The sequence below is a fragment of the Methylocystis sp. WRRC1 genome, assembly GCF_020733155.1.
GTDB lineage: Bacteria > Pseudomonadota > Alphaproteobacteria > Rhizobiales > Beijerinckiaceae > Methylocystis.
The window spans coordinates 554,702-611,566 of record NZ_JAJFZJ010000001.1 but is presented as its reverse complement, the minus strand read 5'-3'; the positions used below and the strand labels follow the sequence as shown (position 1 = coordinate 611,566).

The 56,865-nt window shown below is 64.5% G+C and carries 54 protein-coding genes (2 of these 54 only partly in view); 24 read left to right on the top strand and 30 right to left on the bottom strand.

All coding sequences use genetic code 11. The features are described from left to right. The 9 genes from nrdR to LG047_RS03100 form a co-directional block, all read left to right on the top strand. A protein-coding gene (gene nrdR / locus LG047_RS03140) for a transcriptional regulator NrdR (protein WP_227965323.1) crosses the window boundary here: on the top strand, positions 1–495 show its 3' portion. 6 nt of this gene lie to the left of the window's left edge; only the last 495 of its 501 coding nucleotides appear in the window; the start codon falls outside the window, past its left edge; the stop codon is at positions 493–495. Next, complete coding sequence (ribD, locus tag LG047_RS03135; RefSeq protein ID WP_227965321.1) at positions 492–1,622, top strand: bifunctional diaminohydroxyphosphoribosylaminopyrimidine deaminase/5-amino-6-(5-phosphoribosylamino)uracil reductase RibD; 1,131 nt, start codon at positions 492–494, stop codon at positions 1,620–1,622. The genes nrdR and ribD overlap by 4 nt, the downstream gene beginning before the upstream one ends. Further along, positions 1,622–2,221: a riboflavin synthase gene (locus LG047_RS03130; RefSeq protein WP_227965319.1), complete on the top strand. Its 600-nt coding sequence runs from the start codon at positions 1,622–1,624 to the stop codon at positions 2,219–2,221. The genes ribD and LG047_RS03130 overlap by 1 nt, the downstream gene beginning before the upstream one ends. A gap of 222 nt (positions 2,222–2,443) precedes the next feature. Beyond that, on the top strand, positions 2,444–2,926 hold the full coding sequence (ribH, locus tag LG047_RS03125) for a 6,7-dimethyl-8-ribityllumazine synthase (RefSeq protein WP_227965317.1): 483 nt from the start codon (positions 2,444–2,446) through the stop codon (positions 2,924–2,926). Further along, a complete protein-coding gene (gene nusB, locus LG047_RS03120) occupies positions 2,923–3,375 on the top strand; it encodes a transcription antitermination factor NusB (RefSeq protein ID WP_036282124.1) in 453 nt (150 codons plus the stop codon). The genes ribH and nusB overlap by 4 nt, the downstream gene beginning before the upstream one ends. 107 nt (positions 3,376–3,482) lie before the next feature. Next, positions 3,483–4,433, top strand: coding sequence for a thiamine-phosphate kinase (gene thiL, locus LG047_RS03115; RefSeq protein WP_227968416.1), 951 nt, complete (start codon positions 3,483–3,485; stop codon positions 4,431–4,433). A 186-nt stretch (positions 4,434–4,619) separates the two neighbouring features. Next, entirely contained in the window at positions 4,620–6,812 is a 2,193-nt protein-coding gene (locus LG047_RS03110) for a sodium-translocating pyrophosphatase (RefSeq protein WP_036287353.1), read from the top strand. 229 nt (positions 6,813–7,041) lie between these two features. Then, entirely contained in the window at positions 7,042–7,410 is a 369-nt protein-coding gene (locus LG047_RS03105) for a hypothetical protein (protein ID WP_227965315.1), read from the top strand. Positions 7,411–7,530: 120 nt separating this feature from the next. Then, positions 7,531–9,582: an NAD(+) synthase gene (locus tag LG047_RS03100; protein ID WP_227965313.1), complete on the top strand. Its 2,052-nt coding sequence runs from the start codon at positions 7,531–7,533 to the stop codon at positions 9,580–9,582. Between the two features lie 44 nt (positions 9,583–9,626). Here LG047_RS03100 and LG047_RS03095 read toward each other — a convergent pair whose 3' ends face one another. Further along, a complete protein-coding gene (locus tag LG047_RS03095; protein ID WP_036287350.1) occupies positions 9,627–9,800 on the bottom strand; it encodes a DUF1328 family protein in 174 nt (57 codons plus the stop codon). A gap of 197 nt (positions 9,801–9,997) precedes the next feature. On the opposite strand from LG047_RS03095, the gene LG047_RS03090 reads away from it, so the two are divergent. From LG047_RS03090 to LG047_RS03080, 3 genes are all read left to right on the top strand, one after another. Next, positions 9,998–10,393, top strand: coding sequence for a DUF2946 family protein (locus tag LG047_RS03090; protein WP_227965311.1), 396 nt, complete (start codon positions 9,998–10,000; stop codon positions 10,391–10,393). 240 nt (positions 10,394–10,633) lie between these two features. Beyond that, positions 10,634–11,407, top strand: coding sequence for a methane monooxygenase/ammonia monooxygenase subunit C (locus tag LG047_RS03085; protein ID WP_227965309.1), 774 nt, complete (start codon positions 10,634–10,636; stop codon positions 11,405–11,407). A gap of 280 nt (positions 11,408–11,687) precedes the next feature. Beyond that, a complete protein-coding gene (locus tag LG047_RS03080) occupies positions 11,688–12,353 on the top strand; it encodes a DUF6629 family protein (RefSeq protein ID WP_036282110.1) in 666 nt (221 codons plus the stop codon). On the opposite strand, the gene LG047_RS03075 is transcribed toward LG047_RS03080, so the two are convergent. Then, positions 12,354–13,211 carry a D-amino-acid transaminase gene (locus tag LG047_RS03075; RefSeq protein ID WP_227965306.1) on the bottom strand — a complete coding sequence of 286 codons (858 nt, stop codon included), beginning with the start codon at positions 13,209–13,211 and terminating at the stop codon, positions 12,354–12,356. Between the two features lie 197 nt (positions 13,212–13,408). On the opposite strand from LG047_RS03075, the gene LG047_RS03070 reads away from it, so the two are divergent. Both LG047_RS03070 and LG047_RS03065 read left to right on the top strand, forming a co-directional pair. Next, the gene (locus LG047_RS03070) at positions 13,409–14,809 is read left to right on the top strand and encodes a hypothetical protein (protein WP_036287345.1); all 1,401 of its coding nucleotides are present in this window, start codon (positions 13,409–13,411) and stop codon (positions 14,807–14,809) included. A 2-nt stretch (positions 14,810–14,811) separates the two neighbouring features. Further along, a complete protein-coding gene (locus LG047_RS03065; RefSeq protein WP_227965304.1) occupies positions 14,812–15,849 on the top strand; it encodes a M14 family metallopeptidase in 1,038 nt (345 codons plus the stop codon). 9 nt (positions 15,850–15,858) lie between these two features. On the opposite strand, the gene LG047_RS03060 is transcribed toward LG047_RS03065, so the two are convergent. Together LG047_RS03060 and LG047_RS03055 are read right to left on the bottom strand one after the other, a co-directional pair. Beyond that, the gene (locus LG047_RS03060) at positions 15,859–17,271 is read right to left on the bottom strand and encodes a DUF1254 domain-containing protein (protein ID WP_227965302.1); all 1,413 of its coding nucleotides are present in this window, start codon (positions 17,269–17,271) and stop codon (positions 15,859–15,861) included. Between the two features lie 74 nt (positions 17,272–17,345). Beyond that, positions 17,346–18,305, bottom strand: a complete 960-nt coding sequence (locus tag LG047_RS03055) for an endonuclease/exonuclease/phosphatase family protein (protein WP_227965300.1) — start codon at positions 18,303–18,305, stop codon at positions 17,346–17,348. Between the two features lie 188 nt (positions 18,306–18,493). Between LG047_RS03055 and LG047_RS03050 the strand changes: the two genes are divergently transcribed. From LG047_RS03050 to LG047_RS03025, 6 genes are all read left to right on the top strand, one after another. Continuing rightward, entirely contained in the window at positions 18,494–19,183 is a 690-nt protein-coding gene (locus LG047_RS03050; protein WP_227965298.1) for a Crp/Fnr family transcriptional regulator, read from the top strand. A gap of 109 nt (positions 19,184–19,292) precedes the next feature. Beyond that, entirely contained in the window at positions 19,293–19,733 is a 441-nt protein-coding gene (locus tag LG047_RS03045; protein WP_227965296.1) for a polysaccharide deacetylase, read from the top strand. Positions 19,734–19,966: 233 nt separating this feature from the next. Further along, the gene (locus LG047_RS03040) at positions 19,967–21,316 is read left to right on the top strand and encodes a tetratricopeptide repeat protein (protein ID WP_227965294.1); all 1,350 of its coding nucleotides are present in this window, start codon (positions 19,967–19,969) and stop codon (positions 21,314–21,316) included. A 15-nt stretch (positions 21,317–21,331) separates the two neighbouring features. Further along, positions 21,332–22,183, top strand: a complete 852-nt coding sequence (locus LG047_RS03035; RefSeq protein WP_227965292.1) for a FecR domain-containing protein — start codon at positions 21,332–21,334, stop codon at positions 22,181–22,183. A gap of 85 nt (positions 22,184–22,268) precedes the next feature. After that, complete coding sequence (locus LG047_RS03030; RefSeq protein ID WP_227965290.1) at positions 22,269–24,488, top strand: CHASE2 domain-containing protein; 2,220 nt, start codon at positions 22,269–22,271, stop codon at positions 24,486–24,488. Positions 24,489–24,560: 72 nt separating this feature from the next. Continuing rightward, positions 24,561–25,247 carry a hypothetical protein gene (locus tag LG047_RS03025; protein ID WP_227965288.1) on the top strand — a complete coding sequence of 229 codons (687 nt, stop codon included), beginning with the start codon at positions 24,561–24,563 and terminating at the stop codon, positions 25,245–25,247. Between the two features lie 8 nt (positions 25,248–25,255). On the opposite strand, the gene LG047_RS03020 is transcribed toward LG047_RS03025, so the two are convergent. From LG047_RS03020 to LG047_RS02920, 21 genes are all read right to left on the bottom strand, one after another. Next, positions 25,256–26,755, bottom strand: a complete 1,500-nt coding sequence (locus tag LG047_RS03020; RefSeq protein ID WP_227965286.1) for a bifunctional UDP-sugar hydrolase/5'-nucleotidase — start codon at positions 26,753–26,755, stop codon at positions 25,256–25,258. A 169-nt stretch (positions 26,756–26,924) separates the two neighbouring features. After that, entirely contained in the window at positions 26,925–28,400 is a 1,476-nt protein-coding gene (locus tag LG047_RS03015; RefSeq protein ID WP_227965278.1) for a pentapeptide repeat-containing protein, read from the bottom strand. Positions 28,401–28,552: 152 nt separating this feature from the next. Further along, positions 28,553–30,019 carry an ammonium transporter gene (locus tag LG047_RS03010; RefSeq protein ID WP_227965276.1) on the bottom strand — a complete coding sequence of 489 codons (1,467 nt, stop codon included), beginning with the start codon at positions 30,017–30,019 and terminating at the stop codon, positions 28,553–28,555. Positions 30,020–30,054: 35 nt separating this feature from the next. After that, positions 30,055–30,393, bottom strand: a complete 339-nt coding sequence (locus LG047_RS03005) for a P-II family nitrogen regulator (RefSeq protein WP_036282080.1) — start codon at positions 30,391–30,393, stop codon at positions 30,055–30,057. Positions 30,394–30,719: 326 nt separating this feature from the next. Then, a complete protein-coding gene (gene tesB / locus LG047_RS03000) occupies positions 30,720–31,586 on the bottom strand; it encodes an acyl-CoA thioesterase II (RefSeq protein ID WP_227965275.1) in 867 nt (288 codons plus the stop codon). Between the two features lie 14 nt (positions 31,587–31,600). Next, positions 31,601–31,828 (bottom strand): Trm112 family protein, encoded by a 228-nt coding sequence (locus tag LG047_RS02995; RefSeq protein ID WP_036282073.1) that lies wholly within the window; start codon positions 31,826–31,828, stop codon positions 31,601–31,603. 30 nt (positions 31,829–31,858) lie between these two features. Next, a complete protein-coding gene (locus LG047_RS02990) occupies positions 31,859–32,527 on the bottom strand; it encodes an LON peptidase substrate-binding domain-containing protein (protein ID WP_227965274.1) in 669 nt (222 codons plus the stop codon). A 23-nt stretch (positions 32,528–32,550) separates the two neighbouring features. Continuing rightward, positions 32,551–33,444 carry a thioredoxin gene (gene trxA, locus LG047_RS02985; protein ID WP_227965273.1) on the bottom strand — a complete coding sequence of 298 codons (894 nt, stop codon included), beginning with the start codon at positions 33,442–33,444 and terminating at the stop codon, positions 32,551–32,553. A 19-nt stretch (positions 33,445–33,463) separates the two neighbouring features. Beyond that, positions 33,464–34,138 carry a tRNA (guanosine(46)-N7)-methyltransferase TrmB gene (gene trmB, locus LG047_RS02980; protein WP_227965272.1) on the bottom strand — a complete coding sequence of 225 codons (675 nt, stop codon included), beginning with the start codon at positions 34,136–34,138 and terminating at the stop codon, positions 33,464–33,466. A 79-nt stretch (positions 34,139–34,217) separates the two neighbouring features. Then, positions 34,218–35,408 (bottom strand): methionine adenosyltransferase, encoded by a 1,191-nt coding sequence (metK, locus tag LG047_RS02975; RefSeq protein WP_227965271.1) that lies wholly within the window; start codon positions 35,406–35,408, stop codon positions 34,218–34,220. 160 nt (positions 35,409–35,568) lie between these two features. Beyond that, positions 35,569–35,994: a helix-turn-helix domain-containing protein gene (locus LG047_RS02970; RefSeq protein WP_036282064.1), complete on the bottom strand. Its 426-nt coding sequence runs from the start codon at positions 35,992–35,994 to the stop codon at positions 35,569–35,571. Between the two features lie 243 nt (positions 35,995–36,237). Continuing rightward, entirely contained in the window at positions 36,238–37,872 is a 1,635-nt protein-coding gene (lnt, locus tag LG047_RS02965) for an apolipoprotein N-acyltransferase (protein WP_227965269.1), read from the bottom strand. 86 nt (positions 37,873–37,958) lie between these two features. Further along, the gene (locus LG047_RS02960) at positions 37,959–38,903 is read right to left on the bottom strand and encodes a hemolysin family protein (RefSeq protein WP_036282058.1); all 945 of its coding nucleotides are present in this window, start codon (positions 38,901–38,903) and stop codon (positions 37,959–37,961) included. Next, a complete protein-coding gene (ybeY, locus tag LG047_RS02955) occupies positions 38,887–39,405 on the bottom strand; it encodes an rRNA maturation RNase YbeY (RefSeq protein ID WP_227965268.1) in 519 nt (172 codons plus the stop codon). Before ybeY ends, LG047_RS02960 begins: the two co-directional genes overlap by 17 nt. Further along, positions 39,402–40,442, bottom strand: coding sequence for a PhoH family protein (locus LG047_RS02950; protein WP_036282055.1), 1,041 nt, complete (start codon positions 40,440–40,442; stop codon positions 39,402–39,404). The genes ybeY and LG047_RS02950 overlap by 4 nt, the downstream gene beginning before the upstream one ends. Beyond that, positions 40,439–41,758, bottom strand: a complete 1,320-nt coding sequence (gene miaB, locus LG047_RS02945) for a tRNA (N6-isopentenyl adenosine(37)-C2)-methylthiotransferase MiaB (protein WP_370635065.1) — start codon at positions 41,756–41,758, stop codon at positions 40,439–40,441. The genes LG047_RS02950 and miaB overlap by 4 nt, the downstream gene beginning before the upstream one ends. Positions 41,759–41,953: 195 nt before the next feature. Then, positions 41,954–42,442, bottom strand: a complete 489-nt coding sequence (locus LG047_RS02940; RefSeq protein ID WP_227965260.1) for a GNAT family N-acetyltransferase — start codon at positions 42,440–42,442, stop codon at positions 41,954–41,956. Between the two features lie 9 nt (positions 42,443–42,451). Beyond that, positions 42,452–43,222, bottom strand: a complete 771-nt coding sequence (gene tsaB, locus LG047_RS02935) for a tRNA (adenosine(37)-N6)-threonylcarbamoyltransferase complex dimerization subunit type 1 TsaB (RefSeq protein ID WP_227965259.1) — start codon at positions 43,220–43,222, stop codon at positions 42,452–42,454. Between the two features lie 97 nt (positions 43,223–43,319). Next, positions 43,320–43,883 (bottom strand): NifU family protein, encoded by a 564-nt coding sequence (locus tag LG047_RS02930; RefSeq protein WP_227965258.1) that lies wholly within the window; start codon positions 43,881–43,883, stop codon positions 43,320–43,322. 86 nt (positions 43,884–43,969) lie between these two features. After that, positions 43,970–44,491 carry a type VI secretion system tube protein Hcp gene (locus tag LG047_RS02925; protein WP_227965257.1) on the bottom strand — a complete coding sequence of 174 codons (522 nt, stop codon included), beginning with the start codon at positions 44,489–44,491 and terminating at the stop codon, positions 43,970–43,972. 825 nt (positions 44,492–45,316) lie between these two features. After that, positions 45,317–45,529, bottom strand: a complete 213-nt coding sequence (locus tag LG047_RS02920; protein WP_036282040.1) for a hypothetical protein — start codon at positions 45,527–45,529, stop codon at positions 45,317–45,319. Between the two features lie 73 nt (positions 45,530–45,602). Here LG047_RS02920 and LG047_RS02915 point away from each other — a divergent pair, with 73 nt between their 5' ends. Next, entirely contained in the window at positions 45,603–45,998 is a 396-nt protein-coding gene (locus tag LG047_RS02915; RefSeq protein ID WP_227965256.1) for a nuclear transport factor 2 family protein, read from the top strand. Here LG047_RS02915 and LG047_RS02910 read toward each other — a convergent pair. The 3 genes from LG047_RS02910 to LG047_RS02900 all read right to left on the bottom strand — a co-directional run bounded on the left by LG047_RS02910 (position 45,995) and on the right by LG047_RS02900 (position 49,798). Continuing rightward, positions 45,995–46,861 (bottom strand): RNA methyltransferase, encoded by an 867-nt coding sequence (locus LG047_RS02910; protein WP_227965255.1) that lies wholly within the window; start codon positions 46,859–46,861, stop codon positions 45,995–45,997. The genes LG047_RS02915 and LG047_RS02910 overlap by 4 nt on opposite strands. 60 nt (positions 46,862–46,921) lie before the next feature. Next, positions 46,922–48,376 (bottom strand): M50 family metallopeptidase, encoded by a 1,455-nt coding sequence (locus tag LG047_RS02905; protein WP_227965254.1) that lies wholly within the window; start codon positions 48,374–48,376, stop codon positions 46,922–46,924. A gap of 99 nt (positions 48,377–48,475) precedes the next feature. Next, on the bottom strand, positions 48,476–49,798 hold the full coding sequence (locus LG047_RS02900) for a pilus assembly protein TadG-related protein (RefSeq protein ID WP_227965252.1): 1,323 nt from the start codon (positions 49,796–49,798) through the stop codon (positions 48,476–48,478). 396 nt (positions 49,799–50,194) lie between these two features. Here LG047_RS02900 and LG047_RS02895 point away from each other — a divergent pair, with 396 nt between their 5' ends. Then, a complete protein-coding gene (locus LG047_RS02895) occupies positions 50,195–51,406 on the top strand; it encodes an NADP-dependent isocitrate dehydrogenase (protein ID WP_227965250.1) in 1,212 nt (403 codons plus the stop codon). Positions 51,407–51,557: 151 nt separating this feature from the next. Continuing rightward, the gene (gene dksA / locus LG047_RS02890) at positions 51,558–51,974 is read left to right on the top strand and encodes an RNA polymerase-binding protein DksA (protein WP_036282023.1); all 417 of its coding nucleotides are present in this window, start codon (positions 51,558–51,560) and stop codon (positions 51,972–51,974) included. 61 nt (positions 51,975–52,035) lie between these two features. Here dksA and LG047_RS19665 read toward each other — a convergent pair whose 3' ends face one another. Next, entirely contained in the window at positions 52,036–53,193 is a 1,158-nt protein-coding gene (locus tag LG047_RS19665) for a flagellar biosynthetic protein FliO (protein WP_305080313.1), read from the bottom strand. Between the two features lie 288 nt (positions 53,194–53,481). On the opposite strand from LG047_RS19665, the gene cckA reads away from it, so the two are divergent. Continuing rightward, a complete protein-coding gene (gene cckA / locus LG047_RS02880) occupies positions 53,482–55,998 on the top strand; it encodes a cell cycle histidine kinase CckA (RefSeq protein WP_227965249.1) in 2,517 nt (838 codons plus the stop codon). Positions 55,999–56,044: 46 nt separating this feature from the next. Here the strand turns inward: cckA and LG047_RS02875 are convergent, their stop codons facing one another. Further along, on the bottom strand, positions 56,045–56,865 hold the 3' portion of the coding sequence (locus tag LG047_RS02875; protein ID WP_227965247.1) for a DUF2865 domain-containing protein. It continues 316 nt past the right edge of the window; 821 of the gene's 1,137 nt are visible here — the last part of the coding sequence; its start codon lies off the right edge, out of view; its stop codon occupies positions 56,045–56,047.

Sequence of the window (56,865 nt, the reverse complement as noted above, 5' to 3'; positions counted from 1 at the left end):
TGTCCCTATTGCGGCTCCTTCGACACGCAAGTGAAGGACTCTCGTCCGGCCGAGGATTCCTCCTGCATCCGCCGGCGACGCGTTTGCCCCACCTGCGGCGGCCGCTTCACGACCTTCGAGCGCGTGCAATTGCGCGAAATCATCGTCGTCAAGAAATCCGGAAGACGCGCGCCTTTCGACCGCGACAAGCTCACGCGCTCGGTCGAGATCGCGCTGCGCAAACGGCCGGTGGAGCCCGAGCGCGTCGAACAGATGATCTCTGGCGTCGTGCGCCAATTGGAAAGCCTCGGCGAGGCGGAGGTCGAGAGCCAGCGCATCGGCGAATTGATTATTGAAGGCTTGCGTTCGCTGGATGCTGTGGCCTATGTGCGCTTCGCCTCCGTTTATCGGGATTTCCGTGAAGCGCGCGACTTCAACGCGATCATCGACGAACTGGAGAGCGGCGGCGAAAGCGAGGCGCTACCGGAACGCGCCGACGACCCGGAAAACGCATGACCATTCACGAGCCGATTCCCAGTGTGGCGACCGACGAGGCCTTCATGGCCGCAGCGCTGGCGCTCGGGCGGCGGAACATGGGCCGCACCGCGCCCAATCCGGCGGTCGGCGCGCTCGTCGTGCGCGACGGGATAATCATCGCGCGCGGCTGGACGGCGAAGGGCGGACGCCCGCATGCCGAAGCAATCGCGCTGGCGGCGGCGGGTGAGGCGGCGCGCGGCGCCACGCTTTACGTGACGCTCGAGCCCTGTTCGCATCACGGCTCGACGCCGCCCTGCGTCGACGCGATCATCGCGTCGGGAATCGCGCGCGTCGTCACTGCAATGGAAGACCCCGATCCGCGCGTCGCGGGCAGGGGGCATCAGATTCTTCGCGACGCCGGGATCGACGTCTTCATCGGGCCGGAGGCTGCGGCGGCCCGCGCCGACCATCTCGGCCATATCCTGCGCGTCACGAAACATCGCCCGATGGTGACTCTCAAACTCGCGCAGACCCCGGACGGTTACGCCGCCGGCGCCGAGCATGATCCGCGACTGCGCATCACGGGGCCGATCGCCGACGCCTTCACGCATGTTCAGCGCGCGCTTCACGACGCAATAATGGTCGGCGCGGGAACAGCGCGCGAGGACGATCCGCTGATGACCGTCCGCCTGCCGGGGCTCGAAGGCGTCACGCCGTTGCGCGTCGTTCTCGACGAAAAACTCGCCTTGTCGCCGCGGTCGCGCGTCGCCTCCACGTCGCGCGAGACCCCGCTGCTCGTCATCACCGCCCTGGATGTTCCGGACGCCGACGTCCACAGGTTTATGGATGCGACGGGCGCCGAGGTTGCGAAAGTCCCGATGTATGAGGGAAAGCTCGATCTGCTCGCCGCCTTGCGCCTGCTTGCGGAGCGCGGGATCACGCGCGTGTTCAGCGAGGGCGGCCCGCGTGTGGCGGAGAGCCTGCTAACGGCGGGCCTCGCGGACGAGGTCATTCTGCACATGGGCGTCAAGCCGCTCGGCCGCCCCGGCCGGCCGGCGCTGACGCCGAAAGCGCGCGCGGCGCTGGAGAATGTGTCGCGCTATCGCCTCATCGAAAGCCGGATGTTGGGCGCCGATCAGATGACCCGTTACGCGAGGGCGGATTGATGTTCACGGGCATCGTCACCGACATTGGCGAAATCGTCGCGGTCGAGCCGCGCGGCGAACTGCGCCGCCTGCGCATCGCCTGTAATTATGACGCCGATGGAATCGCGCTCGGCGCCTCCATCGCCTGCGCGGGAACCTGTCTCACAGTGGTCGCGGTTGCGCGCGAGGGCGCCCGCACTGTCTTCGATGTCGATGCGGCCGCCGAAACGCTGGCGCGTACGACCGTCGGGACATGGGCCGTCGGAACGCGCATCAATCTCGAGCGCGCGCTGAGGATCGGCGACGAACTCGGCGGCCATATCGTCACCGGCCACATCGACGGGATTGCGCGGATCATGTCACGCGACGATTTCGACGGCATGGCCCGTTACTGGATCGAGACGCCGCATGAGCTTTCGCGCTTCGTCGCGCAGAAAGGATCCGTCGCGCTCGACGGCGCATCGCTGACGGTTAACGAGGTCGAGGGCGACCGCTTCTCGATTCTGCTCATTCCGCATACGCTCGCCGTGACGACGTTCGTCGCGCGCAAGGCCGGGGATGCGTTGAATATCGAGGCCGATCTGATGGCGCGCTACGCCGCCCGGCTGAGTGGACAATAGCGCCCTTAATGGCTGACAAGGCGCCGCCAGTGTGACATAAGGCGACGCACGAAATCAGCGATTTCCGCAGGATGTCTGCCCCCTCCCTGTCTCTCCCCGCCGCGCGGGAGAGGGGACGCTCTTGATCTGCTTTGGCGCTGCGTCAGCAGAGCGCCGCGTCTGACTCCTTTCCCCGCTGCGCGAGGGAGGGTTGCGGTGGGGGCCTTCGGAGTTCTGAGCACTATGGCAGGTTTTTCACCCGACGACGTTGACGCGACGCCTGTTCCCGGCGCACGCATTCTCGTTGTTGCGGCAAGGTTCAACGCCGACATCGTGGCGCAACTGCGCGACGGCGCGCTGGCGGCGATCGAACGCCTCGGCGCGACAGCGACAGTGATCGAGGTTCCCGGCGCGCTGGAGATAGCCGCCGCCGCGGCCATCGCGCTCGACGCGGCGGAGAAGTCGGGCCAGCCTTATGACGGTCTCGTGGCGCTGGGCTGCGTCATTCGGGGCGAGACCTATCATTTCGAAATCGTGGCGAATGAAAGTTCGCGCGCCCTGACCGATCTTTCGGTGTCGCGGCGCCTGCCGCTCGGCAATGGAATACTGACCGTGGAAAATGACGAACAGGCGATTGTGCGCGCCGATCCGAAACAGGGCGACAAGGGCGCCGACGCGGCGCATGCCGCGCTTGCGCTGGTGCGTCTGAAGCGGAGCCTCGCATGAGTCTCGACCAGCGCTCCGCCGCGCGCCTCGCCATCGTGCAGGCGCTTTATCAGATGGAGGTCGCCGGCAAGGGCCTCAACGAAATCTTCGCCGAATTCGAGTCGCACTGGATCGGGCGCGAGATCGAGGGCGTGCAATACAAGCCCGCGGAAGTGACCTTCTTTCGCGACGTGCTGCAGGGCGTGCTGACCGACCAGGTCGCGATCGACCGGCAGATTGACCGCGTGCTTTCCGGCGGCTGGCCGCTGTCGCGCGTCGAGGCGGTGATGCGCGCCGCGTTGCGCGCGGGCGCCTATGAGCTGCGAGCGCGCAAGGACGTGCCGGCGCGCGTGGTCATCAAGGAATATGTCGACGTCGCCGGCGCCTTTTTCGGGCCGACGGAGTCCGGCATGGTGAACGCGGTGCTCGACAAGATTGCGCGCGAGGAGCGGGCGGAGGAACTGGGATAAGGGCTTACTGGTCCTTCGGGGCGCCGTCAGCGGCGGCTCCTCGGGTTGATTAAGCCTCCTCGCCCTCATGCCGAGGCGCGAGCGTCTGGATGCGCGAGGGCGAGGCGATGGCTGACCGCTACAGCGAAGACGAACTCATCGCTCGCATCTTCGCGCCCATCGCGGGGCCCGCGGGGCTGGGCCTGAAGGATGATGCGGCTCTGCTCGCGGCCTCGGCCGAGCCGCTCGTCGTGACGACGGACATGCTCGTCGCGGGGGTGCATTTCTTCGCCGACGATCCGCCGGACGCGGTCGCGAGGAAGGCGCTTCGCGTCAATCTCTCCGATCTCGCCGCCAAGGGCGCGGCGCCGGCGGGCTTCCTGCTGTCGATCGCGCTCCCCGGAGAGTGGACGAACGAATGGCTTTCGGCTTTCGCCGCAGGTCTTGCGGACGATGCGCGGACTTACGCCGCGCCGCTTCTCGGTGGCGACACGGCGTCGACGCCAGGGCCGCTGACAATCTCCATCACCGCCCTCGGCCGGACGCCGCGTTTCGTCCCCCGAACTGGCGCGCGGGCCGGCGACGGGATCTACGTCTCGGGGACGACGGGCGACGCCGCGCTCGGCCTTGCCCTGCGGCGCGATCCGGCGCTTGCGGCGAGGCTCTCGCCTGATGCGCGCGACTTCCTGCTGGACCGCTATCTGCTGCCGCGGCCCCGCCTCGATCTGGCGCCGCTCCTGCGCGAACACGCCAGCGCCGCCATGGATGTCTCCGACGGTCTCGCGGGCGATCTCGCCAAACTGTGCCGGGCGTCCGGCGTCAGCGCTCTGGTCGATCTGCCGTTGATCCCGCTCTCCGACGCGGCGCGGGAGGCGATCGAGCTTGCGCCCGGGCTGTTCGAGTCTGCAATAACTGGCGGGGATGATTATGAAATCCTCTTCACCGCCGCCCCGGACTTCAGCCCGCCCGAGGGGGTGGCCCGCATAGGCGCGGTCACGGCCGGAACAGCGCCCCCGATCCTGCGCGATGCCCATAAGAAACCTGTAATTTTCGGAAAATTGTCTTTCAGCCATTTCTGACGGGTGAAATCCCGCCCGCCATTGCCGCGAAGCCCGGTTTCTGGCAAGAAGCGCCCGGAAAATTCGCGGGCGCCCGGCCGATTCGTTCGGCGCGGTCGCGTTTCCTTTTTCCGTTGCGCAACATCCTCACGTGGCGCGATCAGTTTCGGCCGTCCCCCGGCTGAAGAACGAAAAGGCGAAGCCAATATGGTCCTTTTTCTCACCATCGTCTTCGGACTGATGTCCGTCGTTTACGGCGTGAAGACATCACAGGAGCTGCTCGCGGCCGATCCAGGCTCGCAGCGGATGCAGGAAATTTCCGGCGCGGTCGCTGAAGGCGCGCAGGCCTATCTCAATCGCCAGTACAAGACCATCGGCATGGTCGGCGGCGTGATCTTCGTGCTTCTCGTCATCCTGCTTGGCTGGGCGGTGGCTTTCGGCTTCGCCATCGGCGCCGCGCTCTCCGGCGCGGCCGGATATATCGGCATGAACGTGTCGGTCCGCGCCAATGTGCGCACGGCGCAGGCGGCGACCAAGTCGCTCGCGGGCGGACTGGACATCGCCTTCAAGGCCGGCGCGGTCACGGGCCTGCTCGTCGCGGGTCTGGCGCTCCTCGGCGTCGCGGTTTACTACGCTATTCTCACCTGGTTCGCGGGCTATACGCCGTCCGACCGCGTCGTGGTCGACGCGCTGGTCGCCCTGGGCTTCGGCGCCTCGCTGATCTCGATCTTCGCGCGTCTCGGCGGCGGCATCTTCACCAAGGGCGCCGACGTCGGCGCCGACCTCGTCGGCAAGGTCGAGGCGGGCATTCCGGAGGATGATCCGCGCAACCCGGCCACAATCGCCGACAACGTCGGCGACAATGTCGGCGACTGCGCGGGCATGGCGGCCGACCTCTTCGAGACCTACGCCGTGACGGTCGTCGCGACCATGGTGCTGGCGTCGATCTTCTTTGCGGGCCAGTCGGGCCTCGCGAGCGCGGTGCTCTATCCGCTGGCGATTGGCGGCCTCTCGATCCTCACCTCCATCGCCGGAACCTATTTCGTGAAGCTCGGCGAAGACGACACGCAGTGGGGCAAGATCGCCGCGCCTTATTTCGAGAAGATCGGCCTCAAGAACGACTCGATCATGGACGCCCTCTACAAGGGCCTGATCGCGGCGGGCGTTCTGTCGGTCGCCGGCCTCTTCCTCGCGACGCTCTTCACCGTCGGCTTCGGCGAAGTCGGCAAGGTGAATGGCGAGGCGATCCACGGCATCGGCCTGTTCTTCTGCGGCCTCATCGGTCTGATCGTGACGGGCGCCATCGTCTACATCACCGAATATTACACCGGCACGGGCAAGCGCCCGGTGGTGTCGATTGCGCAGGCCTCGGTGACGGGCCATGGCACGAACGTCATTCAGGGTCTCGCCGTGTCGCTCGAAGCGACGGCGGCGCCGGCTCTGGTGATCGTGCTCGGCATCATCCTCACCTATAACTTCGGCGGCCTCTACGGCACGGCGATCGCCGTCACGACCATGCTCGGCCTCGCCGGCATGATCGTCGCGCTCGACGCGTTCGGCCCCGTGACCGATAACGCCGGCGGCATCGCCGAAATGTCCGGCCTGCCGAAGGAAGTGCGCCAGTCGACCGACGCGCTCGACGCCGTCGGCAACACGACCAAGGCCGTGACCAAGGGCTACGCCATCGGCTCCGCCGGCCTCGGCGCGCTGGTGCTGTTTGCGGCCTACACGAACGACATCAAGCACTTCGCTGAAACGGGCGTGTCCTTTTTCAAGGGCCTCGAGAACATCGACTTCAGCCTGTCGAATCCCTTCGTGGTCGCCGGCCTGATCTTCGGCGGCCTGATCCCCTACCTCTTCGGCGGCATCGCCATGACGGCGGTCGGCCGCGCGGCGGGTTCCGTCGTCGAGGAAGTGCGTCGTCAGTTCAAGGAGAAGCCGGGCATCATGGACGGCTCCGCTCGTCCTGATTACGGCCGCGCGGTCGACATGCTGACGCAGGCGGCGATCAAGGAAATGATCGTTCCGTCCCTGCTGCCGGTCGCTGCGCCGATCGTGATGTTCATCGCCGTGCTGATCCTGGGCGGCGGCAAGGCCAACGCTTTGGCGGCCGTCGGCGCGTTGCTGCTCGGCGTGATCGTCAACGGCATCTTCGTCGCGATCTCGATGACCTCCGGCGGCGGCGCCTGGGACAACGCCAAGAAGTCCTTCGAGGACGGCTTCGTCGACAAGGACGGCGTGAAGCACATGAAGGGCTCCGAGGCGCACAAGGCCTCTGTCACGGGCGACACCGTCGGCGACCCCTACAAGGACACCGCCGGCCCGGCCGTGAACCCGGCCATCAAGATCACCAACATCGTCGCGTTGCTGATGCTGGCGATCCTGGCGCACTGGGGTTGAGCCGCGGACATCGCGCAGTTTTGAAGGGCGGGGGAGACCCCGCCCTTTTTCATGGGTTTGCCGCTTCCCGGCCCGTGCGCCGACCGCCGCCGGCCGGATCATTGACCTCGCCGACTGATCGGCTACGGTCTCGCGATCGAGGCGGCGAGACCTCATTTGCGCAGGATGCGCGGCGCGTTCGTGTTCCGGGAGTGACGTCATAATTCGTTTCAAGCGATTGGCCTTGGCAATGGCCGTGTTGGCCGCGAGCGTTGCGCTCGCAGCCTGCCTTTCGACGAAAGTCGAGTCTCTCGGGCCCAACATGGTGCGCCTCAATCTGACGGAGGCGGAGGGGCCTGCCGACGAGTCGGTGATCAGGAACCTGCTCGTCCTCGCGGCGAAGGAGACCGTCGCCCGCGGCTACACGCTTTTTCGTCTGACGGACTGGCGCGCGGGTCCCGCGCGGCCGATCGTCGCCAATGAGCCCGCGGGGCCCAATTTTTCCGTTACGGTTGTCATGTATCGTGACGGAGAACAGGGACTGACTGTCGTGTTCGACACCCGGCACATACTCAAGCCGGAGGATGAAATTAAGCAACCGGAGCCAAAAAAAGACTGAGTTCTCACGCGCGTTCGCAGAAAAAACAAATGTGACTTTGCGCGTTACATTCTGCATTATCGCGGCGCAGAACGGCGCTATTCGGTCCGGCGCAAGGCCCGGCCATTGATGCGGACCTCGATGACCCACCCCTTTTTCTCGATTCACACCCATGGTTTCATACGCGCGGCGGTGGCTTGTCCGCGCGTGCGCGTCGCCGATCCCGCCTTCAATGTTGCGCGCACGATAGAAATGGCGCGGGAGGCGGACCAGCGCGGCGCTTCGCTCATCCTGTTCCCTGAACTCGGACTTTCGGCCTACGCCATCGACGATCTTTTGCAGCAGGACGCGCTGCTCGCCGCTGTCGAAGCCGCGCTGCGTGAACTCATCGAGGTCTCGCGCGCGCTGCATCCGCTGATCGTCGTCGGCGCCCCGCTGCGCCATCGCGGACGGCTTTATAATTGCGCCGTCGCCATATTGCGCGGCCGCGTGCTGGCGGTGACGCCGAAAATCTATCTGCCGAACTATCGCGAATTCTATGAGCGGCGCCATTTCGCCTCCGGCGCCTTCGTCGCGGACGAGGAGATTTCCGTCGCGGGGCAGATTGCGCCGTTTGGCTCCGATGTTCTGCTGGAGGCGGGCGACTTCGAGAATCTTGTCGTCCATATGGAGGTCTGCGAGGACGTCTGGGTTCCGATCCCCCCCTCGTCGCGCGCGGCGCTCGCCGGCGCCACAGTGCTGCTGAATCTTTCCGCGTCCAACGCCATCGTCGGCAAATCCGATCATCGGCAGACCCTCTGCGCCGCTCATTCAGCGCGTTGCCTTTCCGCCTATCTCTACTCGGCGGCGGGGCAGGGCGAGTCGACGACCGATCTCGCCTGGGACGGCGAGGCGATGATCCACGAGTGCGGCCAGTTGCTCGCCAAGGCTCCGCGCTTCTCCGACGAGCCGCAACTCGTTCTCGCGGACATCGATCTGGGCCGGCTCGTTGCTGAACGCGCCCGGCAGGTCACTTTCGGCGATTGCGCCGACGCAGAAGCGGGCGCGACGCAGTTTCGCCGCGTCGAATTCGAACTCGCCGCGCCACGCGACCGCGATCTCGGATTCATTCGGGACGTACCGCGCTTTCCTTTCGTGCCGAACGACGAGACGCGGCTCGCGGAATTGTGTTTCGAGGCCTTCAATATCCAGTCGCATGGACTGGAGCAGCGCCTGCGCGCGACGAAAATGGAGAAGGTCGTCATCGGGGTTTCGGGCGGCCTCGACTCCACCCATGCGCTTCTCGTCGCCGTGACCGCGATGGGCAGGCTCGGCCTGCCGCGCGAGAATATACTTGGCTATACTTTGCCGGCCTTCGCCACGACGGATCGCACGAAAAGCAACGCGTGGCGCCTCATGCAGGCGCTCGGCGTCTCCGCGCAGGAGATCGACGTCTCCGCCGCCTGCACGCAGATGCTCTCCGATATCGGCCATCCTGTCGCGCGCGGCGAAGAGATCTATGACGCGACATATGAGAATGTGCAGGCGGGCGCGCGCACGTCGCTGCTCTTCCGTCTCGCCAATCAGCACGACGCCATCGTCATCGGCACAGGCGATCTTTCGGAACTCGCGCTCGGCTGGTGCACCTATGGCGTCGGCGATCAGATGTCGCATTACAACGTCAATGCATCCGTGCCGAAAACGCTCATCCAGCATCTCATTCGCTGGTGCGCGCGCGACGCGCGTTTCGGCGCCGAGACGGTCGCCGTGCTGGAGGATGTCCTTGCGACCGAGATTTCGCCTGAGCTCATTCCCGGCGAAACCGCGCAACGCACGGAAGCCTTCGTCGGGCCTTACGCGCTACAGGATTTCAATCTTTATTACATCACGCGCTTTGGCTTCGGTCCGGCAAAAGTTGCGTTCCTGGCGTGGCGCGCATGGCGCGACGCTGAGAGCGGAGCTTGGCCGTCCGTGATCGCGCAATCGGATCGCTGCGCCTATGATCTCGCCGAGATCAAGCATTGGCTCACAGTTTTCGTGCGGCGCTTTTTTGCGACGAGCCAGTTCAAGCGATCGGCGTTACCCAATGGACCGAAAGTCAGTTCCGGCGGTTCGCTCTCGCCGCGCGGCGACTGGCGCGCGCCAAGCGACTCGAGCGCGGATGCATGGTTGGCCGCGCTCCAGAATGTGCCGGCAGATAAAGAGGCCGGTTAGCACATAGGGCAACCGGCCTTAGTCGGGGGAAAAGCATTAGAGCGTCAGGCCCTTCGGATTATTCCGACGACAGCGGAAACGACGAAAAGGAACAACGCTACCCAGAAGAGAAGCCGGGCGCCTTCCATTGCAAAACCGGCGACGCCGCCGAATCCGAAGAATGCGGCCACAAGCGCTACAACGAGGAAGACGATCGCATAATATAACAGGTCGCCCATGGTATCCTCCCAAGGCAAGCTATCTGCCAATGAAACGCCGCGTGTTCGCAAATGTTCCGATCGGAGCTGAATCGCCGCATTTGACGGGACGGAGCGTCGCGCGACGTTTCGACGCACATGCGCAATTGTGCTTCAACGCCGCTTGACCCCTTTCTACGCCGCAAATAGCCTGTATCTGGAACCGGGAGATAGCGGCCGTGCGTCCATTCGGGCAGGAACAGGGAGTGTTTGCGCGAAGCGTTGCGACGCTCGTCGCCTGCCTGCTGCTGCTGCAAATCGCCTTCTCGGGCTTCGCCGTCGCGGCGACAGACGGAGGGCAGGGCGCGACGTTCGGCGTGACCTGCGCGACGCAAAAGACGTCGAGCGACGACGGACAGCCCCAGACGCCCGCGAAGACCCAGCATCACGGCCTGTGCTGTATAATGCATGGCGGCGCGCTCGATGCGCCTGTCGTCAGGGCGGTGTTTGCGCTCGTTCTGGACTTCCCCGGCGTGGCCGCTGCGCCCGCTCCGATCGTCGCCACGCCCTTGTTGCGCGTGGAGCCCAAAGTAGCGCCACAGTCTCCACGGGCGCCGCCGGCCCTCGCGGCCTGATCCCTTTCCGGCATCGACACTGAGGCTACTGGTCCGTCACGGACCGGCCTGATGTATTCCCCAGGCGTTCGATTTCTGCGGAAAGGGCCGCGTTAGCGCGACGCGGCTGAAGCGACACTGCTTTCGCTTTTGATCCTCTCGCACGCGGCGACGCCTTCGCCGCCGGGCGCTCGACGCGCCCCCGCAGAGCCACGAAGGACGTCGCCCTTCGACCGCACCCGGAATTTGGAGACAAAAATAATGAGCATGACTGACGCAGATCGCGCCGGCGCCGCACAACGCGTCGAACCGATCCTCGACAAAAGACCTGTATTGATCGGCGTAGCCGCCCTGACGCTGCTCGTCGCGATTTTGCGCGCTTATGAGCAACGCTTCGGATGGACCGCGGGGCTCGACTCCTTCTCGCCCGAATTCCAGACTTTCTGGACCGATCTGCTTCAGTTCGCCGTCGTGCTGGGTTTCTTCAGCGTCATCGCCCTCGTCGCCTATCTCTGGCGCACGCGGGATCGGGACTTCGCGCTGCTGACGCCGGCCGCCGAAACGCGCCGGCTGTTCTTTCTCGTCCAATGGCTGGTTGTTTTCGCTCTCGCGCTGTTCTGGGGCCTGAGCTTCTTCTCCGAGCAGACGGCGGTCTGGCACATGACCGCCGTGCGCGACACCGATTTCACCCCAAGCAATATCATCACCTTCTACATTTCATATCCGCTGTTCGCGATCATCGGGATAGGCGCGTTCTTCTATGCAAGGACACGCCTTCCCTTTTTCGCGAAGGGCTTTTCGCTTGCTTTCCTGGTGCTCGTCGTCGGCGTGTTCATGACCATCCCCAATGTCGGTTTCAATGAATGGGGCCACACTTCCTGGTCGATGGATGAAGGCTTCGCCGGCCCGCTGCATTGGGGCTTCGTGTTCTTCGGATGGATGTCGCTCGCCATATTCGGCGTGGTGTTGCAGATCCTCGGCCGCTTCCGCGAACTCCTTGGCGCGGAAGGAGTGGAGGCTTTGCTCCGACGCTGATTTGGGGCGCGCGCATTCGCCCGGCGCGCGCTCCCTGGCCGGCGTCGCTCCCCCTTGCTTCGACGCCGGCCGCCACTTTTCGCAGCCAGATCTGCGTAACAGAGCTTCACGCGGTTGCACTCCCTCCCGCGTGGGGGAACCTCCCACCCAGAAACTTCCCCGCTCGACTCTGTCGAGCGGGGCTTTTTTTGCGTATCGCGCATCTCGACGAATGCAAACACTGCGATAAAATCGTGTTCGTTCAACCTTACTGTCAGTGGTCACAGGGTTGGGTCGAGCCATGTGCTACTCGCTAGAGGCAAGCGTCACCGCGGGGCTTGGTCTGGGACTGGCCGGTTTCGGCATGGTTTCCAAGGCGTTGCGTCATGACCGGCGCATGCTTGTCTTCGCCGCGTTCCCTCTGGTTTTCAGTGTGCACCAGTTCACGGAGGGCGCAGTCTGGCTCACGCTCCATGATCCGGAGCGCGGCCAGCCGTTTCGTTACGTCTATACGCTCATCGCTTTCACGGTGTGGCCCGTGCTCACGCCCTTCGCGGCGGCCTATGCCGAGGCCGACCCCGAGCGCCAGCGCCTCTGGCGGCTGATGGGCGGGACGGGCGTGATCCTTGCGGTCTATCTGATCCTGAAGCTTGCCGGCTCCGACGGCATCGACCTGACGGTCGTCAGGCATTCGCTCGCCTACGACCCGCTTTTCGAAAGGCCGCCGCTGATCGCGGATTTTCTATACGTCGTCCTGACGGTGGTTCCGCTGGTCTGCTGCGAGCGGCGCGGCGTTGCGCTGTTCGGACTAGCGGTGTTCGGCACGTTCGTCTTTGCGCTCGTCGAAAACCGGCCTGCCTGGTATTCGCTCTGGTGCCTGGCCGCGGCCGTCTTCAGCCTCATTCTCGCGCTCGCGATTCAGGAAGAGCGAAGCTCAGATTTCGACCATGTGCAGATGCAGCGGTGACTAAACAGACGTTGCGCGCGCGAAATCGAGGTAGATCGCGCGCAACCGCGTGGCGTGATCGCCCGGAACGCCGGCGCCGATGGAGCGGCCGTCGATCGCGACGATCGGCAATACGAGATTGGACGCGCTGGTTAGAAAAGCCTCCGCCGCCTCGCAAGCCTCCGCGACCGTAAAGCCCCGTTCCTCGATCGTCAGACCATCCTGTTCGGCCAGCGCCAGCACGGAGCGGCGCGTGCAGCCGGGCAGGATCTCCCGTGAATTGGGGCGCGTGACGATGGCGCCGGCCTTTGTGATGATGAAGGCCGTCGATGACGAGCCCTCGGTCACGAAGCCGTCGGCGTCGACCATCCAGGCTTCCTGACAGCCGGCCTCTACCGCCGCCTGCTTGGCGAGCACCTGCGCGAGCAGCGCGACGCTCTTTATGTCGCGCCGCGCCCAGCGCATGTCCGGCACGGTGACGACCTTCACGCCCGTCCGCGCGGCGGGGGAGGCGAGTATGTTCTTCTTCTGTGCGAAGGCGACGAGCGTCGGCGTTACGCCTTCCGGAAAGGCGAAATCGCGATCCGCCGCGCCGCGCGTCACCTGCAGATAGACCATGCCCTCGGCGACGCCATTGCGCGCGACAAGCTCTCTTTCGATTTCGACGATACGGCTGATCGGGACCGGACTATCGAGCCGCAACTCCCTCAGCGACCGCTCGAGCCGCGCAATATGCGCTTCATTGTCGACAAGCTTGCCGTCGATCACGGCCGCGACCTCATAGACGCCGTCGCCGAAGAGAAAGCCGCGGTCGAGAATGGAGATGCGCGCCTCGACGAGCGGCGTAAAGGCGCCATTTACGTAGGCAATGTCGGACAAGGTCGGGCTCCGGGGACGAGTCGCGCGGCAATTTAGTGGAATGGCGGCGTTCTGTCCCCGAAAAAGGCGGCGCGCGACCCCTGCTTGCGAAGGACGATACGACAGCGCCAACGCGACCCTTCGCCGCGCCGCCTTTTCCGTTTCCCCGCGACAGGATAAAAGCCCGGCAGATCAACGGTCGGCGTGACGGGAAGCGCATGGGCGAGGAAATCGAGACAACTGGCTTCACGCGCGATGACAAGGCGCGCTTCGCCGATCGCCTTGCGCAGGAAACCCATATCGCCCGGCGCCTTTTCGCAGGCGACAAATTCTCGCGCGCCGGACACATGATCGGCTTCGAGATCGAGACCTGGATCGTCGATCACAATTACTTTCCTGCCTCGATCAATCAGGAGCTTCTCGAGGCGCTGAACAGTCCGCTCGTCGTGCCGGAGCTTTCGCGCTTCAATCTCGAACTCAATTGCGAGCCGCTGATCCTCGAAGGCGACGCGCTCGCGCGCGCCTATGACGCCCTCACCGACGTCTGGGCGCGCTGCAATGACGTCGCCCATCGGCTGGACGCCAATCTCGTTCTCATCGGCACGCTGCCGACGATCCGCGACGAGGATCTCACGCTCGCGAACATGTCGCCGCTCAACCGCTATTACGCCCTCAATACGGAGGTGCTGCGCCGGCGCGGCGGCCGCCCTCTGCGCGTGGATATACTGGGCCGCGAACATCTCGTCTCGCAACATCGCGACGTCATGCTGGAGGCGGCGACAACCTCCTTTCAGGTGCATCTCAAATCCCCCGCAGATCTCGCGCATCGCTATTACAACGCCTCCATCGCCGCCTCCGGCCCAATTCTCGCCGCCTGCGGCAACGCGCCATTCCTCTTCGGCAAGGCGTTGTGGGAGGAGACCCGCATTCCGCTTTTCGAGCAGGCGGTCGATGTGCCGGGGCCGGCGCGAGTCTCCATGGGCTCGGGCTATGCGACGCGCTCGCTGCTCGAAGTGTTCGAGGAGAATGCGCGCGACTACGAGGCGCTGCTGCCAATCGCGTTCGACGACGCGCCCGAGGCGCTGCGTCATCTGCGCCTGCACAATGGCGTCATCTGGCGCTGGAACCGTCCGCTGATCGGTTTCGACGAGGATGGCGCTCCGCATCTGCGCATCGAGCATCGCATCCTGCCGGCGGGGCCGACCTTCGTCGACATGATGGCGAACGCCGCGCTCTATCTTGGCCTTTCGCGCGCGCTGGCGATGACGGACGAGGGAACGGCCGGGCTCCCCTTCGCCGACGCCAGGCGCAATTTCTACACCGCCGCGCGCCATGGACTGGACGCTACGCTGATATGGCCCGGCGTCGGCGAGATCGGCGCCGACAGGCTGCTGCTGGAGCGGCTCATACCCGCCGCGCGCGAGGGCCTCGCCGATTTCGGCGTGATCGACTCGCGCGGCTTCCTCGATGTGATCGAGGCTCGCGTGCGCGCGCGCCAGACCGGCGCCGTGTGGCAGCGCAGGGCGCTCGCAGCGAACGACGGCGACCTCTATGCGATGATGGCCGCCTATTGTGAAGGCCAGCGCAGCGGCGCGCCAGTGCATGAATGGGACTTGTGAAAATGTATGTGACTGACGCGCCCTGCGCCGTGATGGATCGGCTGCCCGAGGGTTTTCTCGATTGCCCCGCGGACAGGTTGATCGATCTGTTGCCCGGACCGACCCTTTTCGATCTGCCGGGACGCGATCCGCATCCGCTCTTCGTTTCGACGCTGCTGCACGGCAACGAGGACAGCGGGCTCGGCGCCGTGCAGGCGGTGTTGCGGCGCCACGCCGCGCGTGGGTTGAATCGTTCCCTGTTGCTGTTCATCGGCAATATTCGCGCTGCCGCCGCGCATGTACGCACGCTGCCGGATGAGCGCGACTACAACCGCGTCTGGCCCGGCACGCTCACGCCCGACGATCCGCTCGCGCATATGGCGCGCTGGGTCTATGACTACGCGGCAAGGCGCAATCTTTTCGCCAGCATCGACATCCACAACAACACTGGATTCAATCCGCACTACAGTTGCGTGCGGAGGCTCGAACCGAAATTCATCGCGCTGGCGCAGCTCTTTTCGCGCACCGTCGTTCATTTCCAGCAGCCGGTGGGCACGCAGGCCGGGGCTTTCGCAGAGCTTTGCCCTGCGATCACCGTCGAATGCGGTAAGGCCGGCGCGGGCTCCGCGACGGAACATGCGATCGAACTCGTCGAGGCCGCGCTGTCGATCTCCCAGCTTCCCGATCATCCGCCGGCGCCGCACGACGTCGACTTGCTGCGCACCTACGCCATCGTGAAGCCGCCTGCGAGCGCGAGCTTTTCGTTCGACGGCTCGCCCGCGGATTTCATTTTCCGCTCCGACATCGATCACATGAATTTCAGCGAGCTGGCGCCTGGCGCGTCATTCGGCTCCCTGCAGGCGCCGGGCGCTCGGCTGGAGATACTTCCCGGCGACAGCGTCGACACGCAGCCGGAGGAGTATTTCGATTACACGGGCGGCGAAATCCGCCTTTCCCGCGCGGCCATCCCCGCGATGCTGACAGTCGATCCGCGCGCGGTGCGGCTCGACTGCCTGTGCTATCTCATGCATCGTATCGGGATGGACGGCGAGCGCGTTTGACGCGCCCGCTTAATCGATCCGCTTCACTGCCGGCGGCGCCCAGCGGCCGTCGAGCGCCTCGGGCTTCGGCGCATAAAGGCGCATGGTGATGTTCGCGCCGCCGCTTGCCGGCGCGGGCAGCCAGTTCGCTTCCTTGTCGGGGCCAGGACTGGCGTGCTGGATATAAATATCGAGCGAGCCGTCCGCGTTGTATTTCAACGGGTCGCGATCGCCGATCGCAAAACGGTTCAGCGGATTGGCGATCTGGAAGCCCTGATCGTCATACATGGTGAGCGACCAGAAAGCGCCGACAGGCGGCAATTCACTCTTTGCGAAGCGCAGCACATAATTGTTCTCGCCCTTGAGCGGCTTGCCTTCGCCGTCGGCAAGATTGAATGGGTAGATTGCGTCCTCTGGCTGGTTCGCGCCGAGCCCTTGCTGCGCGATGATGGCGCGCTTGAGATAATAATCGCCGTAGACGCCCATCGTGTCGGTGTTCATCTGCCACCCGTTGACGACGCGCGCCAGCGTCGTAACCTTGGCCGCCATTTCGGCGAGACTGTCGGCGCGGGCTTTTTCGAGCGCGCGCTTCACGGCGGGATCGCTCTTTTCGACGTCGAAGCTCTTGCCGGGCTCGATCCCGATGCGTTTCAGCCGCGCAATCTGCGACCAGTCCGTCACATGCGGTGGATTAACCTTCAACAGCTCGGCGGCATAGGAGAAGAATTTGCTGGCCGGCATGTTGTTGACCTGATCGAGGGGCGGGGTCTTCATATCCACGTCCGGATCGATCTTCGCGGCGGCCGGCTTCACCGCCTTGCCCCAGCGCGACAGCGGCGTAAGCCTGTATCCGTCCTGAATTGCATGAACGGCGTCATAATCCTTCGGGCCATTGGTCTGCGTGCGGCCGATGACCCAGACATAGGGCGTGGGCGCGTCGATCCTTTCGACGCCCTTTGGCAGTTTGCCGCGCCAGTTCTGCGGCGTGATGGCGAAACTGGCGGCCGCCGTGCCGCTCGCGCGCTTGCCCGGCGCCGCGAAGACATCGCTCCACATGTCCAGAAGCGGCAGAAGGTAATAACGTCCCTTGGTGTCGGGCGCCGACATGATGATCGGCTCCCTGGTCAAGTCGAGCCAGGCGATCGAATAGAGCGTGTCGAAGTTCGGGCGCACCACGTCCCTGAAATCCGCGGGCGGATATTCCCGAACATGGGAGAATTCGTTCATCGGGCCGGCGCCGGGCTTCTTTCCCGCCTCGATATTGGTCATGACCTTGCGCGTCACATCCATCGTCACGAGGGGATAAAGGTAGATGTAGGCCTCCTTGCCGATTTCATAGGCTTCCTGTTCGCTGACCGCTTCCGCCTGCGCGGCTTTCGTCGGCGCGGCCGACGAAAATGCAAGGACGGCAAGGCCTAAAACCAGCTTCGCAATTGTTTTCATTAGAGTCGCCTCGCTTTTACAAATCAAGTCTACAACCTGGCGACGCCTGCGCAATGTCGCGCTGCGCCGCGGCTCTATCCGGAAATTTCGAACATCGCCATGACCGGCGCATGTAACGAGCCGTCGATCGGGTCCTTTGCATAGAACTCGTCCTGCAAACCGGCGTTCAGGATCGCCGTCGACCGCCACATCGCCGCCAGCGCGTGGGAGGCGAGAATATGGTCGATGAGCGTCGGCCGCCCGGCGTGGATCACCGTATAGCGGCTCGCGGGGGCGACGCGCTCCTCCAGCGCCAGGAGCGCGCGCGGCGCGTCTTCGCCCTGGTCTCGGCCTCCGCGCAGCAGGCGCGTCGGCGCGTCATGCTCGTCGGCGTTGAAGTCGCCGCAAATGGCGAGAAGCGCATCCGGTTCGGCGTCGAAGATCGTCTCCGCGAAAAGTCGCGCTTCCAGCGCCTGACCCTCGCGCTTCAGCGCGGCGACGAACTGGCCTTCGATCAACGCGCGGCTGGAGCCCTCGCCCCGCGCGGTGGGCACGGGAACGGGGCGCGGCGCGCGCAGGTGCAGATTGACGACATGCAACAATCGACCGTCGGGAAGCTCGACCGCGGCGTAGAGCATCGGCCGGTCCCAGCCGATGGCGATCGGCGGGGGCGTAACGTCGCCGTCGCGGGGCGGCGGCCATGGCCATGGCGGGACGATTTCATGGTGGATCTGGCGCCGTATGCGGATCGGCCAGCGGCTGAGGATAGCGAGATTGTGCACGTCGGCGGGCGTGTCGGCGCCCGGCCGCAGGCTCGTGAAGCGGTGGAAACCAGCGTATCGCGTGCCGTCGAACAGTCGGTCGAGCGCGAGATAGGCGCGTGGACCGTGCTTGGAGGTTTTCTGCGCGTCGATCTCCTGAAGGCAGAGAATGTCGGCGTCTATATCGTCAAGCAGCGGCAGCAGCGCCGCGCGCCGCCGCGCGAAGGCCTCGGGGCGACCGGGCGACCAGTCGAGATTCTCCAGGTTGAAAGTCGCGAGCCGCATTTCGTTCATGGTTGATCTTCGCCCGGCTTGCGGGATAGCGCCAGCGGCGCATCGCATTGTCACGCTTGCGCCGCGCTTATGAGCTTTCACGAAAGAATCTCTTCACCCGAACGCGAAGACTTGACCCTCCGCCACTCGACGTCCAGAGAGTTTGACGACAAAATCCTTCGTCTATTTCTACTTGGGAGCGCGCCTCCGTGTCCGTTTTCGACGGGATACCGTTTTTTGCCGGCCTCGATCCGACGCGGGCCGAGACTTTCGCGCGTCAGTGCATGCGCAAGCGATATTCGGAAGAGGAGCTCGTTCTCGATTTCGACGATCACTCCACGGACGTCTATTTCATCGTCAGCGGCGACGTGCGCGTCCTGATCCGCACCGCCGCGGGCAAGGAGATGATCTTCGGCGATTTCGGTCCCGGAAAATTCTTCGGCGAAATGGCCGCGATCGACGGCGCCAAGCGTTCGGCGAACGTCACGGCGCTAACCAACGCCGAGCTTCTGCTCGTGCCGCCGGCCGTGTTCCGCGAAATCGTGCTGCACGAGCCGGAGATTTGCGATCGCCTGTTGCGCATCCTCACATCGCGCGTGCGCGAACTCAACATGCGGCTCTTCGAGCGCTCCGTGCTCGATCTGCGTCATCGCCTTTATGCGGAGCTCTTGCGCATGTCGGCGCCGCGCAAGGGGCATGACGGCCAGTCCATCGTCTCTCCGCCGCCGTTCCAGCACGATCTCGCGGCGCGCATCGGCTGCCGTCGCGAGCAGGTGAGCCGTGAACTCACCGCCATGATCGACGAGGGGCTTGCGGAAAAAATCCGTGGCGGCCTCGTGCTGCTTCGTCCCTCCGTGCTGGAAAAGCGCGTGCAGGACGCGATGAACGACGCCGATTGACGGAGTGTGCGTTCGCGCACACAAAAAATGGCAGGGGGCCCCTACGGTCGCAATCGCTCGAAGAAGAGGCAAAGCCTAAAACGAGCGATAGAAGATCGAGGAGAGGCAGATGATCCCTCAACTGACGCCAATCGCGCGTTGCACGCAGGTCGCCGGGCTCCGCGCCCATGAGATCATGCTGGGCGTGAGCCCCGGCGCCGAACATGAGCGGATTCTGGCGGTGTATCGCCGCGTTTACGAGCCCGCTTCAGCTCAGCTGCGCATTGTCGCGGATATTCGCGATGCGCTGGACGCAGGCGAGGCGGCGCGCGCGGCGGACCTGCTGATCGTCCTGCGTCGACTGCTTGCAAGCGAACCTGTCAGCAGCGCAAAAACGCCGCCGATGCGTCGGCGCGGCCGGCCGGTGCGGTTCCGGCTGGCGTGGCCGGTTGCGGGCGCACGAGAAGCCGCGGGGCCGGCCGGCGGCAAGGGGCAAGGCCAGATCTCCGGGAAAATTCTTGCCTGGCGAATGCGATCCGGTGAAAATCTCTCGTCAGAATCTGTGGTTTAGCCGTCACACTCGAAAATTGTTTCGCCGCCCGTGGCGGCAAGTCGGTCGAACCGTCCCGCCACATCGGGTCTTTCTCGCTGCATTTACAACTATATTTCAGTTATTTATGAGAAACGCGCCCCACGTGTCGGGGACAGCCCCGCAACTTGCGACTTCGGTAAACATGAGTCAGCTTCGTCGCCGACCGGCTGTCAGGTGTTGAGTCTTAGCGTCATTTCAAGTGGGGGCGTGCATTGATTTCCGTCTCGAAGACCGTAACGACTTTTTTGGGCGCGATCTGCGTCGCTGTCGCGCTCGGGTCCCCGGCGCAGGCGCAGGACGCCCGGGTCGAGCAGGAACGGCTCGCCGCTCATATCCAGCGCAATCCCACCGATTACGAGTCGACCTATCGTTATGTGACGATCTCGACCGAATTACGCGACTATGAAGCCGCGATCGGCGCGCTCGAGCGCTTGCTGATGTTCAATCCGAATCTGTCGCGCGCTGAAAAGGAGCTTGGTTTTCTTTATGCGCGGCTCGGCGCCTACGGGCTGTCGGCCCAGCATTTGCGCACGGCGCTCGCGGCGGGCGATCTCGATCCCTCGCAGGCCGCGCAGATCGAGGCGCAACTGCCCGACATCGAGAAACGCACCGAGACCAGCCGTCTCAGCGTGCGCATGCATTTTGGCCTGCGGGCGCAGTCCAACGCCAATTATTTTCCGGCGAACAATCTGTTCCAGGTGGGCGGCGTCGGGCTCGCCTCGCCGGGCGCGCGCAAGGGCGATCTCAACGCCTTCCAGCTCGTGCAGGCGGCGCATGACTATGATTTCGAGAATCAGCGCGGCGACCGGCTGGAGACGCGCGTAACGGCCTATGCGACCGAGCAGTTCCGTCTGCCGCAATACAGCGTCGCCTTGTTCGGCGGTTCGATCGGCCCGCGTTTCTTCGTGCCGCAGGACCTGGTCCACGCCTTCTCGATCCGTCCCTATCTGACGGGCGCGGTGTCGATGCTGGGGTCGAACAATTATCTCAACACGGGCGGCGCCGGTCTGAGCTTCCGTGCGGAATTCAGTCCGGACGCGTCGGTCGATCCGGGCTTCGAATGGCGTTCCCTGTGGGTCGATCCCGGTCGCGGGATATTCGGTCCGCCGCCTTACAGCACGCTCTCGACTCTGGCGACGGGCGACGTCGTCACCGGATATGTCGGCGGCACATACCGCATCTGGGAGAATGTGCGGCTCGACGGCCGCGTCGCCTATTCGCGCGCCAATGCGGGATATGCGGCGCAGAGTTCCGATCAGGTGGACGTGCAGGCGATGCTGCGTCTGGAGGTAGACCCGCCGCATCCGATGATCGCGCGGCGCTGGACGATCGCGCCCTATGCGCGCTTCACCCATCTTGCTTTCGACATGGCCAATCCGCTGGTCAATCCCTTCGTCGCGCGGCGCGACGCTGCGTGGATTTACGGCATGATGCTCGACGCGCCGGTGACCGACACATTCGGCTTCGCCGGCAATCTCGAATTTGCGCGCAACGACTCGAACATTCCGAATTTCAAGACGCAGAATGTGTCCGTGTCCTTCGGACCGACCGCGAAATTCTGATAACGGAGACAGATCATGACGAAAATCTCCGCTTTCGCGCTCGCCTCGATCATCGGCCTCGCCGCCTTCCCGGCGGCAGCGGAAAAAGTCGGCAATGTCGGCGCGGTAAATGTCTCCGCGCATGGCACGCCGCCTGGCGCCGGCAAGCATCCGCTCTCGGTCGGCCTCGGCGTCGAGAAGCGCGAACGCATCGACACCTCGGCCGACGGCAGCGCGCAGATCGTCTTCAACGACACCTCGACAATGACGGTGGGGCGCAACAGCTCCGTGGTGATCGATGATTTCGTTTATCACGGCGGCGGCGGCAGTCAGGGCGTGTCGATGGCGAAAGGCGTGATGCGCTTCGTCGGCGGCGGCGTCAGCCACGGGTCCGGCGCCAGCGTGAAGACGCCGACGGCGTCTATCGGCGTGCGCGGCGGCGCCGCGATGGTGCGGGTCGGCGGCGAATGCGGCACGCTGGTCGTGCATCAATATGGCAAGATCGACGTCACCGGCGGCGGCAATACGCAGACATTGATGCGTTCGGGCTATGGCGTCTGTGCGCCGAGCGGCGGCCCTGTGTCGGAGCCGTTCCGCGTGCCGCCGGAGACAATAGCGGCCATGACCGCGCAGATGGCGAGCCGGGGCGGGCAGCACGGCGGGGCGAAGACTATTCCGAATAATGAGGAGGCGAATCTCTCCCTCGGCAACGATCGTCCGCCGAGCATAAATCCGCCGCCGGGGCTCGACGCGCTCAACCCGTTCTGGGCGGGCGGGGCTCTGGTCCAGAGTCAGGCGAACGCCGTCAACCAGCCGGCGCCGCCGGTGGTCGAAGAACACCATGAGGGCGGCGATCCGCCTTATGATGGTTGGGGCGGTTATCCCTGACCGGGGGCGGGACGATAGGGAAACCGTTCGGCGAGCGACGCGGCGGCGCTTTCGAGGCGGCGCCCCCGCGTGAATGGAGCCGCGGATGCTGAAACGGCGGCAGGTCTATCTCGTCGCGCTCGTCGTCGCGGCCGCCATCACCCTGCCATGGGGTTTCCTGCAGCCTCGCGCGCTGGACGATCTGCGCAATCTGGTCTTCGACTCCTTCCAGCGCCTTTCGCCGCGCGTCTATGATCCCGAGACGCCGGCCCGCGTCGTCGGCGTCGATGAGGAAAGCCTCAAGGCGTATGGTCAGTGGCCCTGGTCCCGGACGCGCATCGCCGAGCTTGTCGATCGGCTGCGCGAGATGGGCGCCGCGGCCATCGCCTTCGATTTCATCTTTGCCGAGCCGGATCGCCTGAGCGCCCGCCGGATCGCGGATGCGCTGCCCGACCCGAAACTGCGCGCGGAAGTCTCGAAGCTCCTCGCCAAGACGCCGGAGGGCGACGCGCTCCTTGCGGCCGCGCTCGGCAAGGCGCCTGCCGTTCTCGGCGTTACGCTCGCGGACGTCGGCGGCGCCAAGCAATTCGAGCCGAAGGCCGGCTTCGTGACCGCAGGCGACGACCCCGCGCCGTTCCTCGTCTCCTTCACGGGCGTCGTCACGCCGCTGCCCCAACTGGCGAAAGCCGCGCAGGGCCTTGGCGCGACCAACTGGCTCGCCGACCGTGATCAGGTCGTGCGCCGCGTGCCGCTGCTCACGCGCGTGGGCGATTCCATCGCGCCGTCGCTGGCGGTGGAGGCGCTTCGCGTCGCGCAAGGCGAGCAGACGATCGTCATCCGTTCATCCAACGCCAGCGGCGAGACTGCCTATGGCAAGGAAACGGGCGTCAACGCGATCAAGATCGGCGCCTTCCAGATCGCGACCGGGCCAGCCGCGGACGTGCGGCCGCGCTATTCGCCCAGCAATCCGGCCCGAGACATTTCCGCCAAAGCGGTGCTGGAGGGGCGCGTCCCGCGCAGCGAGATCGAGGGACGGATCGTCTTCGTCGGCGCGCTGGCGGTGGGGCTGGGCGATGTGCGCGCAACGCCGCTGGAGGCGGTCGCGCCCGGCGTCGACGTGCACGCGCAGATCGTCGAGTCGCTGACGACGGGCGCGCTGTTGTCGCGGCCGGACTGGGCGCCGGGGCTCGAATTCGTCGCCGCCGCCGTCGCTTTCCTGCTGACGATGGGCCTGCTGTTCATTGCGCCGCCCCTTGTCTCGGCGCCTTTCGCGCCGCTCGCCGTCGCGGGACTTTTCGGCGGCGCCTTCTATTTATTCGAGCGGCAGGGACTGCTGCTCGACCCCGCCTATCCGAGCCTCGTCGTGATCGGCGGCTATCTGATCGGCGCCGTGACTCTGTGGCGCGCGGAGACTCTCGCCCGCCGGCAGGTGCGGCGCGCTTTCGGCAAGTTTGTCGCGCCGGCGGTCGTGGACCGCATCGCGGAGCATCCCGAGCGTCTGGTTCTCGGCGGCGAAACGCGCGAACTCACCGTGCTTTTCTCGGACCTGCGCAATTTTTCCGGCATTTCCGAAGGCATGAGCGCGCGCGAGCTCACGCAGTTCATGAACGATTACCTGACGCCGATGACGGACGCGATCCTCGAATGCGAGGGCACGGTCGACAAATATATGGGCGACGCCATTCTCGCCTTCTGGAACGCGCCGCTCGACATCGTCGATCATCCGCGCAAGGCTGTTCGCGCGGCGCTGATGATGCGCGAGGCGCTGGCGAATCTGAATGAAGCGCGCGCGCAGGCCGCGCAGGCGGAAGGGCGCCCGCACCGCGTCGCCGCCTTCGGGGTCGGCCTCCATCTCGGCCCCTGCAGCGTCGGCAACATGGGCTCGATTCGCCGCTTCGACTATTCGATTCTCGGCGACACGGTGAACCTTACATCGCGTCTGGAAGGCGCCAGCAAGGCTTTCGGGACCGACGTCATCGCCTCCGCCGCGATCCGCGACGCGGCGCCGGACATGGCCTGGCTCGATCTGGGCCGCATCGTCGTCGTCGGCAAGACCGAGCCGACCCATGTCTTCGCGCTTGCCGGCGGCCCCGACACAGCTGAGTCGGAGCTGTATGTGCGCTGGCGCACATCGCATGACGCCATGCGCGACGATTATGAATCCGGGCGATTTGCTGAAGCCGCAGCGCGCGCCTCCACACTGGCGCAGACGCTTCCCAGCCCCTGGCCTGCGCTCTATGTGGCCCTGGAACAACGATATTCCATGCTGGCGCGCGCAGGGTTGCAAGAGGCGTGGTCTCCCGTATGGAATTTGGAAAGTAAGTGACGCCATCATGTCGCCGTCTTGCGCCGCAAATCGTGCGCCAGCTTCTTCTCACCTCAGGACCGCCGCCCGCGCATGACCGAAAAGATCGTCGAGAAATACTGGGGTCTCATCGCTTCGCGCCACGACGCTGAGGCTTTCGCGACGATCGACGCCGCCTATCGAGAGCCGCAGCGCGCCTATCATAACTGGGTTCATATCGCCGACCTCATCGGCAAGCTCGATCAGCTCGCCGATCTCGCGGTGCGCCCGGACCTCATCGCCACGGCGATCTTCTGGCACGATTCGGTATTCATAACGCGCGACCCCGACGGCCGCCCGCGCGCCGACGCCGAGAATGTGCGCGCGAGCGCGGCGCTGTTCGAGCGGCATTCGAAATTCCCGGCGGCGGATACCGAAGCCGTGCACGACATGGTGATGGCGACCGCGAGTCACATGGATGCGCGCGCTGCGCATATGCACTACGCGGGCTTTGCGCGGGACCTCGATCTGTTCCTCGACCTCGATCTTTCCTCGCTCGCCGCGCCGTGGCCGACCTTCGAGGCGAATTTCGAGGATATCCGCTTCGAATACAGCTGGGCGCCGGAGAAGATGTTTCTTCTCGGCCGTCAGCAGATGCTGGAGCGATTTCTCGCGCAGGGCGACATGCTCTACCGGCGTCCCGAGACGCGCGCCCTGTGGCTTGCGGCCGCGCGCGCCAATCTCTCGCGCGCCGCCGAGGGGCTGAACGAGCGTCTCGCGCAGCAGGCTTCAACCGCCTGATCTCGCCCTCATTGTAGCGTGATGCGGCCGTCGATGGCGGGCGCGACGGCGCCGGCCTTTCGTATCGCGTCGATCACGACCGTCGCGAGCTGCGGCCCCTCGAGATCATTCACAAGCGGCTTGCCGCGCGTCAGCATGTCATAGCCATCCTTGCCATGCGCGAGGAAATTCGTGACAGCCACCTTATAGACCCGCGCGTCGTCGAGCGGCTTGCCGCCGATCTCGACCGAGACGAGCCGCGATCCCGAAACGGGGCCGCTCCTCGCAACGATGCGCGCGCCGGAGATCTGGCCGAAGCGGCCGTCGTCGCGACCGAGCATCCAGACCGCATTTTCCAGCGCGGCGCGCAAATCGGCGCCGCTCAATTCGAGCGTGACCAGCGTGTCGTCGAAGGGCAGTTCGGTCATCACATCCTTGCACGTGAGCTTCTCGCCGGCGTCGTAAGTGCGATTGCCGCGAATGGCGCCGCCGTTGAGCAGCGCGACATCGGCGCCCGTCGCGGCGCGCATGGCGTCGGTGATCAAATTGCCGATTGCCGTCTCATGCCCGCGCACGCTCGCCTTGCGGCTGTCGAGCGGCGTCCGGGTCTCGCCGATGACCGCATCGAGCTCCTTGCTGATTTTCGCCTGATATTGCGCGACGCGCGCCGCGACGGCGGCGTCGGGCTTCACGTCGGCGGTGTCGATGATGCGGAACTTCGGCGTCCAGGCGACCTTGCGCTTGTCGCCGTCGTCTACCCGGATCGCAAGATCGACGGCGACGATATTGACGCCATCGGCCTGGGTCTCCGCAATCGCCGAACGCCCGTCATAGGCGACGAGAAGGTTGTGGTCGTGGCCGGAGAGAACGACGTCGATCACGCCGAGTTTTGCAAGCCGCAGGTCGTCCTTCCAGTCGGAATGGGTGACGGCGACAATGATGTCGGCGCCGGCGTCGCGCAACCGCTCCGCCTCGATGCGCGCCGTGTCGATGATCGGCGCGAAGCGCAGCGCGCCGGTGTTGGAGCGCTTGGCGGACTCTTCGTCGGTGAGGCCGAAGACGCCGATCTTGACGCCGCCCATGTCGAAAATCCTGTTGTCGGCGAAACCAAGCAATTGCTTGCCAAATCCATCGCGCAGATTCGAGGCCACAATCGGAAAAGTCGCCTCCGCCATGCGGGTGCGAAACACCGCTTCGCCGAAATCGAATTCGTGATTGCCGGGCGTGAACACGTCGAGCTTCATGCGGTTCAGCAGGTCGACGATATGCGCGCCCTTGTCGAGGCTCGACATAAGAGAGGGCGAGAGCGTGTCGCCGGCATGGGCGACGATGACGTTCTTCGCCCTTGCGCGCTCGGCGGCGAGCGCGCCCGCCACCCGCGCAAACCCGCCGCGCCCGTTCTTCTCGGCGATTTCGTAGATGTCGCTGAAGACGAGCAGCGTGACATTGACGACGCGCGGGGCGGCCGCGGCGGGGAGGGCGGCGATAAGAAGAAGGAGGAGGCCGAGAAGCGTGCGAAAGATCATCATGCGCGCATGTTGGCCCGCTTCGATGACGGCCGCAATACGCGAGGCGTCGGCGAGAAGCCTCGTCTTCGCAGGGGCGTGCGAAGCGATCAGCGCGGCTTGGGCTTGCCCCCACCCGACGGCCTTCGGCCGCTGACCTCCCTGCAAGGGGAGGCATGGAGGCCCCGTTGGATCACTTCATCCTGAAGCGATTGCGCAGAGCGAGGCCGAGCAGAAAGAGCAGGATGAGGCCGAGGACGGACTGGATGTTGCCGATGATCTTGGCGGCGGGGGTGAGGTGATCGGTGATGAGCTTGTCGGGCTTGTAGGGGAGCAAGGAAATAAGGTTAGTTACACTTAACGCCGCCGCGTCCGAAGGCTCCATCGGGCCGTCATCGAGTGAGTTGGTAGACGCCAGAATGACGAAGCCGACGGAGAAAAGCGAAACGAGCCAAAAAATTGGTCTGACAACGCTGAGGCCGTAACTGCCGAGAGAATCATATGCGCTGTTCATAAACCAAGCGACGCCGTCGTTGACTCGCTCGCCGAACCGTCGTTTTTTGTCGCCGATGCGCAACCATAACAAGGCTCGCCGCGCACGCAGTTCCCTGGCGAAGAAGAATTGCTCATCCTCGTGCTTTTTCAGCCGTTCCATCTCGGCTTTGAGTCGTTCGTAAGCATAAATTTGTTGCTGGGCGTCTTCATGATTTTTGGGAGGCGAAGGCCACTTAGCTCCATGCAATTCAGTCGCTTCGGGCAATTTAGCGTCGCGGAAATCAGGGACAGACTTCTGAAACTTCGAACGAATGAAGCTCATGTAAAGTTTGAAGTCAGTCCCGTTGAATTTTGCTCTTCCCGCAAAAATTGAATCACCAAAATAGGTTGCGCTCAGAAACCCAGCGCTTTGGAAGTCGGCATCAGAGCCGAAACTCGTATTCTCAAAGACCGTATCGGTAGAGAAAATTGCCTCGGTAAACTGCGCACTTTTTAAAAACTCTGCGTGATCGAACGATGTTTTCTGTAGGAACGTGGTCTTGACGAATGAAGCATTGCCACAGAATTGCGCACCCTCGAAAAATGCCGCGGCATCAAATTTTGAATTCTCGAAAAATGCAACGCGGGCGAAGTGTGCTTTCTCGAAACTGGCGCCACTGCGAAAATCTGTCATGTGAAAGGATACGAAATCCCCGAAGTGAACCATGTCGAACCTGACGTAGGAAAAAAATAATGCAGTATCAAAATAGACGGGGCCGGAAAATTTTGATTCGATAAAATGCGCGAGTCTTGGGAAAATGAACCCGCGAAAGAAAACGGGTCTATCAAATTGGCAACGCGAGAAATCCATAAACTCTTTAGATGGGTTTGGAGGCTCGATATCTTGTCGTCCAGCACGTTTTGCGAAAGCTGCGCGAAATTCATCGGTTTCCTCGCTCGTAAATGGTTTGAGGTCCCCTTTTATGTGAGCAAGCGGTAGTAGCGTTTCCAATTCTTCGCTCTGAAACGCTGTAGCCATCCACCGATTCCATGCTTTCCGATTGGCTTCTCCAATGGGTACAAGTAGGAGCCATTTTGAGTCTCGGACTTCTTCCTGCTCCCCATAAAGCGTCGCCAACAAATACCAGGGGTTCTCATTCGCCGGCGTCAAATTGGGCTTCGCGTCGTCGGTCATTGCGAAATGCTTTCCTGAAAGGCGGTCATTTATCGCAGCGAGCCTAAAACAACGCGAGCTTTGCTGGAAGAGGCGTCACACGCGGTAAGCGCGCCCCAAAAAAGAAACGGCGCCCGTGGGCGCCGTTTCGCTTCGTGGTCTTGGAGGCAGCGTCAGTAGTTGTAAGCGCGTTCGCCGTGGTCGGTGATGTCCAGGCCCTCGCGTTCCTGATCGGGCGCCGGACGCAGGCCGATGAGGACGTCCACGATCTTGTAGAGGATCGCCGAGCCGACGCCCGAGAAGAGCAGGGTCGCGACGACCGCTATCGCCTGCGCCTTCATCTGCGCCATCATGTCGTACGTTCCGGCGAAGGTTTCGAGATTGGTGTAGTCGGTGATGCCGACGCCGCCGAAGTCGGGATTCACCAGCAGGCCGGTCGCCAGCGCGCCGGTGATGCCGCCGATGCAATGCACGCCGAAGACGTCGAGCGCGTCGTCATAGCCGATCATCTTCTTCACGACGTCCACGAAGAAGAGACAGATCGGCGAGACGGCGAGGCCGAGGATCAGCGAACCGACCGGGCCCGCGAAGCCCGACGCGGGCGTCACCGCGACGAGCCCCGCGACGGCGCCGGTGATGAGGCCGAGGAGCGAGGGTTTGCCCTTCACCAGCCATTCGACCAGCATCCACGAGAGCCCCGCGCCGGCCGTCGCGACCATGGTGTTGACGAAGGCGAGCCCCGTCACGCCATTGGCCTCGAGGTTGGAGCCCGCGTTGAAGCCGAACCAGCCGACCCACAGGAGGGAGGCGCCGATCATCGACATCGTCAGCGAATGTGGCGCCAGCACTTCCCTGCCGTAGCCGATGCGCTTGCCGACCATGATGGCGCCGACGAGGCCCGCGATGCCGGCGTTGATATGCACGACAGTGCCGCCCGCGAAGTCCAGCGCGCCCTTGCCCGCAAGCCAGCCCACGGCGCCATTGATCTCGTCGATCTTGGCCTGCGCCGCCGCTTTCGCAGCTTCGTCGGTCGCGGCGGCGAGCTGCGTCGCGGCGTCGACCAGCGCGTTCGGATCAGCCACGCCCCAAACCCAATGCGCGATGGGGAAGTAGATGATCGTCACCCAGAGGAACACGAACAGCAGCACTGCGGAGAACTTCATGCGCTCCGCAAAGGCGCCGACGATCAGCGCCGGCGTGATCATGGCGAAGGTCATCTGGAAGACGAAATAGACATATTCCGGAATCACATGCCCGGGCGTGAAGGTCGCGGCGTTGGAGGAGGCCGTAACCCCCTTCAGGAACAGTTTGTTGAAGCCGCCGATGTAATTGCTCAGCGAGCCGCCGTCGCCGAAGGCGAGGGAATAGCCATAGACCGTCCAGATCACCCCGACGAGGCAGACGATGGCGAAGACCTGCGTGAGGATCGACAGCATGTTCTTGGTGCGCACCAGGCCGCCATAGAACAGCGCGAGACCCGGGATGGACATCATCAGCACGAGCAGCGACGAGGTCAGCATCCAGGCGATGTCGCCGGGGTTCGGGGTCGGGTCGTTGCCGGCGAAGGCCGGGCCCGCCGCGATCGCCGCTCCCGCGATGATCGAAGCCGCATACGCGCTCCGAGACGAAGGACATTTCATGTGGGAAAGCTCCTGAAGGTTCGGGGAGGAGGCGATCAAAGCGCGTCGGCGTCGGATTCGCCGGTGCGGATGCGGATGGCGCGTTCGAGCGGGCTGACGAAAATCTTTCCGTCGCCGATTTGTCCGGTGCGCGCGGTGGCGGTGATCGCCTCTATGACCTTGTCGACCATCGACGCGGCGACGGCGACCTCGATCTTCAGTTTCGGCAAGAAGCTGATGGCGTATTCGGCGCCGCGATAGATTTCCGTATGACCCTTCTGCCGTCCGTAGCCCTTGACTTCCGTCACGGTGAGTCCGTGCACGCCGATGTTGGTCAGCGCGTCGCGAACCTCATCGAGCTTGAACGGCTTGATGATCGCTGTCACGATTTTCATCTGCCAATCCTGTTGTTTCGACCTCATTGACGAGCGTCGGCCGCTTCGGAAAACGGGACGCCGCAGCGGCGCGGTCGTTTCAGAGAGCACTGGCGTGCCCGCGCCCTTGCCTTCAAATGCCGTGCCAGCCGGCGGAAAGGCCCGGAATCCTTGAGTTTGTCAGGACAAGGCGGAGGTGTCGCGGATTTGCGCGCGAAGACGTCGGGCAGGCCGAAAATCGAAAAAGGCGCAGATTTCTGCGGCTGCGCAGGGCTCGTGCCAGAGTTGCTCGCAATACAGGCAATTGTGCAAGGACGCGCACTGGCGCCTATCAAGTAATCAGGCGCCTAATGTTTGGTGCGGAGGCGGATCAATCCTTCCTGCGCCACTGACGCCACGAGCCTTCCGTCGCGGGTGAAAATCTGCCCCCGCGTCAGCGCCCGGGCATGCGCAGCCATCGGACTTTCCTGCGCGTAAAGCAGCCAGTCGTCGACGCGGAAGGCGCGATGAATCCACAATGCGTGGTCGAGGCTCGCGACCTGCACCGCGGGATCGAAGATCGTGCGGCCATGGACGAGCAGCGCCGTATTGAGCAGCGTCATGTCCGAAAGATAGGCGAGGAGCGCGCTATGCGTCGCCTGATCGTCAGGCAGGGGACCGCGGATGCGAAACCAGATCATCTGCCCGTCCCGGCTCGCGTCGGCAGACAGCATGTTCTCCGGCGAGACGATGCGCATGTCGAGCGCGCTCGCGCGCTTCAGCCAGTTCTCCGCGGGCTTCGGCAGGAAGGCGTGGAATCGCTCGACCAGCGCGTCTATGCCGTCGAGCGTCTCGGGATCGGGCGTGCGGGGCATGGCCGAGCCATGGGAAAAACCCTCTTCCCGCATCTGGAACGACGCTTCGAGGGAGAAAATCGTCTGCCCGCGTTGAGTCGCTATGCATCGGCGCGTGGTGAAGCTGCGGCCGTCGCGCACCCGCTCCACCGCATAGTCGATCGGCGTGCGCGGGTCGCCGGCGAGGACGAAATAGCCATGCAGCGAATGAGCGGGCCGGTCTTCGGGAACCGTGCGCGTCGCCGCGACGAGCGCCTGCGCCACCGCCTGACCGCCATAGACCTGCTTGCCGGCCGTCGCCGGGCTATAGCCGCGAAAAAGGTCGTCCCCGATCTTTTCGAGATCGAGGAGCGCGAGCAGGTCGCTTGCGGGTGCGTCCAAGGCGGGCGACAGCGTCAATCGATCTGACGCGCTTCCTCCGGCAGCATGATCGGAATGCCGTCGCGGATCGGATAGGCGAGCCGCGCCGAACGGGAGATCAATTCCTGCTTCGTGCGGTCATATTCGAGAGTCGTCTTGGTCAGCGGGCAGACGAGAATTTCGAGCAGGCGCGGATCGATCTTCGTCGCCTCCGGGGCGCCGTCTTCCTGATTTTCTACGCCGGCGTCAATCGTGTCATTCATGTCTCTTGCCCTGTTGTCGTCAATTTGTCGTCAATGCCATTGCGGCGTGTCGCCGCCGCGCTGCGCGAGATCGAGCTTTGCGAGCGCGATGAGCGTCTCGGCGCGCGTTTTCAGGTCTATTGCCTCGATCAGCGCCTGCTTTTCATTCGCGCCGAAGGGACACATCATGGCCAGCGCATTGACCAGAGTCTCCGTCGGCGCGGCGTCTATGCTCGCCCAGTCGACTTCGAGTTTCGAACATTCCGCGAAGTTGCGCAACATCGACACCATGCTTTCGCGGTCGACGGCGTTTTCGCCGGCGCCGGGCAGCAGGTCGGCCTGGAATCCTTCATAGCTGACGCGGAATTGCCGATAGGGCGTCCCGGCGGAAAGCTCATCGGCGATGCGAAAACGCGCAAGGCCGGTGAGCGTGATGAGATAGCGTCCGTCGCCCGTCTCCGCAAAACGCGTTATGCGGCCCGCGCAGCCGACCTGGAAAAGCTCCGGCGCATGGGCGATCCCGTGATTTTCCGATTGCGGCTGAATCATCCCGATAACGCGCTCGCCGGCGATCGCGGCGTCCACCATCGTGACATAGCGCGGCTCGAATATGTTCAGCGGCAGCTCTCCGCGCGGCAGAAGCAGGGCTCCGGCAAGCGGAAAAACCGGAATGATCTCCGGCAACTCCCGGAGATCCGTATATGGGTGATTCAGGCCCATGGCGACGCGCGACGAGCGCCCTCCTAGGAGTAAAGGAGCGTGGAAAGTTTGCGGCGCGCGCTCACGGCCGCCTTGTCCATCGGTCCCCATGCCTCGAAAAACTGGACGAGCTGCTTTCTCGCCCCGTCATCGTTCCAACTACGGTCGCGGCGGATGATTTCAAGAAGCGCATGTGCGGCTTCTTCGCGCCGATCCTTGGCGTTGAGCGCGAGCGCAAGATCGAAATAGGCCTGCAGATCATTGGGGTCGAAATTGATGCGCGTCTTCAGCTCGTCGATTTCGCCAAGATCCTGAGCGCGCGCGGCGTTCTCGATCGCGGCGGTCGCCGCCGCCACGTCGGGGTCGCGGCGGGCCGACTCGGGCAGGCGCTCGATCAAGGCGCGCGCCGTCTCGAATTGCTCTGCGCCGACATAGAGGCGCGCGAGGAGGGCGATGGCCTTGGGGTTCGGCGGCTCCTGGCCGACGAGCTCCGACAGCAACTCATGCGCGCCGGCGACGTCGCCTTCGGCAAGAAGCGCCTGCGCCGTCTCGAGCGCATCCGTCTCGTCCTCGATGGGGCCGACGAGACGCTCCATGAAACCCTTGATCTGGCTCTCCGGCAGGGCGCCGACGAAGCCGTCCACGGGGCGTCCGCGCTGGAAAGCGACAACAGCCGGGATGGACTTGATCCCGAGCTGGTCGGCGATGGCGGGGTCATTGTCGATGTTCATCTTGACGAGCGCAACCTTGTCGCCAGTCGCCGCCACGAGCCGCTCGATCACGGGCGCGAGCTGCTTGCACGGACCGCACCAGGGAGCCCAGAAATCGACGAGCACCAGTTTGCGCATCGAGGCGTCGAGAACATCGGCGCGGAAACGCGCTGTCGTCGTCTCGATCGGCGCCGCCGCCCCTGCGCCCGTGTTCGCCTCCTCGACCATCCGCATGCTCCTGTTTTCCTCAATCGGTTCTGGTGAACGTCAGATAGACCGGCCGGCGGCCCGCCGCCATCGCTTTGGCCTCATATTTCGTTTGCGTCCAGCCCTCCCAGGGAGTCAGCCAATCCTCCGCCTTTTGGGCCCGCCAGCGGAATGCGGCGCAAACGCGCAGCCGCGCCAGCGTCCAGGCCGCGTAATCGTCGATGTCCGTGGCGAAGCGCAATTGCGCGCCGGGTTGCAGGACCCGCGCCAGTTTTTCGAGATTTTCCGGGGAAACGAAACGGCGCTTGCGGTGGCGACGCTTCGGCCAGGGATCGGGATAGAAAAGATAGACGCGGGAGAGACTCGCGTCCGGCAGAAGGTCGAGAACCTCCGCCGCGTCGCCCTGATGCAGGCGGATATTGGTCAGGCCGCGCTCCTCGATGCGGGAGAGGAACTTCGCCATGCCGTTGACAAAGGGTTCGCAGCCGATGAAGTCGACCGCCGGCTCGCGCGTCGCCGCCTCGATCAGGTGCTCGCCGCCGCCGAAGCCGATTTCCAGCCGCAACTCCCGTCCCGGAGCGGGGCGGGGCGGGGCCGCGAGGTCGAGCGCGAGCTTCGGCAGAAGCTCCGCCATCAGCTCGGCCTGATGGTGGCGCAGCGCCTTGCCTTTCGAGCGGCCATAGAGGCGACGGGTGGGGTGGGCCTCTTCAGTCATTTGCGAGACGACAGACTTTACAAAGACGCAAATGGCCGGGACGAGCCCGGCCATGCGATTTTTGGATCAGGAGAACCGATCAGGCGAAGTGCGACTTCAGCTGGTCGACGAGGTCGGTCTTCTCCCAGGAGAAGCCGCCGTCCGTCTCCGGCTTGCGGCCGAAGTGACCATAGGCCGAGGTGCGGGCGTAGATCGGGCGGTTGAGCTGGAGATGCTCGCGGATGCCGCGCGGCGACAGGCGCATGAGCTGCGGGAGCACTTCCTCGAGCTTGTCCTCCGGAACCTGCCCGGTGCCGTGCAGATCGACATAGATCGACAGCGGCTCGGCGACGCCGATGGCGTAGGCGAGTTGTAGCGTGCAGCGGTCGGCGAGACCGGCGGCCACGACATTCTTGGCGAGATAGCGCGCGGCGTAGGCGGCCGAGCGGTCGACCTTGGTCGGATCCTTGCCCGAGAAGGCGCCGCCGCCATGCGGAGCCGCGCCGCCGTAGGTGTCGACGATGATCTTGCGGCCGGTGAGGCCGGCGTCGCCGTCCGGGCCGCCGATGAAGAACTTGCCGGTCGGATTGACGTGCCAGACGGTCTTGTCGGTGATCCAGCCGTCGGGCAGGGCCTGACGGATATAGGGCTCGACGATGCGGCGAACGTCCGCCGGCGACAGGCTCTCATCGATGTGTTGATGCGAGAGAACGATCTGCGACGCCTCGACGGGCTTGCCGTCGACATAGCGGACCGTCACCTGGCTCTTCGCGTCCGGGCCGAGGCCCTTCTCCTTGCCGGAGTGACGGGCGTGGGCCAGCAGTTCGAGGATCTTGTGCGAGTAATAGAGAGGCGCCGGCATCAGGTCGGGCGTCTCGCGCACGGCGTAGCCGAACATGATGCCCTGGTCGCCCGCGCCTTCGTCCTTGTTGCCGGCGGCGTCGACGCCCTGCGCGATGTCGACGGACTGCTCATGGAGCAGGACTTCGATGTTGGCGGTGTTCCAGTGGAACCCGCGCTGCTCATAGCCGATGGAGCGAATGGCACCCCGGGCGATCTCGATGATTCGCTCGAAGGGGATGTGCGGGCCGCGCACTTCGCCGGCGATCACGACGCGGTTCGTGGTCGAGAGCGTCTCGGCTGCGACGCGAATCGCATAGGGGTCGATTCCGGCCTTCGGTCCCTCGCGGAAGAACTCGTCGACGATCTCGTCGGAAATGCGGTCGCAAACCTTGTCGGGATGGCCTTCGGAAACGGACTCGCTCGTGAAAAGATAATTCTTCCGGGTCACTTCGGAATCTCCCAATGGCCGCAGGTGAGGGGCGCGGGCGACCACTTCTGCGACGCTCGCGCGCGTCATCTGCCAGCAGGCGTTCGTTTCGTCAAGCGAGACGAACCAAAATGTTCGTTATAGAGAACTGAGACTTGTCACGCTGCGGCGGCGACAGCGATCAGCCCTCTACGGCGGCGTCCTCCTGGTCCGCAAGCGTCGTCACGAGGTCGAGGACGCGCTTGCGCACCTTCGGGTCTTTTATCCGCGCAAAGGCGCGGTTGAGATGCATGCCCTCCGCGGTGGAGAGGAAATCGACGACATATTGCGACGACGATTCTTCCGCGAAGCCGCCTGCGCCGTCGACGGCCCCGTTCAGGGTCGGCGCGCCTTCGAAGAAGAAAGAGGGCGGCACGTTCAACGTCTTGGAAATCTGCTGAAGGCGGCTTGCGCCGATCCGATTCACGCCCTTTTCGTATTTCTGGACCTGTTGAAAGGTGAGCCCCAAAGCTTCGCCGAGCTTTTCCTGGCTCATCTTCATCAAGATACGCTGCATCCGCACACGGCTACCGACGTGACGGTCGATCGGATCTGGCGTCTTTTTCACGTTAACGACCTCCTGTCACGTTCTAGCTCAAATCCAATCAAATGCAAACAAAGGTTCTGGTTAGGTATATGAAATCCCACCCAAAAAAAAGTTGCTTGAAATGAGGGCGATAGTTAATCCGCCGACCCTTGAGCGGAGCCGCCGTCCTGTCCCGAAGGCCGGAGAAACCATTGGCTTCGGGGTGGTTTCACGGTCGCAATTGATGGTTCTTCCTGTCGCTTACTTGCGTAAGCGCGCGGATCGTTAGTCGCGCCAGCGTCCAATTCCGGCTACGACCACGAGAAGTCCCCACAATATGGGGAAGACCAGACTGCCGTGACGCGCGAAAAAGGTCTCCGGCGCCGGTTTCGGCAATCGGCCGTCGATTACACCTTCCTCGCCGAGCGGCAAGGACTCGAGCGTCCGTCCGTAGGCGTCGACGATGGCGGAAATGCCGGTGTTGGCGACGCGGATCAAGGGCAGTCCTTCCTCGATCGCGCGCAGCCGCGCCTGACCGAAATGCTGGTAGGGGCCGGTCGTTTTACCGAACCAGCCGTCATTTGTCAGATTCAACAGCAGTTGCGGGCGATCGCCGCCCCTGTCGCGCGCCGCAGCCTCGCCGGGGAAGATCGCTTCATAACAGATGAGCGGGGCGATCGCCGGCAGGCCGGGCGCGGAAAGGCCGCGCGGCCCCTGGCCCTGATCCCATATTCCGGGAACGAGATGGCTCACGCCCAGTGGCCGCAGCAGCCCTTCGAGCGGCAGATATTCGCCGAAGGGCACGAGATGGGTCTTGTCGTAGAAAGAGACGATTCGATCCCCCTGCAGCACCTCGATCGAATTGAAAATCTTGCCGCGTCTTCCGCCGCCGTCGCCTTCGACTCGCGCTGCTCCGGTGATGAGCGTTTTTCCCTGCATGGCGCGAGCAATCGCCGAGAGGGCCTGGGGCTCGCGCGAGAGGACGTAGGGGAAGGCGGATTCGGGCCAGATCAGATGGGTGACGTCCGCGACGCCCGTCCGTCCCGGGCCGGTGGCGCGGTCCGATAGAGCCAGATAATGGCGCAGGATTTCCGCGCCGTTCTCGGGGCGGAACTTGGCGTCCTGCGGCAGATTGGGCTGCATTAGCCGGAGTTTCACGCCTTCGACAAATTCGGTTTCGTTTCTCGCCAGCCGGAATACGCCAAAGGCCAGTATGGCGATGAGCAGGACGGCGGCGACCCGCGCCGCGCCATTGGCGAAATTGCGCTGACCAGTCGGCCGGTCGACGATCGTCGCCGGCGCGGAGAAGATCACGATAGCGGCAAGATCGAGCCCATGCAGGCCGATGAGCGACGCAGCTTGGCCCAGCGGGCCGGCTCCGGCGAGCGCCATGCCGAAATCGTTCCACGGAAATCCGGTGAGAACGTGGCCGCGCAGCCATTCGGAGGCGCCGAGCCCCGCCGCTAGCGCAAAGACCCGCAGACTGCCCGAGGACCACAAGAGGCGTGAAAACGCGAAGCCCAGCGCGGGAAAAAGCGCCAGCGCCGCGGGCAGGCCGAGAACCGCGAGCGGCAGCGCCCAGGCGAACTGGTCCGCCTCGACTAACATGGCGGCGCCGAGCCACCATAGCCCCGCGAGAAAATAGCCAAAGCCCAGCCACCAGCCCGCGCTCGCCGCCGAGATCAGGGGCGCGAGGCCGAAGCGCGCGCCGCGTGCGGCGGAGCCGTCGATGAGCCAGACGGCGGCGGTGAGGGGCGCCGCCATGGCCGGCGCGAAATCGAAGGGAGGGAGCGCCAGCGCGCCGAGCGCGCCGCAACCGAACGCGACGCCGCGCCGGACCCAGCCGTCGGCGAGGATAATGCGTTGCGGAAACGAGCGCAGTCCCGTCAGCGCGCCGGTCAGTGCGGCAGTTTGCGTCATAAGCCCGTTCGCCCCCCGCGAATCAGCGGAACCGACTTTAATCGGTTTCCCGGCAAGGCAAAGCCCAAGACGGTTGCGCCCACGTCTCAGGGATGGCGGCGCGCGCGCACCCGCAGCTTCTGGACCCGGCGCGGATCGGCGTCGACGATCTCGAACTCATAGGCCTCGACGGGCGTCGCGATGATTTCGCCGCGCATGGGCACGCGGCCGGCGAGCCAGGCGACGAGACCGCCGATCGTCGTCACCTCGGTCGGCGTATCCTCCAGCCGGAAGTCGACGCCGAGGCGGACCGTGACTTCGTCGAGATCGGCGCGCGCGTCGACGAGGTAGTCGCCGTTTTCCAGCGCCTCTATGGCCGGCTCGTCGCTGACGTCGTGCTCGTCCTCGATGTCGCCGACGATCATTTCCATGATGTCTTCGATGGTGACGAGCCCGTCGGTGCCGCCATATTCGTCGATCACCAGCGCGAGATGGGTGCGCGTCGCCTGCATGCGGATCAGCAGATCGAGCGCCGGCATGGAGCGCGGCACGAAGAGCACGGGCTTGAGAAGGCTCGCCGCCGAGAGCGGCGTGTCGAAGTCGACTTTCTTCCCCTCCGCCGGAGTGCCGCCGGATTGCGCCGCGCGAAGCTCCGCGCAGGAGGCGAGATGATTGACGAAGTCGCGGATGTGGACCATGCCGCGCGGGTCGTCGAGAGTGTCGGCGTAGACGGGCAGGCGGGAATGGCCGGCCTCGCGGAACACTTTCAGCGCCTCCCGTAGCGGCGCGTCCATCGGCACGGCGATAATGTCGGCGCGCGGGATCATCGCGTCTTCGACGCGCAGATCGTGCAGGCTCAGCACATTCTTGAGAAGCGCGCGCTCATGCGGCGTCACGTCGCCGGCGGATTCCTCCAGCGCGTCCTCGATGTCCTCGCGCACGGAGGCCGGCGCCAGTCCCAGCGCAGCGCGCAGGCGATCGAAAAACGAACCGCGCGACCCCTCGTGCGTGCGTCTTAAAGGCTCCTCGGCGTTATCAGATCGTGTCGACATCAGACTTGTTCAGTTGCCCCGCCTCTTCGTCGTCACCGGGCGCATAGGGGTCGCGCAGGCCCAACCCGGCCGCAATGCGACGTTCCAGCGCCTCCATCGTCTCAGCTTCGGCGGACGTCTCGTGATCATAGCCGATCAGATGCAGAAATCCATGGATCACCATATGCGCGGTGTGGTCCCGCAAGGTCTTGGCTTGCTCCCCCGCCTCGCGCGCCACGGTTTCGTAGGCGATGACGATGTCGCCGAGCAGGGGCCGGTTCGCGAGCTTCCCGGGGGTGGGAAAGGAGAGCACGTTCGTCGGCTTGTCCTTGCCGCGCCACTCGGCGTTCAGCTCCCGGATTTCCGCGTCGTCGCAGAAATTGACGCTCAACTCGCAGCCCGGCGCCAGTTTCGCGCCGCTTTCGGCAAGACTTGCGCGCACGCACTCCTGCGTCAGCGCCTCCAGCCCCTCGAAGCTTTCCCACGCGGGGGTCGAGATCAGAATGTCGATGTCCACGCTCATGCGTCGTCGCGCGGCTTCTTCCTGGCGCGCGCGGCGCGATCATAGGCGCCGACGATCTGGCGCACGAGATCGTGGCGCACGACGTCGCCTTCCGAGAATTTCACGCGGCCGACGCTGTCGATTTCCGACAGCAGCCCAACGGCTTCCGAAAGCCCCGAAACCTGGCCGGGCGGAAGGTCGGTCTGCGAGGGATCGCCCGTGACGATCATGCGCGAGCCTTCGCCGAGGCGCGTGAGGAACATCTTCATCTGCATGGAAGTGGCGTTCTGCGCCTCGTCGAGCAGGATGCAGGCGCGCGTCAGCGTGCGGCCGCGCATGAAGGCGAGCGGCGCAACTTCGATGATGCCGGTCTGCATGCCGCGCTCGACCATTCGCGAATCCATGAAGTCGTGCAGCGCGTCGTAGATCGGACGCAGATAGGGATCGACCTTCTCGCGCATGTCGCCCGGCAGGAAGCCCAGACGCTCGCCGGCTTCGACCGCCGGTCGGGAGAGGATCAGTCGCTCGACGGCGCCTTGCTCCATCAGCTGCACCGCATGGCCCACGGCCAGCCAGGTCTTGCCGGTGCCGGCCGGGCCTTCGGCGAAAACGAGCTCATAACGCTTCAGCGCGCGCAGATATTGATCCTGCGCGGCGTTGCGGGCGCGAACGAGGCCGCGCTTGCGGGTGAGAATCTGTTCGAAGGCGCCGCGGCTCGGCTCCGATTCGGGGAAGAGGCTGCGCTGACGCGCGGTCTCCTCGATCGCCCCGTCGACGTCGCCGAGACTGACCGCCTGTCCCTTGGAAATACGGTCGTAAAGCGCCTCGAGCACGCGGCGCGCGTGTTCGCAGGCTTCGGATTTTCCCTTCAGCGTGACATGATTGCCATTGGCGAAGGAGGCGACGCGCAGGCGTCGTTCGATTTTCGCGAGATTCTGATCGTAGAGGCCGAAGACGAGCGAAGCATATTTGTTGTTTTCGAAGGCGAGCGTGATTTCCGCATCGGGCTCTGCCGCGTCGTCGCGCGGAACGATCTGCAGATCGTCGATCGTCGTCAAGCCTTCGCCTCCTCGCCCAAAAGCCGCCCCGCCAGAGAATTGGAGCCTGCCGCGACAATCGCGACGCGCGCCACACTCCCGATCATTTCGGGATCCCCCTCGACATGCACAGCCTGCATATAGGGACTCTTGCCAGCGATTTGACCCTCGTGACGGCCGGGCTTTTCAAAAAGCACGTCGATTTCACGGCCGACGGTCGCGGCGTTGAATGCCTGGCGCTGTTCTTCGAGCAACGCCTGAAGCGCGGCGAGGCGCTCGCGCTTCGCCTCCTCGTCGATCTGGTCGTCGCGCTCGGCGCCGGGCGTGCCCGGGCGGGGCGAATATTTGAAGGAGAAGCTCGAAGCGAAGCCGACCTTTCGCACCAGCGCCATCGTCTCCTCGAAATCCGCGTCCGTCTCGCCGGGGAAACCGACGATGAAATCGGAGGACATCGCCACATCCGGCCGCGCCTTGCGCAGCCGCGTGATGATGTCGAGGTAGTCGGCGCCCGTATGGCGGCGGTTCATGGCTTTCAGGATGCGGTCCGAGCCGGACTGCACGGGGAGATGGACATAGGGCATGAGCTTTCCGATCGACTCATGCGCGTCAATCAAATCCTGCGCCATGTCGACAGGATGACTGGTCGTGTAGCGAAGACGCTCGACCCCATCCATGTCGGCAAGGTGAGACAGAAGCCGCGCGAGGCCCCATTCCCGCCCCTTGTCGTCCGCGCCGCGATAGGCGTTCACGTTCTGCCCGATGAGCGTGATCTCTCTTACCCCGGCGTCGATAAGCCGTCGGGTCTCGGCGACGATATCGGCGACGGGCCGCGAGACTTCGGCGCCGCGGGTGTAAGGCACGACGCAGAAGGAGCAGAACTTGTCGCAGCCTTCCTGCACGGTGACGAAGGCGGAAACGCCCCGGGCGCGGATCTGGGCGCGGCTCGGGTCGGGCAGGGCGTGGAATTTGTCCTCGACAGCGAATTCCGTGTCGGTGAGGCGGCGGCCGTCCTTTGCCTGCCGCAACAGGTCCGGCAGGCGGTGGTAGCTCTGAGGTCCGACGACGAGATCGACGGCGCGCTGGCGCTTGAGAACCTCCTCGCCCTCCGCCTGAGCGACGCAGCCGGCGACGACGATTTTCATCTCGCGGCCCTGCGCGTCGCGTTCGCGCTTGGTCAAGGCGAGTTTTCCGAGTTCGGAATAGATCTTCTCGGCGGCCTTTTCGCGGATGTGGCAGGTGTTGAGAATGACGAGGTCGGCGTCTTCCTCGTTCGCCGTCTCGGCATATCCCTCGCGCCCGAGCAGGTCCGCCATGCGGGTCGCGTCATAGACGTTCATCTGGCAGCCATAGGACTTGACCAGAACCTTGCCGCCTTTGGCGGTAACGTCCTCGATCGTCTCGACCGCGTTCGAAACCGGTGTGGAAATCTCTTTTGCTCCCTGAAGCCCCAGCCGCGACTCGCGCGTCGCCGAGTCCAGCGAGCGTATTATAGGGGCTTTCAGCGGCTGCGCCGAATCCAATATTTGGCCGGCCTACATCTCCAGACGCAGATTGATCGCCGCGCGGCGTTCGCCATTGGCGCGCTGGTAGTAGTTCTCGCGCCGCCCGATCTCCTTGAAGCCCGCGCGCGAGTAGAGCTTCAGGGCCGCCTCATTGTCGTCGGCCACCTCAAGGAACACCAGTCGCGCGCCGCCGCGTTCGAGATTTTCGAGGTGCTTGTCCAGAAGCATCCGGCCGAGACCGACCCCGCGCCGGGCGGGATCGACCGCGAAAGTCAGTATTTCCGCGTCGGGCGGCAGGAGGCGCGAGAGGATGAACCCGCCCAATGTCGATCTCCGGCCCTCCGTCACCGCGCCGTCCGCTATGACGTGAGAATCCGTAAGATAACTCTCGAAATCGATCTTCGACCAGCCGAACGCGAAGGAGGCGCCGTGCAGGCTCTCGCATTCCTCCGCGCGCTCGGCGCCGATCGGCTCAATGACGAAAGTGGCCTTGCCAAAAAAGCTGGACAGCAGACTCATCTGTCCGGCTCACGCTTGCGCCGGAGAGGGCGCGTCGGACACGACGTCGGGCGCCATTGCGGTCTCCACAGCCGGCGGGACGTCGGTCGCCGCGCCGACGGGCTGCGCCTCCTGCTGCTTGTTGTCGACCGTGACGTCCGGCTCCTTGAGATAGAGCGGCCGGGCCGGGGCTGTTTCCGGCTGCGCGGCGAGGCCGAGGCGGGCTACGTAGGAAATGTCCGGAGAGGCCTGTTCGCCGACGATCTTGACCGCGACGCCGCGGGCGCGGGCTTCCTTGGCCAGCAGTTCGGCGCCCGAGCCGATCAGGAGCAGCGGACCGTCGCCGAGCGCGCGCAGCGCCTCATGCGCCCCCGCGCGGCGGGGCGTCAGAAGCGCGCGGCCGTCCGGCCCGAAGGCCGCGACATAGACCTTGCCGTGGCGGGCGTCTATCGCGGCGGCGACAACGCCCTCGAAAGATTCGAGAATAAGCGGGGCGGCGAGCGCCGCGAGCGTGGAGACGCCGACGATCTCCGCCTTGCAGGCGAGCGCGATGGCCTGACCGGCGGCCAGCCCGATCCGAATTCCGGTAAAGGAGCCGGGACCCACCGCGACTGCGACGCGGTCGATCGAGGCGAAGCCGCCCTCGACCTTGCTCATGACCCGCTCGATGAGCGGCAAAAGCGCCTCGGCGTGTCCGCGCTCCATCTCGAGGCGCTCGGAGGCAATGGGCTCTTCCGCGTCGTGGTCGAGCACGCAGGCCGAGACGGCGGGAAGGGCTGTGTCAATCGCAAGGATTCGCATGATTCCCGGATTATGACCGTTTTCCGGTCTCGATCAACAAAGGCGCCCGCGAATCCTCAGATTGAAGCCAAAACTTATGTGTAGCGAGGGTTTCCGCTCACGCCGACTGCACCGCCTTAATTTGCGGCAGGAAGTGGCGCAGCAGGTTCTCGATGCCGTTGCGCAGCGTCGCGGTGGAGGACGGGCAGCCCGAGCAGGCGCCCTTCATGGTGAGATAGACGACGCCGTCCCGGAAGCCGCGGAAGACGATGTCGCCGCCGTCGCCGGCCACCGCCGGACGCACGCGCGTCTCGATCAACTCTTTGATCGTGGCCACGGTTTCCGCGTCGGAGGGGTCGTAGAACTCGCCGTCCTCCTGCTGCTGCGCCCCTGCGGCGCCCTCGGTCAGCAGCGGCGCGCCGGAGGCGAAATGCTCCATGATCGTGCCGAGAATCGCGGGCTTCAGATGTGCCCAGTCGGCGCCGTCCTTCGTCACGGACACGAAGTCGGAGCCGTACATCACGGCCTGAACCCCGTCGATTGCGAGAAGCGCCTGCGCCAGCGGCGCGTTGGCGGCAGCGTCGGGCGAGCGAAACTCCATTGCGCCCTGGCCGAGCACGTCCTGGCCGGGGAGGAATTTCAGCGTGGCGGGGTTGGGAGTGGTTTCGGTCTGGATGAACATGTCTGGCCTCTGATGCGCCCGGTTCAAGGCCGGCGCGACGGCTCAATATCACGATCGGAGCTAAGATGGCGACGAATGATTTTCATTCAATGCGGAACCATCGGAGAAACAACGCCCTCGGAGCCAGGCTGGAGGCTCCAGCCGATGTCCTGATAGGTCATCGTCAGACGCAAAATTTTTTTCTCCAACTCGATTCCGGTCCTCGCATCGAGCGCGGCCTCGATGATCAGCGCATTTTTCAGCGCAAGAATCCATGCCGGCCTTCCTTCGCCCGACGCATCCGCCTCGATCGTCACCTCTGTCAGGACCTCGCCGTTAACCGCGGCGTCGTAAAGCTGGGGAAAACTGGCGCCCATCGGGACGGTGACAATGAGGGGTTTACGAATGGCTTTTCCCGTCGCCCCTCCCGAGGCGTCGCGCAGAACGCTGATCCCGTGCTCGACAGCCAGCACAGGGATTCGCTCCGGCGTTTGCGCCGACGAATCGCCGCGAATGATCCCTTGCTTGGCGCCTTTGGCGATCATGCGCAGATCGGCCGCATTCGTGTCGAATGCGAAAGTCTGGAAGAAAAACAAGAGGCTGGCCGCTGCTGCTGCGATCTTCGCCATCTGAATTTCCTTGTCGAAATGCGCGGCAAGCATATGCACTTCGCGGTCGGTTACAAGCGCGCGAAGCCCTCGCCGCCGGGGCTGACGGGCGCGTAAGGGGATTGCGCCATAGGTCGGGGGACGTGCGGCTCGCCTCCGTCGGAGGCGTCCGGTCGCCGGCCGAGCGTCATCCGCGCGCCCGAAAATCGATCCGGATTTCCCGGTTTTTTGAGGTCTGGAACGCCCGCCGCGCGGCGGTCTGTAGCGCCTCGCTCGCCTGACCCCAAGAGCAGGGAGCGTTTCAATGAGATGGTTGGGGCTTGACAAAGGGGGAGCCCTTCGTGAAGCTATCTCGTGCGGCTACGCCGTAAAAAGGACGCCAATAAAAAGGCGTAACAAGAGGGAGAGAATCATGGGTTGGCTTGTCCCCGCAGCTATGTTGGCTATGGTCGTCATCGCCGCTGTGACCCTGACGCGCCTCTGATCTTTACGATCAGCGCGTGATCGGTCCCACAGAGTGGTCCGGTTTCGACGGTGATGCGACTTGGGTCGTGACATGAGGCGGCTTACGCCGAAAGGCGTAAGGCTGCCCTTAACGGCTATCAGGTCAATCGCGTCATCGAAATAGAGTCCGCCAGCGTTTCTATCCGCTGGCGGACTATCTTTTTTGGGGAGTTTTTTCAGGAAGCTTCCCGGAATTGAATCAAGCGGCGCTCACGCCCCCGGCTTGCTCGGCAGCCTTGTCTCCTGAACACCGGACCTGAAATAGCAGACCGGGCGGCCCGCAGAGGTCGCTGTCATCCGCGACCGGCCCCCGCGCCACGCCCTTTCGCCCGTTGACGCGCCTCAACCAGGCTTTCGCCAGCGGTTCAGCGCGACGAGCGACCAGATCGCCTCGACGACGCCGAAGGGCCAGGCGCCCTGCAGAAAGCCATAGACCGAGCCCATCGCGCAGGACGCCGCGAAGGCGAGCACGAACCAGTGGCTGCGCGCCTCGAGCGCATATGTGACGAGCATCGCGCTGACAGCGAACAGTCCGAACCACGTCAACGCATCCATCTCCGGCGTCCTTTCCGATAGCGATCAAAGGGCTGCATTTGCCATGCCGGCGCAAATCGGACACTCTCGGCGCATGGACGAAAACGCTCTCCTCGCCGCCAATGCTGTTTATTATCAAGCCTTCGCCGCGCGTGATCTCGGCGCCATGGAGGCGTTGTGGGCGTCCGGTGGCGTCACCTGCGTGCATCCCGGCTGGCCGGCGCTCATCGGGCGTGCGCCGGTGATCGCCTCCTACCGCGACATTTTCCGCAACCCGTCGCAGGAGGCGGTGACGGCGCGCGAGGAGAAGACGCTGATCGAAGGCGGGGACGGCCGCGTTTTCTGTGTCGAGGAAGTGGGGGGCGGGCTACTGCTCGCAACCAACTGGTTTCGGCTGATCGACGAAAAATGGCGGCTGCTGCACCATCAGGCCAGCCCGCTCGCCCCGCCGCCGCCCGCGAAGCAGGAGGCAAAACGCTCGTTTCATTAAGAGTCGGCGTTCTCCGGCTCCTGCGTCCCGGCGGCTTCATTCGTCTCATCCGCCGCCTTCCTGCGCGTCGCCTTTTTCGGGTCGCGGCGGGGGCCTTCCACCAGCCGCACCACGACGCCCCAGAGCGTGCGGACGTCCTGCTCGGTGAGGCTCATGCGGTGAAACATGTTGCGCAGATTGCGCGACATCACCGGCTTTTTCGTCAGAGGGCGGAAGAAGCCGCGCTTGTCCAATTCGTTTTCCAGAAAATCGAAGAAGGCGAGCGTCATCTCCCGCGTTGCCGGCGGCGAGCGCTCCTCGATCTCGAAGGGGATGACATCGCCATGGGCGGCGCGAAACCATTCGTAACCTGTGAGCAGCACCGCCTGCGCGAGATTGAGCGAGGCATAGGCGGGATTGACCGGGAAGGTCAGGATCGCGTCGGCGAGCGCCACGTCGTCATTGTCGAGCCCGGTGCGCTCGGGGCCGAACAGCACCCCATGCCTTTCGCCCGCCGCATGGCGCGCGGCGGTCGTCGGCAGCGCCTGCGCGGGCGTATGAACGGGCTTCATCTGCCCGCGTCCGCGCGCCGTCGCGGCGTAGACGAAGGACAGATCCTCTATCGCCTCGCGCACGCTGTCATAGAGCTTCGCGCCTTCGAGCAGATGCGTCGCGCCGGCGGCGGCGGCATAGGCGCCCTTGCGATAGGCGCCGGTTCTCGGCCAGCCCTCGCGCGGGCTCACGAGCCGCAGGTCGGAGAGACCGAAATTCGCCATCGCCCGCGCGCACATGCCGATATTCACGGCGAGCTGCGGCCGCACCAGTATGATGGCCGGCCCGCCTGAATAGGCTATCTTGCTTCGATCCGTCCCGGCTCCGACCACTTGCGCCCCTTTCACGAGAGAGGCGGCAAACTATTCAGAACGCGCGCCGGGGGGAAGGGGTCAGGTCCCGTTCGCTGGAAACGGCGTCTCGGCGCCTGGTTTCTGGGGCCATTCGATGCGCCTGAGCGTCGCCGCCTCATGGGCGTAAAGCGCGATTGTGAGCGCCATTACCCCAGCGATGAGAAGGCGCTCGCCGCCGCTGGGCGCGCGGGTTGTCTCGCTACTCGCGCGCTTGCGGTTCCACCAGCTCAGAACCGCCAGAAGCACGCCGAAAGGCAAAAGATCCTCGAACCTCGCGAAAGTCAGCGCGAGCAGCGCGGTCAGAGCGCCGGCGGCGACGAGCCGCAGCTTGCGGCTGCTGAAGGTCGCCGCGAGCGCCTTCGCGCCATCCGAGCCCGTCCAGGGCAGGATATTCGGGACGTTCAGCAGCAGCGTCAGAAACGCGAAAAGCACGCCGGTCACGGCCGAAAAACATGTCAGCAGGCTGAGTGTCTCCGAGGAATGGGTGTTCGCGGAACCGACGAGATAGCCAAGCGCTTTCGTCGCCGTCTCCGCGTCCGGCAGCGCCAGAAGCGTCAAGGCGGCGGCGAGGAGGGGGCCCGCGAGGGCGACGGCTCCGGCCTCGAATGCGCTGGCGTGATTGCGCCCCGTCAGCGCGACGCCGCCGCCGAACGGAATGAGGCTGACCGTGACGCCGCGATGGCCGAAAGCGACCATCGCCAGCGCGTGCCCGAGCTCGTGAACCAGCGTCGCAAGAACGAAAATGGCGGCGAGATAGGTGATGAGCAGAAAGACGACCAGGCAAATGACGGCGGCCGCGGCGCCATTGATGGACGCGCCTCCGGCGAAAGCGAAAAAGTTCGCCGGCAATCCGCTCAAAGCCATGTAGACGGCTGGCGCGAGCATCATTGCGATCAGCGCAACGGCGCCGAGAAATCCCAGCCACGCCATACGCCAGCCGGAAAATCGCAGACAGGGCGCCTTCGTTGAACCGTGGCCGACGGCGACGTCTCGCAGCGCCGCGAGATAGCGCGTGAGGCTCAGCCGCGACAGCTCGTAATTCAGATAGCCTGTCATCCTGCTCTCGTAAGTGAGCGTGACAAGCGATCCGGCGCCGTCCCCGGTCACTTCGTAACATATGCGCGGCGCGTCTTCGGCGGGCGTTGGCCTGTCGTCTTTCGAGAGCTCCACGATCTCCATACGGCCTTTCGACTCGTCGAGGGCGCATGCGTCGACGATGCGCCGGAAAGGCTTGTCGCTGTGGCGCGGACGCAGCGTCTTCGCGATGGTCAGCGGCTCCTGCGAGAGTATCGTCACGTCACGGATGTCGTATTGCGGATTCCACTCCGCATCGGAATTGCGCGGATCGAGACGCAGCCACACGGCCTGCGGCGGCGCGGGAATCGAAGCGGAAAGGCGGATCTTGCGTCGGCCCAATGGCGCCTTGAAGCAGAGCCACCAGCCGGCGATCGACGGCAGCGAATAAATCACAAAATAAAGTAGCGAGGTCAGCATAAAAGAATTTCCGCGCGGCAGGTGTCGCGCGACGTTAGTCGTCTCGCGCATAATACGCCGTAAACGACGTCTCTTCGATGCGCCGCCGCATCTCCTGCATCAATGCGTCAGTTTCAGCGCGAGCTCCTGCAGCGCCCTGTTGAACAGGCTCTGCATGCCTCGCGTGATGTCGCCCGGCTCGGACGCCGTGAAGAAATAGCCCTGGGACGCGCAGCCTTGCAGATTGGGGGAAATATTCGGCGCAAAGGGGCCTATCAACCTGTCATATTGAACCGTGCCGGGGAACGGCACGTAAGTCGTATAGACAACGGCGACGATGGCGCCCTTGCTCTTCAGCGCGTCACATGCGGTGACGGGGAAGGCGCTCGTCGGCGCCTTGGTCATCCATGACGGCCACCAAGGCAGCGGCAGGCCGGTCGGGCCGACCATCTTGTTCCAGCCCGTGTAGATGCCGTCCTCCACGCCGTCGGTGACGAGGAACACGATTTCGAGCGGCGCGGCGCTGGTGAGCCCCGTGCCGTTGCCCTTGATCTTGTTGGCGACAAGCCAGGTCACCGCGTCGGCCGCCTGCGTGCCGTCGTCGTGGGTGGGGAGATCGAGATTTTTCACGGCGTTCGCCACATTCGTTAGATCCGACGTCATCTCGACGAGCGGCGAGACACGATGGTTGAAAGCGTAGACGCCCATCTGAATATGCTCGCGCGCATTGGCGCTCGCCACCATCTTTGCCTGTGCGACGAGCGCGCCAGTGGCGTCGCGGAGATCGTCGATGCGGAAGCGGATGCCCTGCGCCTTGGGCTGGTCGTAATATTGCGCCTCATAGCCTTCCGAATGACACGCGAAGGCGCAGCCGGTCAGCGCCTGAAGTCGCGAAATGTCGTCCGAGGTCGCGCCTATCCCCATCGACATCGAACGATCCAGCAGCAGATGGAAGTTCAGATACATATGCGTGCCGAGCGCGATATTGGACGTGACTTTCCCGTTGACGGGGATCGTCTGCACGCCCATCAGTCGCGCGATATTCGTGGGAATGTCGGCCGAATAATTGACCGTCGCCGACCATGAACCCTCACTGCTAGAGAGTTCGATCGTCGGTTTTCGGTCGGCCCCGCGCATGAGCGGATCGCCGTTCATATACTGGACGCCGGCCGCGACGCCGGCCTTGATGATGTCGTTCTGGCCGCAACCCTGAAAATTCGAGACATTATTGCCGGCGGGATTGGCGATACAGTCCGATTCCTTCTGGGCGGCGGCCTTGACGGCGGCGAGCGCCGCCCGGTCGGCGAGATGATTCAATCGCGATCTGACCGTCACCGCCTGCGTGTAATCGACGGCGGCGCCCATCATCATGAACATCGGGATGAGCGCGAGCCCGAAGATCATCGCAATGGAGCCGCGCTCGTCGGCGCAGAAATTTCGCAATCGCTTCCGGACGCGCGACCCGCGTGCGAGAGCATAAAATCCAGATTTGCGCATTGGTCTGAATATCCACATAGCGCGAAAAGAGCTTCGCCATGGTTCCAGATGCGCAAGCTAGACCGTGAATCTTGAGCGTTCCTTGCAATATTCCAATAGTCAACAAAAGCTCTGTTGCCGCCGGCTAACGCAAAATCTCACGAAAACCAAAGCGCTTCTTGTTATGTGTACAACTGTTCATGAAGCTCAGGGGAAGGACGGCCGCCATATGTCGACTGGTCGTCGTTCGGGATCAATTCTGACGCGGTTTCAGATCCCTTGATTTGACGGGCCATGATGGCGCCCGCTTTGCCTTGCATTGGCGCGGCGTTATAAGCGGGCGCCGAACGGGATGAGGGTTTCATGCAGAAGATCAAAGTGGCGAATCCGGTCGTCGAACTCGACGGCGACGAAATGACCCGGATTATCTGGGCTTTCATCAAGGACAAGCTGATCCGGCCCTATCTCGACATCGATCTGCTTTACTACGATCTCTCGATCCAGAATCGCGACGCCACCAATGATCAGGTGACGGTCGACGCCGCCAACGCCATCAAGCAGCATGGCGTCGGCGTGAAATGCGCCACCATCACCCCCGACGAAGCGCGCGTTAAGGAATTCAGCCTCAAGGAGATGTGGAAGTCGCCGAACGGCACGATCCGCAACATTCTGGGTGGCGTGATCTTCCGCGAGCCGATCATCTGCAAGAATGTGCCGAGGCTCGTGCCGGGCTGGACGCAGCCGATCGTGGTCGGCCGCCACGCTTACGGCGACCAGTATCGCGCGACGGATTTCAAGGTTCCCGGCAAGGGCCGCCTGACGATCAGGTTCGAGGGCGTGGACGGGCAGGTGATCGAGAAGGAGGTGTTCTCCTTCCCCGGCGCCGGCGTCGCCATGGCCATGTACAACCTCGACGAGTCGATCCGCGAATTCGCGCGCGCCACCTTCAACTATGGGCTGGTGCGCAAATTCCCCGTCTATCTCTCGACCAAGAACACGATTCTCAAGGCCTATGACGGCCGCTTCAAGGATCTCTTCCAGGAGATCTACGACGCGGAATTCAAGTCGCAGTTCGAGGCGCTGGGCCTGCATTACGAGCATCGCCTGATCGACGACATGGTCGCTTCGGCGCTGAAATGGTCGGGCGGTTACATCTGGGCCTGCAAGAATTACGATGGCGACGTGCAGTCGGATACGGTCGCGCAGGGCTTCGGCTCGCTCGGCCTCATGACCAGCGTGCTGATGACGCCCGACGGCAAGACGGTGGAGGCGGAGGCCGCGCACGGCACGGTGACGCGGCACTACCGCGAGCACCAGAAGGGTCACGAGACCTCGACGAACTCCATCGCCTCGATCTTCGCCTGGACGCGGGGCCTCGCCCATCGCGCCAAACTCGACGGCAACGAGGAACTCGCCCGCTTCGCCCGCACACTCGAGGAGGTCTGCGTGGCGACAGTCGAGGCCGGCTTCATGACCAAGGACCTGGCGCTGCTCGTTGGCTGCAACCAGAAGTGGCTTTCGACCACCGGCTTCCTCGACAAGATCGACGAAAATCTGCGCAAGGCGATGGGTTGAGCGCACTGGCGCGCCTTTTCCGGCTCATTTGCAAGGTTATGATTCTGCACGGTATGCGGGTGAAAATGGCAACACGGGCGTCAGCGATTGTAAGTGTCAACCGGCGCGTCTATATAGGCTCCGCCTATGGCCTTACGGGGGATTCGCGGCAATGACGGTGGATTTGGAAGAGACTTACAAACCGTCCGAAGACGAACCCTTCATGAACGATAGGCAGCGCGAATACTTCCGTCGCAAGCTGCTGTCGTGGAAGGAGGACATTCTGCATGAAAGCCGCGAAACGCTGGCCGCCCTGCAGAATGAAAACGAAAACCATCCCGACCTCGCCGATCGCGCGTCATCGGAGACGGACCGCGCCATCGAGCTTAGGGCCCGTGACCGGCAGCGCAAGCTGATCGCCAAGATCGACGCGGCGCTGATGCGTCTCGAGGACGGCACCTACGGCTATTGCGAGGAGACGGGCGAGCCAATCTCGCTCAAGCGCCTCGACGCCCGGCCGATTGCGACGCTGTCGATCGAGGCTCAGGAGCGCCACGAGCGGCGGGAAAAGGTCTATCGGGACGACTGATCTGCGGTTTTCGTTGAAGCAATGAAAAAGGGCGTCGCTGACAAGGCGACGCCCTTTTTGCTTATTCCTTCTCCGGACGGCCCAGAAGCCGCGCCATTTCAGCCTCGAGCGACTCGAGCGGGTCGATCTCGGCGGCCGGCGGCGGCGGGGGCGGCGTCGGCTCCTTCACCGGCGGCGGGGGCGGCGCGGGCGGCGGCGCAGCCGGGCGTTGCGCTGCCGGGGCGGGCGCAGGCGGCGGGGCGGCCGGCGGCGGCGCGGCGGGACGAGGGGGAGCCGGCGGCGGCGCGGCTGCTGCGGGCGCCGGAGCCGCAGGGGCGGCGGGCGGCGCAGGAGGCGGCGGGGGCGGAGCGGCAGGGCGCGGCGGCGGCGGAGCTGCTGCTGCGGGAGGAGCCGGCGGCGGCGCGACGGGAGCCGCGGGCGGAGCAGCCGGCGCGGGGGCGGGCTTGGGAGCGGGAGCCGGCTCGGCGTCCTTCTTCGGCTGAATCAGACGCTGCGTGCGCGCGAGGAAGGGCGGCGTCGTCGGCCGCGACGTCGATGGCGAGAGGCGCGACGACAGGGGCGGCGGAGGCGGAGGCGGCGGCGGCGCAGCCGGACGGGCCGGCGGCGGGGCGGTCGGAGCGACGGCGGCCGGCGGCGGCGGGGGCGCTGGCTCCTTCGCCACCGGCGGCGGCGGGGACGCGGGTGCAGGCTTGGCCGGCGCCGGCGCGAAAAGGTCCGGCGGCAGGTTCAGCGGGCCCGGCGCGGCGGGCTTCGGAGGCGGTCCGGCAGGCGAAAGTGGGGCCGCTTCCGGCAAGGCGGCGCCGGGCGGCGGTCCGGCCTCCCGGGCCGGCGGCGGCGCGCCCGGGCCGGGCGGCCAGCCAGCGGCGGGCTGCGGAACGGGCCGCGATTCGGCCGGACGGCCGATCGCGCCCTCGACGCGATTGATCGTCGCCTCCACGAGAACGTCGTTCGGTCCGCCGATCAGGAGAAGGTGTTCGATGTTGTCGCGACGAACGATGACGAGCTGACGCTCGCGGTCGAGATCGAACACATCGACGACATCGAGGCGTCGCGGGCGATTGCGGGCCCCCGGCGCGCGAATTTTTCGTCCGAACAGGAGCCGGAAGATGTAAAGCACCAGGAGCGCGGCGAACAGGAACGCCACGATTGCTCCGAGTACGGGGAGCAGTTGTGAGAATTTCTCGGGCATGAACAGCAAGTCTCTCGTTCGAACGCGCATGAACCTTGCCAATTTAGCATCTTTTCTGGCAAGCGGCGCCGAAAGGTTAACGAATGGTTAACAAATGTCGATGAAGTCAGGGGCGTTTTACCCCGACGTCCTCGCCATTGCTCCCCCGATCGCCGATGTTTCGAGCGAATCTGCCGAAGCGCGCGATCTAAAGGCTTGGGGAAAACTGGACGGCGTTTCGACTCTTTTTCGTTAAGCATTATTCTGGGGGCGAGACCGAATCGCCCGCGGCGACCTCGCGGAAGCGGCGTTCGGGCTCTACACGCGGGGCCTAAAGTGATGACCGAGCGGGCGGCGCCGTCTGCATTTGACCGAAACGAGCGGCCCGGAAACGCAGGCCTCGTGATGGCGTTGGCCGTCGCGATCGTCGCGGTGCTCGGCGTATATTTTCTGGCGCCGGCGTCTCTGGCGCCGCGTTTCATGATGCTCGCGCTGGCGCTTTTCGGCGTGGCCGGAATATTTTTTCTTTTCGCCTACGCCGTCGGCCTCATCCAGTTCTCCACCCGCGTCGCCCGCAACGACGTCACCAAACTCATCGCCGACACATCGGGGGAGGGCCTGCTCGTCACCAAGGGCGATTTGCAGATCGTCTACGCCAACGAGGCATACATGGCTCTCTGCGGCGCGCGAGACGCCGCGGGACTGCAAGCGGTCGAGCGACTGTTCTCCGGCCCGCCGGAAGTCTCGGAAGCGATTTATCGCCTCGCCCAGGCAGCCCGCGCGGGGACGGCGCATGTCGAGGATTTGCGCCTTTCGCCGCCGCTCACTGGCCTCGGCCCCTTCGGGTGGTACCGCATCCGCGTGCGTCCGCTGCCGCAAGCCGGGCCGCGCGCCGCGCTTTGGGCCGTCGCCGACGTGACCGCCGATCGCCAGCGGCAAGAGAATGTCTTTCAGGAGCTCCAGCACGCGATCGACTTCCTCGATCACGCGCCGGCAGGTTTCTTCTCCGTCGGGCCGGACGGAGAAATCTCCTATATGAACAAGACGCTCGCCGGCTGGCTCGGTTACGATCTGACGCAGGTCGGCTCGGGCGGCGCGACGCTGTCGACCGTCATCGCCAACAACGGCGCGGCGCTGCTGGCCGCGGTGGCTGGATCGCCCGGCGAGGTGAAGACGGAGCAGATCGACCTCGATCTGCGTTGCCGTAACGGGCGCTCTCTGCCGGTGCGGCTGCTGCATCAGGTGGCCTTCGGGCAGGACGGCGCCGCCGGCGCCTCGCGCACACTGGTGCTCAACCGCGCCGCCGGCGAGCAGCCCGAGGACAATTTGCGCGCCGCCGAAGTGCGTTTCGCCCGCTTCTTCAACTCGACGCCGATGGCCATCGCCACGCTCGACGCCGAGGGGCGTCTGCTCGGCTCCAACGCCGCCTTCGCCCGGCTGCTTCCGCAGGCGCTGAAAGGCGGGCAAGGGAGCGAGAGCGCGCCATGGGCGGTGCTCGCCGATCTGAACGAACGCGACAGCGCCGCTCTGCGCAGCGCCATACAGGACGCGGTGGAGGGCAAGAGCGACATTCGCCCGGTGAATGTCGCCTTCGACGACGGCGCCGCGCCGCGCTCGGCGCGCTTTTTCGTCTCGCCGGCCGAGGACGCCGGCAAGAAGGGCGCGATGATCTACGCGCTCGATACGAGCGAACAGCGCAAGCTGCAGGAGGAATTCGCGCAGTCGCAGAAGATGAACGCCGTGGGCCAGCTCGCGGGCGGCATCGCGCATGATTTCAACAACATGCTGACGGCGATCATCGGCTATTCCGATCTGCTGCTCTCCAGCCATCGTCCGACCGATCCGGCCTTCCGGGACATTCGCCAGATCAAGGAGACGGCCAATCGCGCCGCCGGGCTGACGCGGCAATTGCTGGCCTTCTCGCGCCGCCAGACCCTCCGTCCGCAGGTGTTGCAGCTGAGCGACGCCCTTTCGGAGCTGCAAATCCTCCTGCGCCGCGTCGTCGGCGAGAAGAACGAACTCGACCTGCGCCACGGCCGCGACTTGTGGTTCGTGAAGGCGGACATCACGCAATTCGAGCAGGTCATCATCAATCTCGTCGTCAACGCCCGCGACGCCATGCCGGAGACGGGCGGGCGCGTGCAGATTCGCACCCGGAACGTCTCCAAGGCGGATTGCGCCAGCTTCAACGAGCCGGAGCTGCCGTCGGCCGACTATGTGCTGATCGAGGTCGAAGACAGCGGAAGCGGCATCCCTCCGGAGGTGAAGGAAAAGATCTTCGAGCCCTTCTTCACCACCAAGGAGGTCGGGAAGGGCACTGGCCTCGGGCTATCGACCGTGTTCGGCATCATCAAGCAGTCCGGCGGGTTCATTTTCGTCGACAGCGAAGTCGGGCGCGGGACGATCTTCCGCATCTTCCTGCCGCGCCATGAGCCGGAGGAAAAGGAGCAGTCCCAGAAGGCGGACGCGCCGAAGGCCGCCGCAGATTACACCGGGCAGGGCGTCGTGCTCCTCGTCGAGGACGAAGACGCCGTGCGCGCGATCGGCGCGCGCGCCCTCAAATCGCGCGGCTTCACGGTGCTGGAGGCTGCGACGGGCCTCGAGGCGCTGGAACTGGTGGAGGAGGTCGGCGGCAAGATCGACCTCATCGTCTCCGACGTGGTCATGCCGGAGATGGACGGCCCCGCAATGTTCGCCGAGCTGCGAAAACGCGGCGTCGACGCCAAGGTGATCTTCGTCTCCGGCTACGCGGAAGAGGCTTTCGCCAAAAACCTGCCGGAGGGCGACTTCGGCTTCCTGCCCAAGCCATTCTCGATCAAGCAGTTGATCGAGACAGTGAAGTCGCATTTGGGGTAATCGGCGCAAGCAGCGGCGTTCGCCGGATCGGCTGTAGCCGACGCGCTTACAACATTGGCGCTACTACCCGCACGCGGCGTTTGACGCCGTCCGGCCCCACGACTTCGCGGTAGACCTCGCCAGAGGCGTCGTCGGTCGCGGGGGCGGTTCCCCGCAAGGCCTCGTTCCCTTGCGCGCCCCCCGGCGGCTGCGCCCTGGTTTTTTTCGCGCGCGGGTCGGCGGATGTGAGCGGCCGCGACATCTGCTCTGCTTGCTCGGCGGTTACCATCTGGTCCTTGCTGTTTCGCTCGGCGATGATCCGCTCGGCCTCGGCGAGCGCCTCCGCCCAGCTCTGCCCCGGGGGCTTGCAGCCGCAGGAGGCGTCATAAGTCTTCTGGAATTTCAGCGCGTTGGGGTGATCGGAATAGGGCTCGCCCTCTATGGAGACGGCCTCGTTGAGGTCTCTCCATGGCGCGCGGGTGTAGAGCTTCGCCTCCGCATTCGGGCAAAGCGCTTTGCAGAGCGCGTTCAAATCGTCGAGATTAGAGTTTTTGGCCGTATAATTCAGCGGAAAGAAGCCGCCGTCGCAACTGCGAACGCAAAGCGCCTGCGAGCCGCCGCGCGGCCGCTCGTCGCTCTGATCGCTTTCGTCATAGGGGTCGCGCGGCTCGGGCTCGACGGGGCCGACGGGAACTTCGCGCAGGCCGCTGGCGTTATTGGGCGGCGCGACGCCGAACAGCTCTTCGAAAAAATTGCGCGGCTGCGGCGCGCGCGCGGGCATGACACGGGGATTGCGGCATTCGCCCTCGTAGCGTGCGGCCAGCGCCTGGCGTTGGCTGTCGTCGGCCGCGCCCTGCTCATAGGCGGCGATGCTGCCGCGCAGGGCGC

Excerpts from the sequence above, each read along its gene's own strand:
- LG047_RS02990 (WP_227965274.1), bottom strand. The coding sequence starts at position 32,527 with ATGGGCCTGAATCACCCATATACGGATCTCCGGGAGTTGCCGGAGATC.
- LG047_RS03010 (WP_227965276.1), bottom strand. The coding sequence starts at position 30,019 with ATGAAATGTCCTTCGTCTCGGAGCGCGTATGCGGCTTCGATCATCGCG.
- lnt (WP_227965269.1), bottom strand. The coding sequence starts at position 37,872 with ATGACGCAAACTGCCGCACTGACCGGCGCGCTGACGGGACTGCGCTCG.
- LG047_RS03035 (WP_227965292.1), top strand. The coding sequence starts at position 21,332 with ATGACGAAAATCTCCGCTTTCGCGCTCGCCTCGATCATCGGCCTCGCC.
- LG047_RS03005 (WP_036282080.1), bottom strand. The coding sequence starts at position 30,393 with ATGAAAATCGTGACAGCGATCATCAAGCCGTTCAAGCTCGATGAGGTT.
- LG047_RS02995 (WP_036282073.1), bottom strand. The coding sequence starts at position 31,828 with ATGAATGACACGATTGACGCCGGCGTAGAAAATCAGGAAGACGGCGCC.
- LG047_RS03130 (WP_227965319.1), top strand. The coding sequence starts at position 1,622 with ATGTTCACGGGCATCGTCACCGACATTGGCGAAATCGTCGCGGTCGAG.
- LG047_RS03025 (WP_227965288.1), top strand. The coding sequence starts at position 24,561 with ATGACCGAAAAGATCGTCGAGAAATACTGGGGTCTCATCGCTTCGCGC.
- ribD (WP_227965321.1), top strand. The coding sequence starts at position 492 with ATGACCATTCACGAGCCGATTCCCAGTGTGGCGACCGACGAGGCCTTC.
- LG047_RS03020 (WP_227965286.1), bottom strand. The coding sequence starts at position 26,755 with ATGATGATCTTTCGCACGCTTCTCGGCCTCCTCCTTCTTCTTATCGCC.
- tsaB (WP_227965259.1), bottom strand. The coding sequence starts at position 43,222 with ATGCGAATCCTTGCGATTGACACAGCCCTTCCCGCCGTCTCGGCCTGC.
- LG047_RS02915 (WP_227965256.1), top strand. The coding sequence starts at position 45,603 with ATGGACGAAAACGCTCTCCTCGCCGCCAATGCTGTTTATTATCAAGCC.
- LG047_RS03045 (WP_227965296.1), top strand. The coding sequence starts at position 19,293 with ATGATCCCTCAACTGACGCCAATCGCGCGTTGCACGCAGGTCGCCGGG.
- trxA (WP_227965273.1), bottom strand. The coding sequence starts at position 33,444 with ATGGTCGAGGAGGCGAACACGGGCGCAGGGGCGGCGGCGCCGATCGAG.
- LG047_RS02895 (WP_227965250.1), top strand. The coding sequence starts at position 50,195 with ATGCAGAAGATCAAAGTGGCGAATCCGGTCGTCGAACTCGACGGCGAC.
- nusB (WP_036282124.1), top strand. The coding sequence starts at position 2,923 with ATGAGTCTCGACCAGCGCTCCGCCGCGCGCCTCGCCATCGTGCAGGCG.
- LG047_RS03095 (WP_036287350.1), bottom strand. The coding sequence starts at position 9,800 with ATGGGCGACCTGTTATATTATGCGATCGTCTTCCTCGTTGTAGCGCTT.
- LG047_RS03030 (WP_227965290.1), top strand. The coding sequence starts at position 22,269 with ATGCTGAAACGGCGGCAGGTCTATCTCGTCGCGCTCGTCGTCGCGGCC.
- LG047_RS03060 (WP_227965302.1), bottom strand. The coding sequence starts at position 17,271 with ATGAAAACAATTGCGAAGCTGGTTTTAGGCCTTGCCGTCCTTGCATTT.
- cckA (WP_227965249.1), top strand. The coding sequence starts at position 53,482 with ATGACCGAGCGGGCGGCGCCGTCTGCATTTGACCGAAACGAGCGGCCC.
- LG047_RS03105 (WP_227965315.1), top strand. The coding sequence starts at position 7,042 with ATGGCCGTGTTGGCCGCGAGCGTTGCGCTCGCAGCCTGCCTTTCGACG.
- LG047_RS03015 (WP_227965278.1), bottom strand. The coding sequence starts at position 28,400 with ATGACCGACGACGCGAAGCCCAATTTGACGCCGGCGAATGAGAACCCC.
- LG047_RS03070 (WP_036287345.1), top strand. The coding sequence starts at position 13,409 with ATGGGCGAGGAAATCGAGACAACTGGCTTCACGCGCGATGACAAGGCG.
- LG047_RS02940 (WP_227965260.1), bottom strand. The coding sequence starts at position 42,442 with ATGAGTCTGCTGTCCAGCTTTTTTGGCAAGGCCACTTTCGTCATTGAG.
- LG047_RS03065 (WP_227965304.1), top strand. The coding sequence starts at position 14,812 with ATGTATGTGACTGACGCGCCCTGCGCCGTGATGGATCGGCTGCCCGAG.
- LG047_RS02925 (WP_227965257.1), bottom strand. The coding sequence starts at position 44,491 with ATGGCGAAGATCGCAGCAGCAGCGGCCAGCCTCTTGTTTTTCTTCCAG.
- LG047_RS03055 (WP_227965300.1), bottom strand. The coding sequence starts at position 18,305 with ATGAACGAAATGCGGCTCGCGACTTTCAACCTGGAGAATCTCGACTGG.
- LG047_RS03085 (WP_227965309.1), top strand. The coding sequence starts at position 10,634 with ATGAGCATGACTGACGCAGATCGCGCCGGCGCCGCACAACGCGTCGAA.
- ybeY (WP_227965268.1), bottom strand. The coding sequence starts at position 39,405 with ATGAGCGTGGACATCGACATTCTGATCTCGACCCCCGCGTGGGAAAGC.
- LG047_RS02905 (WP_227965254.1), bottom strand. The coding sequence starts at position 48,376 with ATGCTGACCTCGCTACTTTATTTTGTGATTTATTCGCTGCCGTCGATC.
- miaB (WP_370635065.1), bottom strand. The coding sequence starts at position 41,758 with ATGAACGTCTATGACGCGACCCGCATGGCGGACCTGCTCGGGCGCGAG.
- thiL (WP_227968416.1), top strand. The coding sequence starts at position 3,483 with ATGGCTGACCGCTACAGCGAAGACGAACTCATCGCTCGCATCTTCGCG.
- LG047_RS02960 (WP_036282058.1), bottom strand. The coding sequence starts at position 38,903 with ATGTCGACACGATCTGATAACGCCGAGGAGCCTTTAAGACGCACGCAC.
- dksA (WP_036282023.1), top strand. The coding sequence starts at position 51,558 with ATGACGGTGGATTTGGAAGAGACTTACAAACCGTCCGAAGACGAACCC.
- ribH (WP_227965317.1), top strand. The coding sequence starts at position 2,444 with ATGGCAGGTTTTTCACCCGACGACGTTGACGCGACGCCTGTTCCCGGC.
- LG047_RS02930 (WP_227965258.1), bottom strand. The coding sequence starts at position 43,883 with ATGTTCATCCAGACCGAAACCACTCCCAACCCCGCCACGCTGAAATTC.
- LG047_RS03100 (WP_227965313.1), top strand. The coding sequence starts at position 7,531 with ATGACCCACCCCTTTTTCTCGATTCACACCCATGGTTTCATACGCGCG.
- trmB (WP_227965272.1), bottom strand. The coding sequence starts at position 34,138 with ATGACTGAAGAGGCCCACCCCACCCGTCGCCTCTATGGCCGCTCGAAA.
- LG047_RS19665 (WP_305080313.1), bottom strand. The coding sequence starts at position 53,193 with ATGCGCGTTCGAACGAGAGACTTGCTGTTCATGCCCGAGAAATTCTCA.
- LG047_RS03110 (WP_036287353.1), top strand. The coding sequence starts at position 4,620 with ATGGTCCTTTTTCTCACCATCGTCTTCGGACTGATGTCCGTCGTTTAC.
- LG047_RS03080 (WP_036282110.1), top strand. The coding sequence starts at position 11,688 with ATGTGCTACTCGCTAGAGGCAAGCGTCACCGCGGGGCTTGGTCTGGGA.
- LG047_RS02920 (WP_036282040.1), bottom strand. The coding sequence starts at position 45,529 with ATGGATGCGTTGACGTGGTTCGGACTGTTCGCTGTCAGCGCGATGCTC.